Source organism: Streptomyces sp. NPDC020875, assembly GCF_040641415.1.
GTDB lineage: Bacteria > Actinomycetota > Actinomycetes > Streptomycetales > Streptomycetaceae > Streptomyces.
This window is the reverse complement of sequence record NZ_JBFADP010000030.1, coordinates 57,672-99,780: the sequence shown is the minus strand read 5'-3', so window position 1 is coordinate 99,780 and position 42,109 is coordinate 57,672. Positions and strand designations below refer to the sequence as shown.

Below are 42,109 nucleotides of genomic sequence, written 5' to 3'. Positions count from 1 at the left end.
TGTCCTGCGGTGATTCGGAACCGGTGGTAGCTTCCGGGCGATCGTGCGGGGGAGGTCGACAAGTCGACCGTCGTCGGCCGGGACTTCGCGGGTCCTCGAACCCGGCGTGTCCGGGGCCGAGCGCCCCGAACGGGTCGCCGAACTCGCCGCGGTACTCCGCCGCGACGGACCGGCGGACGCCGTGGCCCGGCTCCTGCGGCTGCGGGACGCCGACCGGCTGCTCCTCGTGGTCGACCAGTTCGAGGAAGTCCTCGGACTGCCCCCGGACGCCGTCGGCGAATGCGCCGACCTGCTCACCGGCGACGCGCTGCCCGACACCGTCCGCGTACTGACCACCCTGCGCGCCGACTTCCTGGAACAGGTACTGGCCCACCCCCGGTTCGGCCCGGAGACCGCGGGCCGGCTGCACACCCTCGCCCCACCGGCCCCGGACCGGCTGCGCGAGATCGTCACCCGGCCCGTCGACGCCTTACCCGGCATCTCCTACCAGCCCCATCTCGCGGACCGCATCCTCGCCGACACCGGCCGGGGACCGGGCCGGCTGCCCCTGCTCGCCCTCACCCTCGATCTGCTGTGGCAGCGGCAGGAACACGGACTGCTGACCCACCGGGCGTACGAGGAGATCGGCGGCGTCACCGGCGCGGTGGGCGACCACGCCGAACGGGCCTGGGCCCGCTGTGTGACCTCAGAGGGTCCCGAGACACCAGATGAATCCGAGACCCCCGAGAACGCCGAAAGTCCAGAGAACCCAGAGAACCCAGAGAACCCCGGGACCCCCGATAACGAGGAGACGGCCCGGCGCCTCCTCACCCGGCTCGTACGGATCCCGCCCGGCGGGTCCGCGCCCACCCGCCGGACCCTGTCCCGTACCGAACTGGACGCCGGGGAACGGCGGATCGCCCGGCTGCTCGCGGGGACCCGGCTCCTCGTCACCGACGTCGACGCCGAGGGCACCGAAACCGTCGAACTCGCCCACGAGGCACTCATCGGCGCCTGGGACCGACTGGCCGGCTGGATCACCGCCGACCGGGCCTTCCTGGAGTGGCGCGCATCCCTGCAACGGGACATGGACCGCTGGGAGGAGGCGGGCCGCGCCCCGCAGATGCTGCCCACGGCGCTCCAGACCGCGCGGGCCGGACAGTGGGTGGCCGAGCGGCCCGGTGAACTGACCGAAGCGGAACGGCACTACCTGGCCGCCGGGCACGACCACCGCCGCGCCCGCCTCCGGCGGCGCCGGGCGCTGCTCTCCGCGGGCGGCCTCGTCGTCCTGCTGATCCTGGTGGCCCTGTCGATGTTCCACGCCACCCGGGAGGAGAGCCGGGACCGCGCGGCGGAAGCCGCCTCCCGGGCCCTCGCGATCGCCGCCGAGGACGAGACCGGTGCCGAACCGGCCCTCGGCGTACTCAAGGCCCTGGCCGCCCACCGGACCGCGCCGACCCTGGAGGCCCGCCACGCACTGCTGCGGCAGTACCTCCGCCACCAGGGGTACGACCGGGTGCTCTCCGGAGTCCTCGGCACCGTCCGGGACGTCGCCGCCGCCCGGGACGGCCAGGTCGTCCTGGCCACCTCGCGACTGGGCCGGGCGGTCCTCTACACCGGCGCCGCGTCCGGCCGGGTCCGCAGCGTGCAGGTGCCGTCGACCGGGCAGGTCCTGGAAGTCGCGGTCGCCCCCGACGGCAAACGCGTCGCCTATGTCCAGGAGGACGGCCGGGCCGCCTGGTTCGAGGTCCGTACCGGGTCCGGCGAACCGCTCGGCCCGATCCGGCGGCTGCCGGACGCGCCGGGCCGGGACACCTCCTGGGGCCCGGTGGTGGCGCCCGCGTTATCGGCGGACGGCCGCACCCTCGCCGCCCGGGTCCGGGGCCGACTGGTGTGGTGGAACCTGGATCGCGGCACCCTCGCCGGTACGGTGCCCGCGCCCGCCGAGATGACCGGCGCCCTGCGGTTCGGCCCCGGCGACGGCACACTGCTGGCCACGGTCTACGCGACCGGCGGCAGCCAGGCCCTGCTCTCCGTCGACCCGGGCACCGGCCGCGCCACCCCACTCGTCTCCGGCGCCCAGGAGATCTTCGTATCCGGGGACGGCGGGACCGCGGTCGTCTGCCGGGAGCGGGGCGGGCAGTCCGTCATCAGCCGCCACCGGACCTCCGACGGCACGGCGGTCGGCCGCCCCTACCGCGAGCGGGACGAGGCGTACACCACCGATATGTGCACGATCGACGCAGTCGACACCACCGGGCGGCGGGCCGCGCTCGGCTGGGGCGACGAACTGCGCGTCCTGGACCTGGACCGGGGCGGGACGATCTCCCGGGCCCCGACACCCGGCACCCTCGCCACCCGGCTCGACCCCCACCCCGTCCTCGCCGAGTCGCACGGCCGACTCTCCTACCTGGGGTGGAACGACTCGATGATCGCCTTCATGGAGATGACCCCGGGCAGCCGGCTGCCGAAGGCGGCCCAGCACCGGCTGACACCCGACGGGAAGAAGTCGCTCCTCGTCCTGGCGGACGGCTCCGGGACGGAACTCCGTCCGGCCGAACCCGGGCGGAGCCGCCCGGTACTGGCCCGCGCCGAGCGGGCGAAGCCGTACTGGATCCCCCAGGGGACCGATCTGCCCGTCTTCGACCCGGCCGGCGCGCTCGTCGCCGACCGCGAGGCCCGGAACACGGTGGTCGTCCGCGACGCGTCGACCCTGCGCGCCCTGGCCTCGGTCACCACGGCCCCGCCGCCGAAGACCCGGCCCGGCAACCGCAGATGGCGGAACCTGGAGGTGAGCGGGGCGCTCAGCCACCGCGAGCAGAAGGAGGAGTTCCGCTACTTCTTCGACCACACCGGCCGGCTGCTGACGGTCTCCGGGACCGTCGTCCAGCAGTGGGATCCGCGCACCGGCCGGCCGACCGCCCGCTTCGACGCCGCCGCGCTCCGCCCCCGTACCGACCGCGACGCGGTTCTGACCATCGCCCCCTATCCGGACCGGAACCGGATCTCCGTGATCGTGCGGGGGCGCCCCGGTATCCGCGTCGTCGACATCACCGACGGCCGGACCACGGAGAACATCCCCACCCCGGGCGATGTCCTCTCCGCCTCCTTCGACCCCGGCGGGCGGTACTTCGCCGTCCTGCGCCGCGACGTGGGCCTGGAAGTCCTCCGGTACGGGGATCCCCCGCGCCGGACGATCGGCCCGCTGCCCGCCTTCGGCGACAGCGCCATCACCCCGTACCGGGCCGTCTTCCTCGACGGCGGACGGTTCCTGACCGCCTCCGACAGCGCCGTTTGCGTCTTCCGGATCGGCGGGCGCGGCTACGACGACTCGTATCCGCTCGGCCGTCCGGACGGCGGGACGGGGGAGTACTTCTTCCCCGATGTGTCCCGGGACGGGCGCGCCGTGATCGTGACGACGTTCGAGGAGCCGGGCGCCGTACTGCCCCTCGATCCACGGGTGTGGAGCCGGGAACTCTGCCGGATCATCGGCCATCGCGCTCTCACGGCGGACGAACGCGACGACCTTCCGGCGGAGGCGAGGACCGGTGGGCTCTGCCCGTGACACCGGACCGCCGCCCGGTGGCGAGGGCCCCGACGAAGGAGACCTATGACATACCCGGTCCAGCCATCCGGTCCGGAACCGGAACACGACACCGGGGCCGATGGCCCGCAGGCCCTGGACCGGGCGATCCTGCGGATCCTCGACGCCCGGCGGCAACCCGTCGGCGTCGGCTTCCTGGTCTCCGAAACCATCGCCCTGACCTGCGCGCACGTGGTCTCCGCCGCCCTCGGGACACCGGCCGGAACACCACCGGAGGCCGGTGCGCCGATCCCGGCGGACCTGCCGCTGGTGCCCGGCGCGCCGCGGACGGAAGCCACCGTCGAACTGTGGGTGCCGCCATCGGGCCCGGCGGGCGCGGGCGACGCCTCCCCCGGCGCCGATGTCGCCGTCCTGCGGTTCGCGGCCCCGCCGCCCGGCGCCGCGCCCGTACGGCTGGTCGACGCCGACCCCGCGACGGCGGACGGCGGCGAACCGGCCGGGGCGGCGGACGGCTGGTGGGGACACCGGGTACGGGCCTTCGGCATCCCCGCCGGGCGCCCCGGCGGTGTCTGGCACGCGGGGGTCCTGCGGGGACGGCAGGCCGACGGCTGGGTGCAGGCCGATCTCGCGGGCGACGGCTATCCGGTGTCACGGGGCTTCAGCGGCGGCCCGGTCTGGGACGACCGGCTCTCCGGCGTCGTCGGCATGGTCACGGTCGCCGAGGCCGGGGAACCGGCGGTCGGCTATCTGATCCCCACCGGCGGACTGGCGGCGGCCTGGCCGGAGCTCACCCCGCTCGTCCGGCCCCCCTCCCCGTTCCGGGGCCTCAAGGCGTACCAGGAGGCCGACGCCCCGGTCTTCCACGGCCGGGCGGCCGAGAGCGACGAGATCACCCGCGCGCTCGCCGAGCGGTTCCGGGTCACCGTCGTCGGCCCCTCCGGCTCGGGAAAGTCGTCGCTGGCGCTCGCCGGAGTGGCGCCCCGGCTGCGGGCGGACGGCGCCCGGGTCGCCGTCATGCGGCCCGCGGCCGGGACCGGCCCGCTGGCGGCGCTGGCCGCCGCGCTGCTGCCGCACCTGGAGCCCGACGCCTCCGAGACCCGCAGGCTGGCCCGGATCCCCGAACTCCGCGACGAACTCCGCGACCACGGCCTCGCCCCGGTGACGGAGCGGCTGCTCGCCGCGCCCGGCGCCGACCGGCTGCTGATCGTCGTCGACCAGCTGGAGGAGTTGTTCCAGCGGCCCCCGGACGCCGTCCGTGAACTCGCCGACGTGCTCTTCGCCGCCGAAGAACCGCCGCCTGGAGTCCGCGTACTCAGCACCCTCCGCGCCGACTTCCTCGAACGCGTCCTCAGCCATCCGGACCTCGGCCCCGTCACCGGCCGCTGTCTGCACGCCCTCGGCCCGCTGGGCGAGCGGGGCCTGCGCGAGATCGTCACCACCCCCGTCGACACCGCCCCCGGCATCCGCTACGAACCCCACCTCGCCGCCCGCGTACTCGCCGACACCGGAACCGACCCCGGCGCGCTGCCACTGCTCGCCCTCACCCTCGACCTGCTGTGGCGGCGGCAGGAGGACGGCCGCCTCACCCACCGGGCGTACGACGCGCTCGGCGGCGTCACCGGCGCCCTCGGCAACCACGCCGACCGGGTCTGGGCCGAACACGTACCGGCCGAGGACGAACCGGCGGCCCGGCGGCTCTTCACCCACCTCGTCCGGCTGCCACCCGGCGCCGTCTCCGCCACCCGGCGCCTCGCCCGCCGCGACGACCTCGAACCCGACCAGTGGCGGGTGGCCCAGCGGCTCGCCGCCCACACCCGGCTCCTCGTCACCGACCGCGGCGCCGACGGCACCGAAACCGTCGAACTCACCCACGAGGCGCTGATCCACGGCTGGGACCGGTTCGCCGGATGGGCCGCCGAGGACCGGGCCTTCCTGGAGTGGCGGGAGACCGTCCGCCACGAGATGGACCGCTGGCAGGCCGCCGGCCGCGCCACCGCGCATCTGCCGACCGCCGCCGCCCTCGCGGGCGCCGACACCTGGCTCCCCGGCCGGGCGGCGGCCCTCAGCCGCGCCGAACGGGAGTACCTGGACACCGGCCGGACCCACCGCCGCGCCCGCGCCCGCCGCCGGGGAGCCCTGTACACCGCCCTCGCCGCGGCCCTGGCGTTCATCGTGGTCGTCGGCGCGCTCTACGCCGTCGAACGCCGCGGCAGCCGGGAGCGGGCCGCGCTCGGCGCCTCCCGCGCCCTCGTCCAGGCCGCCCAGGAGTACACCGCCACCGACCCCGCCCGCGCCGCACTGCTCGCCCTCGCCGCCCACGACACCGCCCCCACCCGGGAGACCGGCAACGAACTCCTGCGCCAGCGCCTCCGGTACACGTACTACGACCGGGTGCTCTCCGGAGACCTCGCCGACGAGGGAGTCGCCACCAGCCGCGACGGCGATGTCGTCCTCGCGCCCGGCGCCCGCTCCGGGGCCACCCTCTTCCTGCGCGCCCTGACCGGACCCGTACGCACCGTACCGATCCCGGCCCCCGACGAGATTCGCGATGTCGTGGTCGCGCCCGACGGCAGCCGCGCCGCCTACGTCCAGGAGGACGGCCTGGCCGCCTGGTTCGACATCCGGCCCGGCGCCGACGACCCCGTCGGGCCGGTCCACCGGCTGCCCCGGCCCCCCGCCCCCGCCGAGGACCGCGGCGACGTCTTCCAGCCGGTGATCTCCCCCGACGGCACGGTCCTCGCCGTACGCGCCGCCGAGCGCGTCGTCTGGTGGAACCTGGCGAACGGCCCGCACGGCACCCTCGCCGGGAACGTCCCGGCACCCGGGACCCCCTTCAACCTGCGGTCCGCGGCCGACCACCGCACCCTCCTCTTCGCCGCCTTCACCACGCGAGCCGAGAAGAACGACGAGCGACTGCTCGCCCTCGACCTCGCGACCGGCCGGACCCGGCTCGTCGCCCGCGCCGACGAGATCGAGGTCTCCGGCGACCGCACCCGGGCCGTCCTGTGCCGGACCCGGGGAAAGACCGCCGAACTCACCGTCCACCGGGTCGCGGACGGCACCCGGGAGGGCGGCGTGTACCGGGCAGGGGAGAAGGACGGCGTACCGGGCGGCTGCCCGGTAAAGGCCGTCGACGGCTCCGGGTTCCGGGTCGCGCTCGGCGCCGAACACGGCCTCACCGTCGTCGACCTGCGCGACGGTACGGTCCTCTCCCGCAACGGCCTCGCCGACCCGTCCGTCCCGACCTGGGCCGGGAACAGCCCCTGGCTGGTCGACTCCGGCGCCGGGCTCCACTACGTCCGCCGCGACGGGCCGATGATCGGATTCGTCCGGCTCCGCCCCGGCGACTGGACCCTCTCCGTCGCCCAGCAGCGCCTCACCCCCGACGGCGCGTACACCATCAGCGTGCTGGCGGACGGCTCCCGGATCCAGCGCCACCACGCGAAGGAGATCAGCAACCGCGTCCTCGCCGACGCGCCCCGCGGGGCGCCCCGCCGGGTGCCCGACAGCGGTGACCCGCTCGCCGTCGACCGCACCGGACGGCTGGTCGCGGACCGGGAGGGGGTGAACGTGGTCGCCGTCCGCGACACCGGCACCCTGCGCCGGATCGCCACCGTCACCACCACCGCCCCCGTGCCGACGCCCGCGCCGCCGCCGTCGATCGGGGACCTCCCCGTCGGCGGGGGCGCGGGCGGCGAGCGGCCCCGGTACGAGTTCAGGTTCTTCTTCGACCGGGACGGGAAGCTGATCACCGTCGCGGACACCGTCGTCGAACAGTGGGACCCGCGGACCGGGGAGCGGCTGGCCCGCTTCGACGCCGCGGCCGTCCGCTCCCGGGTCGGGGGCGCCCCGGACGCCGTCCTGCTGGTCAACTCCTATCCGGCGACGAACCGGGTCACCGTCGTCGTCCAGGACCGGCCCGGCGTCCAGGTCGTCGACACCGTCAGCGGACGGATCACCGAGACCGTACCGACCGGGGACGACATCCTCGCCGCCCAGTTCGAGCCCGGCGGACGGTACTTCGCGATCCTCCGCCGGGGCTCGATCTTCGAACTGTGGCGCCGCGGCACCCCGCCCCGGAAGGAGCTGGGCCCCCTGCGCAGTGTCGCCGAATCGAACGAGACCCCGTACGTCGCCTCGTTCCTGGAAGGCGGGGACCGCTTCCTCCTCGCCGCGAACAACGCGGTACGCGTCTACCGGATCGGCGAGCCCGGCCATGAGGCGTTCTACTCCTTCACCGACCCCGGCGAACGATCGTCCTCCCACACCGGGCACTCCTTCCTGGGAGCGTCCGTCGACGGCGAAACCGTGCTCCACAGCGGCCCCAAAGGCATCGGGGGACCCGTCCAGCTCGTACCGGACCTGTGGTTCCGGGAACTCTGCGATGTCATCGGCGACCGGGAACTCACCCGGGCCGAGGCGGAACTCCTCCCCGCCGACCCCCGGACCCGCCGACCCTGCGCCGGTGACTGACCCGGCGCGTCTTCGGGCGATACCGTCGCGCTCCCGGTGGCGGATCCCCGTTGTCGGTGGCGGCTTCTAACATCCTCTCCCGACGCCGTTCGTCCGGACACCGCCCCGCGCGGAACGTCCCCTGGACGGACGGGAGTTCACCGCCGCCCGACCGGCCGCCCCGAGCGGTCCCGGTCCGGCGCGGGATCGCGTACGGCAGAGATGAGGAACATTGACCATGGACACGGCCACCGACCCCGACCGCCCCGAGGGCGTCCCCGCCGACGCCGAGGCGGAGGAGGACGGCGGATGGGCCCTCGGGCCGGTGGACGCCGAGGGCAGAACCGGGGTCTGGCGGAGCTGGCGGGCCGACGGCAGCTTCGCCGGGACGGCGCACTGGCGGGCGGGGCTCCCGCACGGCGAGCAGATCCTGCTCCACGACGACGGCTCGGTCGCCGTGGAGGGGAAGTGGCACGAGGGCAAGCGGGTCAGGCTGCGGCACCGCCGGGCCGACGGTCCGTCGCGGGAGACCGGGATGGACCAGCTCCCGGAGACCGTCCGGGTGATGATCCAGGACTTCGACGAGGCCGGGTACTTCATCCGGCAGCGGTTCCATACGGCGGACGGCACGGAGGTCGATCCGGAGGGAGAGCCGATCCCGCCGCGACCCGCGAACGTGCCCGAGGTCGCCCAGCACACCACCCGGCACGGCCACTGGTACCACCAGCGCTTCGAACCGTGCGGTGAGCAGCGGAACGTGGGCCTGCACCGGTTCTGGGAGACCGACGGCACGTTCAAGTCGGCGGAGTACCACACCGCCGAGGGCGGGCTGCTCGCCCGGATCGGGCCCGGGACCACCGGTCGGGGCAATCCGCTGGTCGAGGCCGCCCGGGCCGGGGACGCGGCGGCGGTCGAAGCGTGTCTGGCCCTCGGCCTCGGCACCTCGCCCGGGGCGGCGCTGCACGCGGCGTACGAGGAACAGCCGGAACTGGCCCGGCGCCTGACGGCCGAAGCGGCCGGTGACGGCGGTACGGAGCGGGCGGAGTTCACCGATCCGCGTGCCGAGCCGGAGCGACGGGACGGGATACCCGATGACGCGGTCTGGGTGCCGGGGCTGCTGTCCTGGGCGGCCGGGACGGCGCTCGACCCGGTCACGGGGGCCGCCACCGGCACCTGGCGGCTCTGGCGCAGCAAGCCCTACCTCCAGGCGGACCAGCCGGTCGTGGCCGAGTTCTCCGAAGGCCGGATGGTCCGGCGGCGCGAGTATCTGCCGTGGCGGCCGGACCGGCTGGAAGGGGAGTGGCGCTACGACGGCGACCGCGTACTGCACCGCTCGTTCGAGCGGGGCGTCCGGGACGCCGAGACCGAGGACCTCCCCGACGGCACCGTCGCCCACCGGCGCTTCGACGGCGACACCCGGCTGGTCGAGCGGGTCGAACGGGACGGCGCGCTGGTGGCCGAGGTGTGGTTCGCCGAGGACGGCACCCGGTCGGCCGAGGTCTGCCCGGCCACCGCGACGGCGGGGGACGAGGCGGAGCCGGTCGAGTGGTGGCGCGGCCTGGACGAGTCCGGCGCGGTGATCGCCGAGGGCGCGGTCCGGCCGGGCCTCAAGGGCGGCCCGGTGGGGGAGTGGCGGCTCTACGGCCCGGACGGCGCCGAGGGGCCCGTCGTCGGCTTCGGTGATCTGCGGGTCCGGCGCACGGGCGACCTGGGACGGTTCGCCCATGGACTGCACGGCTGGCGGACCATGTCCCCGCCGGCCGCCCTCGCCGGTGTCGACGAGGTCGACTGGGCCGCGTACCGGCCCTTCTTCGGCGCCTCGGAGGACGTGCCCTTCCTGCTCAAGGGGCTCGCCGCGGCGGAACCACTGGTCTCGCGATACGCCTTGGGCGTCCTGTGGGACATGCTCCTCCACCAGCACACCGTCTCCGACGTCGCCGGTCCGGCCATGCGGTTCGTGATCGCCCTGGCCGAGGCGGCGCCCGACGCCGCCGACCTGCCGGAGTTCGTGCTCCATGTCGTCACCCGCGACGGCGATCTGGAACCCACCGGGCAGCTCAAGGGGCTGTACGCCTCGGCCGCCGGTACGGAGAAGCCGGAGGAGTACTTCGCCGAGTACGGCGTGGAGCCCGCCTACCACCGCATCTACGGTGATCTCGCCGCCGCGGTGCCGACCTGGGCCCGGGCGGCCGCCGGAGCCCCCGGCGCGGACCCCGAGCTGCGGAGGATCGCGTTCCATCTGCTCGCGGTCGCTCCGGGCGAGGCCGCCGCGACCGCCCTGCGCGAGCTGACGGCCGCCGAGGCGGGGCGGGGAGCCGGGCGCGACCCCCGGACACTCGCCGAACTGCTGCTCTGTCTGGCCCTCGTACCCGGCGACGCCACCCGCGACCTGCTGGAACCGTTCCTGGCCGACGAGGACCCGCTGGCCGCCTTCTGCGCCGCGCTCTCCTGGGTCCGCACCGACGCCGGACCCGCCGCCCGGGCCCTGCCGGCCCTCGTCGACGCGCTCACCGACCCGCCCGGACTGGACGGCTTCGGCGGCCTCTGGTTCGCCGGAGGCGGGGCGTCCGGCGACGCGATCGGCGCCCTGTCCCTGCTGCCGCCCGAACACTCCCGGGAACTGCTGGGGCGGATGTGCGCCCTCCTCGGTGAGGCGAGCTCCTTCTCCGCCCCCGGAATCGCCCGGTCCGTCCTCGACATCGTCTTCCCCACGGAGGCGTACGAGGAGGGCGCGGCCCTCACCGCCGACCAGGCCGTGGTCGTCCGGGCGATCGCCGACACCGTCGCGAGCCGGGACGTCGTCAGTGTGAACCTGAACGAGGTACTGCGCTACAACGGCCTGCCCTGTACGGCACCGGAGCTGCGGGCGCTGCGCACCGTCGAGGGCGGCTGAGGGCAGCGGGCCCCCGTCACCGTTCCCGGGTCGGGGACGGGGCCCGCCGCCCTCAGGACGGCCCCGGGCCGCCGGCCGGGGGAGCGGCCCGGCCCAGGGTGCGGATGGCCGGGACGGCGAACAGGGCGGCGCAGCCCGCGAGCCCGGCCCCCGCCGACACCAGCAGCAGCCGGTCGGGCGAGGCCAGCGCCGTGGCCGGGCCCGCCAGGATCTGACCCAGGGCGATCCCCGACACCGAGCCCGCCAGCTCGTACGCCGTGACCCGGTTGAGTACGGCGGGCGGGGTGTGGGTCTGCACACTGGTCGCCCACATCACCGACCAGAACGCCAGGGCCCCACCGCCGACGGCATGCGCCGCCAGCAGCAGCGGCAGCCCGGCGCCGAGCGCCAGGCTCAGCGGCAGCGCCGTGTACAGGACCATCGCCACGGCACCGGCGGCCAGCGGTCGGGCCGGGCGCACCCGCAGCGCCACCAGCCCGCCGAGCACCGTACCGACCCCGAGGAAGGAGACCGCCAGGCCGTACGCGTCGGAGCCCAGCCGGTCACCGATCAGCGCCGAACCCAGCGGCACCAGCGGGCCGAACAGCAGCATGCCGTAGACCATCCAGATCAGGATCACCGACCACATCCAGGTCCGGTCGCGGAACTCCCGCCAGCCCTGGCGCAGTTCCCGCCGCAGCGACCGGCCGGTCCGGGCGGCGGCACCGGGCACACCGCCCGGCGCGAACCGGATCAGCGCCAGGAACACGGCGCTCAGCAGGAAGGTCGAGGCGTCGATCGCGTACACCGTCCCGGCGTTGGTGACGGTGATCAGCAGCCCCGCCAGCGCCGGACCGAGCAGATGGGCCAGCGCGTCGGCCACCTTGAGCGTGGCGTTGGCCCGCTGCGGCTCCCGGGCGACCAGGGGAACCATCCCGTTCACCCCGGGCAGGAACATCGCGACGGCCGCCCCGGCCAGCGCCGCCATCGCCATCAGCAGCCAGAACGGCGGCGTCCCGGCGAAGAACGCGACGGCCAGCACCCCCTGGGTGAACACCCGGACGAGATCGGCGCCGACCATCATCCGGCGGGCCCCGAACCGGTCGGCGAAGACCCCGCCGAAGAGCACCAGCAGAACGAACGTCCCCGTCCAGACGCCGAGGACGAGCCCCACCCCGGAGATCCCGTACAGCGCGCCCACCGCGAGGGCGGCCGCCACCGGCATCATCGCGTCGCCGAGCATCGAGACGGCCCGGGCGGCGAAGTAGAGCGTGAACCGCCGGTCCCACAAAGGGGCCGGGCCGGGCGGTGCGGCGGACGGCGGTACGGTTCCGGCGGTCAGTTCGGGCTGCGGCTGTCTCTGTGCTGTGGTCACCCCGTCGATGCTGGTCCGGACCATCCGGCGGCCCCAGTGTCCGGAACGACATGCTGGGGTACTTTTACGCCATGACGCTCCGTCCGCCGCCGAAGCCCCCGGCGCTCCACCGGGTCGTGGCCCTGGTCCGGCCGCCGCAGCCGGTCTTCGCGCTGGCCTGCGCCACCGAGGTGTTCGGCGACCCGGCGGGCCCCGGGGTCCCGGCCCGCTACGCCTTCGACGTCTGTACCGAACACCCCGGCCCGGTCCGCACCAGCGGCGGCTACGACATGCTGGTCGCCACGGGCCTGGAGGCGCTGGAGCGCGCGGACACCGTCGTCGTCCCCGGCTGGCACGACACCGCCGACATATCCGCGGCCGTGGCCGACGCGGTCCGGCGGGCCCATGAGCGGGGCGCGCGGATCGTCGGCATCTGCTCCGGCGCCTTCGTCCTCGCCGCCGCCGGAATCCTCGACGGCCGGCGGGCCGCCACCCACTGGGCCCAGGCGGCCGAACTGGCCGACCGGTACCCCCGGGTCCGGGTCGACCCCGCGGTGCTCTACGTGGACCACGGCGACGTCGCCACCAGCGCCGGATCGGGCGCGGGGGTGGACCTCTGCCTCCACCTCGTCAGCGCCGACCAGGGGGCCGCGTACGCGATGCGGATCGCCCGGCAGTTGGTGATGCCGCCGCACCGCGAGGGCTGCCAGCTCCAGTACACCGAACTGCCCACCACGGGACCGGTCACCGACTCCCTCGCCCCGCTCCTCGAATGGGTGACGGAACGGCTCGACCAGCCCGTCAGCGTCGCCGACATGGCGGCCCGCTCCCAGGTCTCCACCCGCACCCTGACCCGGCGCTTCACCGAACAACTGGGCATCAGCCCCGGCCGCTGGCTGCTGGACCGCCGGCTCGCGGCCACCCGCGCGCTGCTGGAGGAGACCGACCTCCCGGTGGAGACCGTCGCCCGCCGGGTCGGCCTCTCCTCCGCCGTCAATCTCCGCCGCCGCTTCCACGAGGCCCTGCGCACCACCCCCGCCGCCTACCGCCGTGCCTTCCGCGCGGGCGGCGAGGCCGGGGGCCCCTTCGGCGGACCGGACCGGATGCCCCCGGTCTGAGCCGCCGGAAGATCCGCCGGAGGGGGCGCGCCCCAGGTCAGCGGACGACCTCCAGGACGTTCTTCTGCAGGCCGTTGGAGTAGACCTCGTGGTCCACCAGCCGCAGCGTGCGGGCGTCCGTGTCCGCCGTGCTGAAGAGCCGCTTGCCCGCGCCGAGCAGGACCGGGAAGACCAGCAGGTGGTAGCGGTCGATCAGACCGGCGTCCGACAGGGCGTGGTTCAGGGACGCGCTGCCGTGGACGATGATCGGGCCGCCCTCGGTCTCCTTGAGCGCGGCGACCTCGTCGAGGGAGCGCAGGATCGTGGTCTCGCCCCAGCCCTGGACCAGGGCGTCCTCGGTGAGGGTCGTGGAGACCACGTACTTCGGCATCTCCTTGTACTCGGCGAACTCCGCCATGGTCGGCCAGACGGGGCTGAACGCCTCGTAGCTGACCCGGCCCAGCAGTATCGCGGTGGCCTCCGCCTGCTCCTCGCCCTTGATCGCGAACGCCTCGGGGACGAACTCGACGTTCTTGTGGGTCCAGCCGGCGTTCCGGTATCCGGCCTCGCCGCCGGGGGCCTCCACGACGCCGTCGAGCGAGATGAAAGCGGTGCTGATGAGAGTGCGCATCGTGGTTCCTCGGGGTCGTCGGTCGTGCTGCCGTAACAGTCATGATCTTCGACCGAGGGCCCCGGGGAAACTCATCGGTCCCCGGAAAAATCTTCGTCGCAGCTTATTGCGCATTATGTGCAACTACAATCGACAGGCAGAACAGTGGCCGAGGGAGTGATGATGGCGCGAGGACGCATCGTGCTGGGGATCGAGTCGTCGTGCGACGAGACCGGTGCCGGGATCGTGTCGGAGGGGCGGCTGCTGGCCCATGCCGTGGCATCGAGCATGGCCGAGCACGCCCGGTACGGCGGGGTGGTGCCGGAGATCGCCGCCCGCGCGCATCTGCACTCCTTCACCCCCGTGGTCCGGGAGGCCCTGGACCAGGCGGGGCTGCGGCTGTCGGACCTCGACGCCGTCGCCGTGACCACCGGCCCCGGGCTCTCCGGGGCGCTCCAGGTCGGTCTCGCCGGGGCCAAGGCGCTCGCCTACGCGGCCGGGGTCCCCCTCTACGGCGTCCACCATCTGGCCGGACACGTCGCCGCGGACACCCTGGAGCACGGCCCGCTCCCCGATCCGTGCGTGGTCCTGATCGTCTCCGGCGGGCACACCTCATTGCTGCTCGTCCGCGATCTGGTGCGGGACCCGATCCTCCATCTGGGCGATACGGTCGACGACGCGGCGGGCGAGTGCTTCGACAAGGTCGCCCGGGTCTTCGGACTGCCCTATCCGGGCGGCCCCGCGATCGATCGGGCCGCCCGCGCGGGAAACCCCCGCGCGGTGGCGTTCCCGCGCCCGCTGACCGGCCCGAAGGACGATCCGTACGCCTTCTCGTTCTCCGGTCTGAAGACCGCCGCCGCCCGCTGGGCCGAGAAGCACCGGATCGCCGGTGACGACCTGCCCGTGGCCGACGGCGCCGCCTCGCTCCAGGAGGCCGTCGCCGACGTCCTCACCCGCAAGGCCCTGGCCGCCTGCCGGGCGTACGAGGTGGGAACCCTGGTCGTGGTCGGCGGGGTCGCCGCGAACTCCCGGGTCAGGGCCCTCGCCGAGGAACGCTGCGCCGCCGCCGGGGTGGAGCTGAGGGTGCCGCCGATGACCCTCTGCACCGACAACGGCGCCATGATCGCCGCCGTCGGCGATCTGCTGGTCCGCGCGGGCGCCTCACCCGCTCGGCTCGGCGTCTCCATCGACCCCTCCGCCCCGCTGGAGTACGCGGCCCTCCACCCGGCGGCCGCGGGGGTGTGGACACCCGCGGCGTGAGCCGTGGGACGTCCGGTCGCCCACCGGGTAACCGGACTCCGGGCCCCGTCCCCGCCGCACTCCCCGCCAGCCCGCCCGAGACCCCCGGAGCACACCGTGCGCACCGCCGACATCCGCACCCGATTCCTGGACTTCTTCGCCGCCCGCGGCCATACCGTCGTCCCCGGCGCACCGCTGCCCACCCCCGACCCCACCCTGCTGTTCGTCAATGCCGGGATGGTGCCGTTCAAGCCCTACCTCACCGGCGAGCAGAGCCCGCCGTGGCCCCGGGCGGCCAGTGTGCAGAAGTGCGTCCGCACCCTCGACATCGAGGAGGTCGGCAAGACCACCCGGCACGCCTCCTTCTTCCAGATGAACGGCAACTTCTCCTTCGGGGACTACTTCAAGGACGAGGCCATCGCCTACGCCTGGGACCTCTCCACCCGCCCCGTCGCGGACGGCGGATACGGGCTCGACCCCGACCGGATCTGGGTCACCGTCCACCACTCCGACACCGAGGCCAGGGCCGTCTGGCGCCGGGTCGCCGGTCTGCCCGACGCCCGGATCGTGGACCGCGGCGACGAGGACAACTTCTGGTCCATGGGCGTCCCCGGACCCTGCGGGCCCTGCTCGGAGCTGTACTACGACCGGGGCCCGGCCCTCGGCCGGGAAGGCGGCCCGGCGGTCGACGAGGACCGCTACATGGAGTTCTGGAACCTCGTCTTCATGCAGTACGAACGCGGCGAGGGCCCCGGCAAGACCGGCTACCCCGTCCTCGGCGAACTGCCCCGCCGCAATATCGACACCGGAATGGGCCTGGAGCGGATGGCCACCCTCCTCCAGGGCGTCGACAACCTCTACGAGACCGACGAGACCCGGCCCGTCCTGGACCGGGCCGCCGAACTCGCCGGAGTACGCTACGGCGCCGCCCCCGAGCCCGACATCCTGCTCCGGGTCGTCGCCGACCACGTCCGGACCGCGTTGATGCTGCTCTCCGACGGCGTCACCCCCGGCAACGAGGGCCGCGGCTACGTCCTGCGGCGGATCGTCCGGCGCGCCGTCCGCGCCATGCGGCAGCTCGGCTACCAGGACCCGGCCCTGCCCGAGCTGCTGCCCGTCGCCCGCGATCTGATGGCCCCCGGCTACCCCGAGGTCGCCATCGACTACGAGCGGATCGCCGACCGCGCCTACGGCGAGGAGGACGCCTTCCGGACCACCCTCCGCCAGGGCACCACCGTCCTCGACGCCGCCGTCGCGAAGGTCAAGGCCGACGGCGGACTCGTCCTGCCGGGAGACCGCGCCTTCCTCCTCCACGACACCTACGGCTTCCCCGTCGACCTCACCCTGGAGATGGCCGCCGAGCAGGGCGTCGAGGTCGACCGCGAGGGCTTCACCGCGTTGATGAACGCCCAGCGGGAACGGGCCAGGGCCGACGCCCGGGCCCGTAAGTCCGGCGGAACGGCCGACACCACGGCGCTGCGCGCCCTGCTGGACGCCCACGGCCCGACCGACTGGCGCGCCTGGGAGACTCTCACCACCGAATCCCGGGTCCTCGGACTCATCGGCCCGGCCGGACCCGTGACCGCCGCCCGCGAGGGCGAGATCGTCACCGCCGTGCTGGACCGCTCCCCGTTCTACGCCGAGTCCGGCGGCCAGGAGAGCGACGCCGGACGGATCTCCGGCTCGTCCGCCGAGGCGGAGGTCCTCGACGTCCAGCGCCCCCTGCCCGGCCTGGTCGCCCATCAGCTCCGGATCACGGCCGGTGAACTCGCCGCCGGTGACCCCGTGGTGGCCGCCGTCGACCCCGAGTGGCGGCTCGGCGCCCGCCAGGCCCACTCCGGAACCCATGTCCTGCACGCCGCCCTGCGGGAGATCCTCGGCCCGACGGCCCTCCAGTCCGGCTCGTACAACCGGCCGGGACATCTCCGGCTCGACTTCCCCTGGCGCGGCGCGCTCTCCACCGCCGTCCGCGGGGAGATCGAGGAGGCAGCGAACCGGGCGCTCCGCCGTGACCTGCCGGTCGGAGTGCGCTGGATGACCCTCCCCGAGGCCAAGGAGCTGGGCGCCCTCGCCCTCTTCGACGAGACGTACGGCGAGAAGGTCCGGGTCGTCGAGATCGGCGGCGCCTGGTCGCGCGAGCTGTGCGGCGGCACCCATGTCGAGCACGCGTCGCAGATCGGTACCGTCGCCCTCACCGCGGAATCGTCGGTCGGCGCCGGAATGCGCAGGCTGGAGGCGGCCGTCGGGGTGGAGGGCTTCGGCTATCTGGCCCGCGAACGCGACCTGGTCTCCCGGATCGCCGAACAGCTCGGCGCCCCGAGGGCCGAACTGCCGGAGCGGATCGCCGGACTGCTGGACCGGCTGAAGGCGGCCGACCAGGAGAACGCACGGCTCAAGGCCCGCGCCACGGAGGCCAGGGCGGCCGAACTCGCCGCCGGTGCCGTCGAAGCCGACGGCACCCGTGTCGTCACCACCACCGTCGACGGCACCCCCGACGAGGCCCGCGCCCTGGCCCTCGCCGTCCGCGACCGGCTCCCCGCCGGACAGCCGGGCGCCGTGGCCGTCGCCACCGGCGCCGGCGGACTCGTCCTCGCCCTCAACCGGCCCGCCGTCGACACCGGACTCCATGCGTCGGCCCTGGTCAAAAGGCTGCTCTCGGGCCGGGGCGGCGGATCGGCCGAACTCGCCCAGGGCGGCGGAATCCCCCGGGACCGGATCGCCGGACTACTGGCCGAGCTGCCCGGACTGCTGCCCCGCGCATAGCCCGGTCCGGCGGGGCGACGGAGCCGGGAGCGCCCCGGAGGGCGGCGGGCCGGACCCCGCCCCGCCGGAACCCGGATACGGGGCGACCGGCTCCGGGCGGCGGCTCCGGGCGGCGCTTTCGGCCGGAGCGCCACGGCTGTCCCGCCCGGCGGCGGTGGATCGGCACCGGACCGCCGATCCACCGGGGACGGCCCGGCGGCCCGGCCTTCGGGCGTCTGACCGGCGCTTTTCCGCCGACCCGGGCATCGGCGGGCCCCGGGGCTCTGCGATCATCGTGCGGACTCCCCGGGCCGCGTCCATACGCGACACGGCCCGGACCGACCCCGCCGAGGAGACCGGATGAGCAAACGCTCGCGCAGCGCCGCAGCCGCCCCGGGCGCGATACGCCCCACCGTGACCGTGTGCCGGGGCTGCTGCTGCGGCACCCCCAAGATCCCCGGCATCGACCACGCGGCCCAACTGCGGGAGCTGCGTACGGCGCTGGCGGACCGGGCCACCGTCCGGGTCACCGACTGCCTCGACGTCTGCGAGCAGGCCAATGTCGTCGTCGTCCAGCCGTCGGCCGACGGCCGCAGGGCCGGCGGCCGCCCGGTCTGGCTCGGCCTCGTCAACGACCCGGACGCCACCGGCGACATCGCCGCCTGGATCGAGAACGGCGGTCCCGGTCTCGCCGACCCGCCCGACGTCCTCGACCTCTACACCTTCAGCCCCTCCCGGCGGGTCCGCGCGGAACTCCCGGAGTCCTGACCCGGGACGGGGCGCCGAACCCCGGGCCGCACCCGCCGGGCCCGTACGGCATCCGCCGGTACGGCCCCGGCGCCGGGGGGCGGTCAGACCCGGGCGATCACGGCGTACCGCTCGTCCGTCACCTCCTTGCCCCACAGCAGGGGATCCCCGGCCAGATCCTCCACACGGACCCCGGTCACCAGCGGCCGGACCGCCGCCACGAGGGCGTCGGCGCCGATACCGCCGTACCAGGGCAGCGTCCCGGCGCCGGTGACATAGGGCGTATCGCCGCCGGACTGCCGTCGGTGGCCCTCCACGAGCACGAGCGTCCCGCCGGGCCGCAGCCGCTCCACCCAGCCGCTCAGGGCGGCCGGCGGATCGGGGAGCGTCCAGACGAGATGGCGGCAGACCACGGCGTCGAACCGGGTGTCGCCGGTCGGCGGATCGGCCGCGTCCCCCACGAGGAACCGGGCCGGGAGCCCGGCCGCGGCCAGCTTCGCCCGGGCCAGGGCGATCATCCGGGGCGACAGGTCCACCCCGGTGACCCGATGCCCGGCACCGGCCGCCAACGCCGTCAGCGAGCCGGTGCCGCAGCCGATGTCCAGTACGTCACCGGGGCCGGACGGCAGCCAGGACGCCAGCCGGTCCGTCCACGCCCGCAGGGTGGGCCCGGCGCGCAGCCCGTGGTCCGGCTCGTCGTCGAACCCGGCCGCCGCCGCGTCCCAATAGCCCCTGATATCCGAAGAGATCGTCACCCCTCGATCGTGCCGGACGCCACTGACAATCACCCCCGTGCCGCCCGGCGGACCGCCACATCCAGGGCGTGTTTCGAAAGTCCCGAAACCCGCCCTGGCCCCACCCCCGCCCCGCGAGTCACAATGATCACAACGGTCCCCGGGCCCGCGGTGTGCCACCGCAGGGCGCCCCGTGCGACGGGCCCCGGCGTACGAGGGGAGCGGGACCATGGCCGAGCACACAGCGTCTCCCGAGTACTACCGGGACCGCCACGAAGCGGGCCGGTACCTTGCGCCCCTGCTCCAGCACCTGGCCGGGGAACCGGTCGTGGTGCTGGGGCTGCCACGCGGCGGTATCCCCGTCGCCGCCCCCGTCGCCGAGGCGCTCGACGCGCCCCTCGACATCTGCCTGGTCCGGAAGCTGGGCGTCCCCTTCCAGCCCGAACTGGCCATGGGCGCGATCGGCGAGGACGGTGTCCGGGTCGTCAACGAACGGGTGATCCGGCTGGGCGGCATCACCGACGACCAGCTCGCGGCGGCCGAGGAACGGGAACGGGCGGTCCTGGCCCGCCGGGCCCGGCTCTACCGGGGCGCCCGCCGACCCGAGCCGCTGCGCGGCCGTACCGCCGTCGTGGTCGACGACGGCGTGGCCACCGGCTCCACCGCCAGGGCCGCCTGCCGGATCGCCCGGGCCAGGGGCGCAGAGCGTCTGGTACTCGCCGTCCCCGTGGCACCCCCGGGCTGGACCGGGCTGCTCGGGGACGAGGCCGACGAACTGGTCTGCCCGCTGACCCCGGCGGCCTTCTCCGCGGTGGGCCAGTTCTACGCGGACTTCGAGCAGACGACGGACGCGGAGGTCGTGGACTGCCTGGCCCGCGCGGCGCGCCGGACCTCCGACGGAAGCCGGGCCTGAGGAGCGGGATGAGACATACTCCATAATAAATTTTGCAAAAATCTCTTTGGAAAGCTCTCCGGATCGGCCTACGCTTCCGCCATGGCCGGTGACCAGGAGAACGAGCGCAGCCGACGTGACCCGGACGCCCCGGACCGCGTCCTCGATCCCGAGCGGGACGCCGCCGCGCTCAAGGCCCTGACCCATCCGCTCCGGATCCGCCTGCTCGGCCACCTCCGGCAGGACGGGCCCGCGACGGCCAGTGAGCTGGCGGTCAGGACCGGGGAGTCGTCCGCGTCCACCAGCTACCACCTGCGGGTACTGGCGAAGTACGGGTTCGTCGCCGAGGCCGAGCACCGCGACGGGCGCGAGCGGCGGTGGCGGGCGGTGCACGCCGTGACCTCCTGGAGTAACGAGGCCATGGAGGCCACGGCCGGAAGCCGCGCCTACGTCACCGCGACACGCCGGGCCCAGATCGCACACCTGGAGGCATCGCTCGTACAGCACGAGGCCGATCTGGCCGGCGGACGACTCGGCCGGGAGTGGGTGGAGCCGTCCGGGATCAGCGATCTGATGCCCCGGCTGACCCCCGAGTCCCTCACCGAACTCCTGGGGATGATCGACCGGACCCTGGCCGAGCTGACCGCCCGCGACGCCGCCGATCCGCGCGCCGTACAGGTCATGTTCCTCACCGCCGGGCTGCCGCTGGCGCCACGCGCGCCCGGAACCGAGGCCGAGCCCCCGCGATGACGCTCGACGAACGCGCCGCGCGCCGCCGGTACGCCACCGTCAGCGCCCTGTTCTGGCTTCCCCTCGGGCTGAGCATCGCCCCCCTCGTCCTGCTCCTCACCGAACGCGGCATGGCCATGACGGCCGTCGCGGGCTTCTTCGCCGCGCACTCCCTCACCACCGCCGCCCTCGAACTGCCCACCGGAGGGCTCTCCGACGTCATCGGCCGCCGAAACGTCCTCGCCGCCGCCGGTCTGCTGAACCTCGCGGCCCTCACCCTCCTCGGCCTGGGCACCACCCCCGTACTCCTCGGACTCGGCATGGCCCTGATGGGCGCCGCCCGGGCCCTGTCCAGCGGACCCGCCGAAGCCTGGTACGTCGACACCGTCCACGCCCACGCCGGGCCCGACGCCGAACTCCGTACCGGCCTGGCCCGGGGCGCCACCGCCACCGATGCCGCACTCGCCGTCGGCACCCTCACCGGCGGCGCCCTGCCCTGGCTCATCGGGCTCGCCCCCGAACTCGGGGCACGACTGGGCGAGGCCACGTCGGGCCTCGTACTCCCGCTCTCCGTACCCCTGCTGCTGGGCGCCGCGGTCGAGATCGCCTTCGTGTCCTACGCCCTCTCCGCCCTGCCCGAGCCACCCCGCCCGCCGACCCCCCTCCGGCACGTCCTGCGCGACGTCCCGGCCACGGTCGCGGGCGGGCTCCGGCTCGGCGGGCGCGACGCCCTGGTCCGCCGGGTCCTCGTCAGCGCCGGTGCCGCGGGCAGCGCCCTGGCCACCGCCGAACTTCTCACCCCGGGCCGGGCCGCCGATCTCACGGGCGCCCCGGAGTCGGGCGCGGTCCTCTTCGCCGCCCTCGCCTGTGCCGGTTTCGCCTGCGCCGCCGTCGGCGCCCACCTCGCACCACTGACCGCCCGCCGTACCGGCGGCGGCGAGCGCGCGATCGCCGCGAGCCTCACCACCAGCGCCGCCGGACTGCTGCTGCTCGGGGTCACCACGGCGCTCCCCGGGGCATTCGCCCTCGCCCTCGCCGCTGTCGGATACGGCCTGGTCTACCTCGGTCTCGGCGCGACGGGCCCGAACGAGAACGACCTCCTCCACCGCCGCGTCTCCAGTACGGGCCGGGCCACCGCCCTGTCGGTCCAGTCACTCGCCCTGCAACTGACCGCGGCCCTCACCGGCTTGATCGTCACCGTCCTTCCGCCGGGCCCGCTCCCGTGGTCCCTGGCGGGCGCCGCCCTGCTGGCCGGGGCCCTGCTGTGGGCGCGGGGCGGCTCCGAATCCCGGCCGTACGCCATCCCGGACGCCACCGGCGGCCCCGATGCCACCGCAGAGCGCCGACCCGGCCACGGCCGACCGCTCGGCGGCCGTACCGGCGCCCGCGAGTGATACCTCATCCCGGCGTGGCGGCGGATGCGAGGACGGACTCCCGGGCGTACGTTGGCGGAGATGGGCCAATGGGATGAAGCGGACGGACCGGGCGGCTCGGAGGTCGGGATCCCGGTGGGGGACGGTCTGCTCGCCGGACGGCTGACCGTACCGCCCGACGCGCCGGGCATCGTCCTCTTCGCCCACGGCAGCGGCAGCGGCCGGAACAGCCCGCGCAACCGCCGGGTCGCCGCCGGACTCGCCGGATCCGGCCTCGGCACCCTGCTGTTCGACCTGCTCACCGAGGCCGAGGCCGGGGACCGGGCGAAGGTCTTCGACACCCCGCTCCTCGCGGACCGGCTCACCGCCGCCACCCGCTGGCTGCTCACCCGCCCGGACACCGCGCGGCTGCCGTACGGCTACTTCGGCGCAAGTACTGGTGCCGCCGCCGCGCTCCGGGCCGCCGCCGGATCCGGCGGCCGGTGCGCCGCCGTGGTCTCCCGGGGCGGGCGCCCCGATCTGGCCGATGAGCGGCTGCCCGCCGTGACAGCCCCCACCCTGCTCGTCGTCGGCGGCGCCGACGAGCACGTACTGGAGCTGAACCGGCGGGCGCGACGGCGGCTCGGCGGGGAGAGCGCCCTGCTCGTCGTGGACGGCGCCGGACATCTCTTCGAGGAACCGGGCGCACTCGACCGGGTGACGGAGGCCGCCGTCCGCTGGTTCACCGCCGCCTTCGACGCCGTACGGACCCCGGGCACCGGCGGGCCGCCCGGCGCGGCCTGAGCCGGACGCGCTCCGCCACCGGTCCCCGCCCTGCCGCCCCGCCGGTCCGGTCCGTCAGACCGTCAGCCGGCCGTCGCGGGCGATCACCCGGCCGCCGCGGACCACGAAGCGCGGCACCGGCCGGTCCACCACGGCCTCCGGTACCGAGGCCGCGCCCACCAGGACGAAGTCGGCCGGATCGCCCACCGCGAGCCGGGACGGCTCCAGCCCGAGCAGGGCCGCCCCGCCCTGGGCCACCACGTCGTAGCAGGCGACGAGTTCGTCGTCGGTCCGGGCGTCGGTACGGTACGCCAGCAGATGCGCGCGGTTGATCATATTGCCGTCGCCGAACGGCGACCACGCGTCGCGCACCCCGTCGGAGCCCGCGGCGACCAGCACCCCATAACCCGTCAGCGCCGCCGTCGGGAGCACCGGATCGGCCCCCAGGGCGCAGGTGGTCAGGGCGATCCCGGACTCCGCGAGCAGCCGGGCCGTGGCGGCCAGTTCGTCCCCGGTGAGATCCGCGACGCAGAACGCGTGGCTCACCGTCACCCGGCCCTCCAGCCCCGCGTCGACCGTCCGGCGGGCGATCTCCGTGAGTTGCCGCACCCCGTCCGGGTTGCCGTCGTGGAGATGGATGTCGAGGGGGACGCCCGCGCGGACGGCCGTACCGAAGAGGAAGTCGAGCTGGCCGTCCCGGTCGCCGTCGACCCCCACCGGATCGAGGCCGCCGAGCACGTCCGCGCCCTCGGCCAGGGACCGGGTCAGCAGTTCGGCGGTGCCGGGCCTGCTGACCAGGCCGAGCTGGGGGAAGGCCACCACCTGGACGTCGAGCAGGTCCGCCCGCGCGTCCGCCGCCGCCCGGACGCCGTGGACGGCGGAGAGTCCGTACACCGGCGCCACGTCGACATGGGCCCGCATCGCGCGCGTCCCGTGGGCGACGGCCGTGTCCATCAGCGCCCCCGACCGCTCGGCGACCGAACCGGGCACCCGCGACCTGGCCCGGACATCGCCCTCGATCAGGTCCCGGAGCGAGTGCGCGGGCTCCCGGCTCAGCCAGGGCCCGCCCCAGGTCGTCTTGTCCGGGTGGATATGGGCGTCCACGGGCGACGGCAGCGCCAGCGCGCCGCCCGCGTCGACGGTGACGCACCCGGCGGGCGGCCCGTCCGAGGGCGCGGGGCCGACGGCGCTGATCCGGCCGTCGGCCGTCAGCAGATCGACGAGCCGCCCGTCGGCGGTCCGGACGGCGGTGAACAGGACGGGGGTGTGCGGGGCCATGAGCCGGTGTGCTCCTCGGTTCAGCGGAATGCGAGAGGGATGCAAGGGACTTGAGGGGTTTCCTACGGGGCCGGAGGCGTCGGGTACGTCGCCCGCCCGGCCGCCGTACGGGCGGGCGGGGTCAGGGCTCCGGGGGGTGATCCGGCCCGGACGGTCCGGACGGCGCGGCCCCGGCCGTGGGGTGCGCCGGTTCCGCCGGGCCGAGCAGCCGCATCGCCGCCGCCCGGGTCCCGGCCACATGCTCCCGGGCGATGCGCTCGGCCCCCGCCGCGTCCCCGTCCCGGATCGCCGCGTACAGCAGTTCGTGCTCCCCGCACATGGCCGTACCGTCGGCGGGTTCCGTGGTCAGGCCGAAGAGTCTGCGCAGCCTGCCGTCGAGCGGGGCCATCAGATTCAGCAGCAGCGGATTGCCCGCCAGGACGACGATCTGCCGGTGGAAATCGGCGTGGACCGAGGCCAGCTCCCGGGTGCGACGCGCGTTCCCGGCGGCCTGCCGGGCCCGGGCCAGCAGCCCTTCGAGGACGCGCAGCCCCGCCGCGTCGGCCCGGACGGCGGCCAGCGCCGCGGCCAGGGCCTCCAGCCGCTCCCGGATGTCGAAGAGATCCGCCGCCTCGGCCGGGCCGAACGGGGCGACGAACGCTCCCCGGCGGGCCGAGACGGCGACGAACCCCTCCGACTCCAGCCGCTGAAGGGCCTCGCGGACCGGGACCCGGGACACCCCCAGCTCCTCCGCCAGCTCGCGTTCCACGATCCGCCGCCCGGACGGCAGCCGGCCGTCGATGATCCGCTCCCGTACCTCTCGGTACACCTGGTCCCGCAGGGACAGATGGGCGCCGCCGATCGTGTCGGCGCCGGGTTCGCCGCCGGTCCGGCCGTCACTCATGACCTGCTCCCTCGTCCGCGATACCGACCATGCCTGGTATTCGGTATACCAGATTCGGGGCGGCAGTACGGCGCGGGAGGCGGGTCCCGGGACCCGCCTCCCCGGCTCACCCGGACCAGACGTCCTCCACGTAACGCCCCTCGGCCATCAGACCGCTCAGCCATGTCTCCGCCGCCTCCGGCCCCGTACCGGTGTGCTCCGCGTGGATCGCCCGCAGGGCGTCCCGTACGGCCGGTGCCATCGCCCGCCCGTCGCCGCAGACCCGGATATGCGCGCCACAGCTGAGCAGCGCCCATATCTCGGCCGACTCCCGGGCCAGCCGGTGCTGGACGTACCGCACCTCGTGGTCCGGGTCGCCGGTGCCGGGCGCCCGGGAGAAGGCGGGCCGCAGGGCGACGGCCCCCGCCGCCTCGGCGGCTTCCAGCTCGGCCCGGTGCAGATAGTCGACGTCGGGGTGGTCGCAGCCGAGGTAGCAGAGCATCGGCGCCCGCCCGGGGGACGCGGTCGCCGAGGCCCGGTCCGCGATCATGCCCCGGAAGGGCGCGAGGCCGGTGCCCGCGGCCACCGCGATCACCGGGACGCCCGGGTCGTCGGGGAGCCGGAAGTCGTCCCGGCAGGGCGAGACCCGGCCGTAGAGGGTGTCACCGGGCTCCAGACCGGCGAGCAGGGCGGCGCCCGCGCCGAGGAAGGTGCCCTCGCCGTCGCGGTGCGGCACCGGCTGGGCGGCGACCATCAGATCGGCGTCGCGGGGGGCGACGGCGGGGGAGGAGGAGACGGAGTAGTAGCGGGTGGGCGCCGGGCCGAGGACGTCCAGCAGCTCCGCGAGACCGGGGCGGCACGAGGCGTGCCGGGCCAGCAGATCCGGGACGGTGTCCCCGCCGGGGAAGTACGACTGGAGGGCCGCCCGCTCCGGCGGGCAGGGTGTGTGCGCGGCGAGGGCCGCAGCCTGCCGGGCGGTCGCGGGCCGCCCCAGCTCGACGAAGTGGGTCAGCAGGGTCCGGACGGTCATCGGCCGGTCCAGCGGCAGGGCCGGCCGCCCCTCGGTCCCCGCGCCGAGGACGACGACCCGGTCCGGGTCCAGTCCCAGCGCTCCGGCGGTCCGCTCCACGAGCGCGTCCGGGTTCGCCAGCCGTACCAGGAGATGATCGCCGGTCCGGTAGGTGGTGCCCGTCGGAAGCCGGAGCGACAGGAAGCGCTTGGAGCGGCCCAGCGGATGGGCCGTGTCGGTGAGTTCCCGGGTCTCCGTGACGATCAGCGGCACCAGGCCGTCCGCCTCCGGTACGTCGCCGGGGGCGCCGTCCGGCGCGTCGGCGACGGTGTGGCGGGTCCCGGCGGTCCTGGGCTCCCCGGCCTCGGCGGCGGGGACACCGTACCGCTCCAGCAGGGCCGTCCAGAGCCCGTCGCCCCAGGCGGCGACCTCGGCGGTGACGTCGTGCGAGACGTCGACGGCGGCCCGTCCGACGAGGGGGACGGCCCCGGCGGCGGTCAGCCGCTCGTCGATCAGGGCCGGGATCCGCTGGTAGGTCGCGGCCCAGTTGCGGTCCCCGGCGCCCAGGACGGCGTACGGCAGCCCGGTCAGCCCGGCCGGGTCCGTCTCCAGCCAGGCCAGGAAGCGGTTGGCGTCGTCGGTGGGGCGGCCGTTGTAGGAGGAGGCGACGATCAGTACGGGGTCGGCGGGGTCGAGGGCCTCCACGGCGTCGTCGAGCGGGGCGACGGCGGGGCGGAAGCCGTGGCGGGCGCCCTGGTCGGCCAGTTCGGCGGCGAGCCCCCGGGACGTACCGAGGTTGGAGCCGTAGAGCACGGTCAGGGTCGTACCCGGGGCCCGTAGTCCCTCGGGTACGGCCCGGCCGGGCGCCGCTTCCCCGGTCCCGGCGGCCGGGGCGGTCGCGGCCCGGGCCCGCTCGGCGGGCTCGCGGCGGACCGGGGTCAGGGTGAAGCCGTCGGGCTTGAGGGTCAGGGTCTCCTTGATCCTCAGCCGGTAGTCGTCCTGGTCGAGCAGTCGGTAGCGGTGCACGATCAGACCGAGCAGCAGGGTCGCCTCGTGCAGGGCGAACCTGCGGCCGATGCAGGACCGTTCGCCGTTGCCGAACGGCTTGTAGAGATGGCCGGGGCGGCGCTCCACCGCCCCGGGCAGAAAGCGGTCCGGGTCGAACAGTTCGGGGTTGTCGCCCCAGCCCGGTTCGCGGTGGAGCATCGGGGTCAGGACGGTGAGCGGCTGTCCGGCCCGTACCCGGTGCCGTCCGCCGATGACGGTGTCCGCCAGGGGCTCGACGGCGAAGGCGGGCGCCGTGGGCCAGAGCCGCAGACTCTCGTCCAGCACCCGGCGGAGCAGGGCCAGCCGTCCGACGTCCTCGTACGAAGGGTCGGGATCCGGCTCCGTCCCCCAGAGCGCGTCGGTCTCGGCCTGGGCCGCGGCGAGTACGGACGGGTTCTTCAGCAGGTAGTAGAGAGCGAAGGAGAGCGCGCCGCTGGTGGTCTCGTGACCGGCGATCAGAAAGGTCAGCATCTGGTAGCGGATATTGGTGTCGTCCAGCCGCTCCCCGGTGTCCTTGTCGGTGGAGTGGAGCATCAGGCCGAGCAGATCGCGGTCGCCGAGGCCGCTCGGGTCGTCGGCGGCCGTCCCGGCGCGCCGGGCCCGGACGATCTCGTCCGCCAGCCGGTTCATTGTGGCGACATCGGCCCGCTGCCGCTTCTCGGCGCGGGCGTAGAGCAGGTCGAGGCCGGGGAGGAAGGCCGTCTTCCGCTGGGCGTGGTCCAGCGCGCGGACCATGGCGGTGATGAAGGGGTGCCGGTCGGACCGGCCGAAGCTGCCGAAGTCGTAGCCGAAGCCGCAGAGTCCGATGGTGTCGAGGGTGAGCCGGGTCATGTCCTCGGCGACGTCCACCGGCGCCCCGGCGGTCGCGTCCCACTTCGCCAGCAGCCGCCGGGCCACCGTCACCATCACCGGGTGGTACGCCTTCAGGGAGTCGAAGGCGAAGGCGGGCAGCAGGATGTTGTGCGCCCTGCGCCAGTTGGGCTCGTCGCCGAAGGCGGTGAAGAGTCCGTCCCCGGCGAACTCGCGGACCGTCGCCAGCGGCTCCGGGGTCTTCCGGAACCGGGTCTCGTCGCACAGCTCGGCGACCAGGTCCCCGCCGGAGACCATCCAGTTGTCCTGGTCGAAGAAGCGCAGGTTGTAGATCGGGCCGAGGGCCCTGGCCTCCCGCATCGCGTACTGGATGAAGGAGTCGACCGGCACGCTCAGGGTATGGCCCAGCACCGGCAGCCGGCCGCGCTCGGGAACGCCGGCCGTACCGCCGGTGCCGGTGCCGGTGCCTATGCCTGTGCCGGGGACGGTCGGGCGGGGTGCTGTCGGCTTCATGGTCTGCCCCTCGATGCGTTCCGTGTGCTGTCCCCAGCAACCATACGCATGACTTGGTCAAGTGACAAAGTCGCTCGACGTGAGTGATTGACCGAATCCCTATACTGGCCGGTATGGCTCATGTCACCGCGGCCGAGCGCCGTCCTCAGTTGATCGCCGCGGCCATCGAGCTGATGGCCCGCGAAGGTGTCGCCGCGGGCAGTACCCGGGCGATCGCCGCCGAGCTGGGGGTCGCCCAGGCGACCGTCCACTACACCTTCGGGACCAAGGCCGATCTGTACCGGGCCGTGCTGGAGACCCTCACCGGCGATCTGCTCGCCGGGGTCCGGCAGGCCATCGAGGGCGCCGACGGCCTCGAAGAGGCGCTGCGGCTCACCGTCGACACCATCTGGGCCGACCTCAGCGACCGCCCCGAGCTGAATCTGCTCTGGCTGGAACTGGTCGTCCTCTCCCTGCGGACCCCGGAACTCCGTGAGGTGGTGGAGCGGTACCACCGGAGCCTGGCCGATGTGGCGGCGGGGGTGCTGCGGGACATCGCCCGGCGCGGGGGCCAGGAGTACGCGGTACCGCCCGAGGAGCTGGCGGCGTTTCTGCTCTCGGGCCTGGACGGGCTGTGCCTGGGCGCCGTCGTCCAGGGCACCGGCCCCGGCCCGGCGACCCGGCGCGCCCTGGACCAGCTGGTCACCGCGACGGCGGCGCTGGCCTTCGGGCCGGGCGGGGCGCGGCGCGAGGGCTGACGCGGGGATGTACGGGGTCGGCGCCGCGCACCTGGGGTGCGCGGCGCCGGATGTGGTGCGGGTGTCCCGGGCCGTGGCGGGCCCGGGACACCCGGAGGGCGGAGCGGCGTCCGGAGCCGTACGGCCGACCCGGAGGCGCGGTCCGGACACCGGCCGTACGCCGGTCCGGGCACCCGGCCGCCGGTGCCGGACACCGGTCCGGGGCGATCCGGTCAGGCCGCCCGGTGCGTCCAGCCCCGGGCCGTCCGGCCCAGCTCCGTGAAGCCGAGCCCGGTCAGCAGGGCGATCTCCTCGGTGTCATCGGTGTCGTCCGGGTCCGCGTAGCTCAGCAGCCGGTCCACCCCGGACAGTTCGAGCCAGCCGCGGGCCTCGCCCAGCAGCCATTCCGCGAGCCCCGGAACGGGCTCGTCGGGCAGGACGAGATCGGCGATGTCCGCCGTGCCGCCCGGCCGGGCGTGCCGCTCGGGCCGGTCCAGATGGGTGTCCAGTTCGATGTACGCCATCGGCGCACCGTCCGCCACTGCGGTGATCCTGGTTCCGAGCGGGCCCAGGGACCGGTGCGCGGCAAGCCCCGGCAGCGGAGCCGGTCCGGGCTCGGGCAGCTGGTCGACCCGGGCCAGCAACAGGGCCTCGACCCCGCCGGTGTGGACGAAGCCGGCCGCCTCGAACACCGCCCGCACATGCGGCCAGGCGTCCGGGACGCCGTACACCCCCGGGACCGGGAGACGACCGTCGGCGTGGCGGGCCCGGACGCGCCAGCGGTCCAGCTGGGCCAGGGCGGCGGGCATCAGCAGCGCCGCGGCCCCGTCGCCGTCCGACGGCACATGGACGAACCACTCGACATGGCCGGTGTCGCGGTAGTCGCCGCCGACGTCCGGCTCGTCGCGGTAGCGCAGCAGATGGGCCGCGGCGACGATCCGCCGCCGTACCTCCGCCACCAGCGTGACCCGCTCGGCCACCCACGGATCGGTGACGTACTCCTCGGGGCAGCGCTCCAGACCGCTGAGGACGGTGTTCACCGAGACCCCGGCACCGGGGACGACGGCGGCGGCATGCGCGTTGACCAGGGCGGTCAGCTGATCGCGGTCCTCGCGGTGGAAGAAACGCACCCGGGGCGCGGGAGAGGGGTGTTCATGAATGTCGGAAGAAGACACGACAGGGCCTCCGAAGATCGGTCATCGAATGGGAGGCCGCCATGAGATGCGGTACGCGGTCACCATAGCACCCCACCTGACCTGTGGCTTCCGGTGATTGTCAGTGGCCGCGCCTACTGTCGCGGCTATGGCACTGGTGACTTTCGTCGACGAGACGACCTCCGGGGACCGGAGCGACGGCTGGGGTGTGGAGATCTTCGAGGAACGGCTCGCGCTGCGCGAGCTGATCCGGCGGCGGGTCTTCCAGGAGGTCGCGGAGGCGCGCGCGGGCAGCGCCGTCCGGCCACGCCCGTACAACGGCTCCGCCCCCGCCCCCGCTCCCGATCCCGAGGCGGAGACCGCGGCCGCCCTGCGCGCCTTCGAACGGAACGGGTTCCTGGTCCTGGTGGCGGAGCGTCAGCTGACCGGTCTCGACGACGAGGTGGAACTCCGTCCGGGTACCGAGGTCGTCTTCCTCCGGCTCGTCCCCCTGGTCGGGGGGTGACCGGGATGCGCAAGCTGGCTCGCATGATCGCCGACGGCTACCTGGTGGACGCCCTGGACGCCCTCGACCGTCCCGCGGAGTTCAACGGTATCGACGTCAAGGCGGCCCTCGACCATCTCCACGGACTGCCGCCCGAGGACCGGGCCGTCCTCACCCGCCATCTCGCCGCGCGGTACGCGGCGGAGACCGACGGCGACCCGCACGACCGTTTCCTGCTGCTGCTCCGGGCGCTGAGACTCGGCCACGACCTCCCCGAACCCCCGCTCGCCGCCGAACGGGCCGCCGCCGTGGCCCGGCTCGGCGGCCGGCTGGACCTCTGGTGGGGCGGGCTGTACCACCCCGACCTCATCTCGGCCGAGATCGCCGAAGGCCGGACCGTGCCCCCGGCCGTCTGGGCGACGATCCGCCGCAGCTTCCTGCTGACCTACGCCGACCCGGAGGTCGCCGAGCTGAACCACCTGGCCGGGCGGACCCCCGGCGTCCCCCCGCTGAACGTCGGCGAGCAGTGGGCCGAACAGGCGCTGGCGGAGGAAGCCCTGCGGCCCGTCGTGGTCCATGCCCTGACCGCCACCGCCGGCAAGCCGACCGCGAAATGGGACCGGGCCGCCCGCGCCGCCGTCGAAGCGGCCGGCGGCGCCGACACCGTCCGTACCGCGGTGGTCGGCTGGCTGGCCCTCGTCGGACGGCCGCGCACCTTCCCCCTCGAAGGCGCGGACATGCCGAATCATCTCGTCTTCGACCCCTACAACGCCGACGCCCTGCGCGGACTCGCCTGGCTGCTCTCCCTGCTGCCCGCCCACCCCGACATCCCGCGCGCCCTCGGTTCCCTCACCGAAGCTGCGCTGAGAAAGGTCCCCGGCGCCGGACCCGGCAGCGCCAAGGTGGCCGGCGCCGCCGTGGTCGCCCTGGCCCGCGCCGAGGGCCCCGAGGCCCTCGGGGAACTCGCCCGGCTCGCCACCAGGACGACCCACAAACCCACCGTCAGGATGATCGGCACCGCCCTGGACCGCCGGGCCGAGGCCCTCGGCATCGGCCGGGACGAGATCGAGGAACTGGCCGTCCCCGACTACGGGCTGACCGCCGTCGGCACGGGAGAGTATCCGGTCGGCGACCACACGGCCCGGCTGGAGATCCACGGCAACCGGACCGTGCTCGCCTTCCACGACACCGCCGGGAAGCGGCTGCGCGGGGTGCCCGCCGCGGTCCGCCGCGACCACTCGGAGACGGTGAAGGAGCTGAAGGCCCGCGCCAAGGACGCCGACCGGATGCTCACCGCCCAGGCGGAACGGCTCGACCGGCAGTTCCTGGCCCGCCGGGTGTGGAGCTGGGGCCCCTGGCGGGAACGGCTGCTCGACCATCCGCTCGTCGGCACCCTCGCCCGCCGGCTGATCTGGACCGTGGGGGACGAATCCGCCGTCTGGGACGGCACCGGACTGAGCACCGCCGACGGACGCCCCGTCGAACCCGCCCCGGACGCCGAGGTCGGGCTCTGGCACCCGATCGGACGGCCGCCCGCCGAAACCGCGGCCTGGCGGGCCAGGATCGAGGAGCTGCGGATCACCCAGCCCTTCAAACAGGCCCACCGCGAGATCTATCCGCTCACCCCAGCCGAGGAGACCACCCGCACCTACTCCAACCGGTACGCCGCGCACATCCTCCGCCAGCACCAGTTCCACGCCCTGGCCGCGATCCGCGGCTGGCGCAACAAGCTCCGGCTCGTCGTGGACGACGTCTGCCCGCCCGCCGTACGGGAGCTGCCCCGCTGGGGGCTGCGGGCCGAACTCTGGATCGGGCCCGACGCGGGCCCGACCCCGGGGCCCGGCGACTTCCTCGACAGCGGGACGTACACCCGCCTGCGGACCGACCAGCTCCGCTTCTATCCCCTCGACGCCCCGGGCAACACCGCGCACTGCTCCGGCGGGCCGTACACGATGTGGCTCCGAGACGGCCGGGCCGCCGTGGACCCGCTGCCGCTGACGGAGATACCGGAGCTGGTGCTGAGCGAGATCCTCCGGGACCTCGATCTCTTCGTCGGCGTCAGCAGCGTCGGCAACGACCCGGAGTGGGCCGACGGCGGGCCGGAGGGACACTTCCGGGAGTACTGGACGCGGTACGGCTTCGGCGAGCTGACCGGGACCGCCGCCACCCGCAAGGCGCTGCTGGAGCGGATCGTCCCCCGGCTGGCCTTCGCCGACCGGTGCTCCTTCGACGACCGCTTCCTCCTGGTCCGGGGCGATCTGCGGACCTACCGCATCCATCTCGGCTCGGGCAATGTGCTGATGAGTCCGGGCGACCAGTACCTCTGCGTCGTGCCCGGCGGTTCCGGGCCCGACCCCGGCTATCTGCCCTTCGAGGGCGACCGGACGCTGTCGGTGATCCTCTCCAAGGCGCTGCTGCTGGCCGACGACACGGCGATCACCGATCCGACCATCGTGAGCCAGTTCCCCTGACCTGACCTGACCTGATCAGATCTGACCGACCTCACCGGCCCGCTGACGGCGGGGTCGGCAGGGCTCGGCCGGTACGGCCGTACGGAGGAGGGGAAGGCGTCCGGCCCCGGGGCGTGCCCGTCGACCCCGGGGCCGGACAGCGGGCAGACGGCGGACCCGGGTGTCGCACCGCTGCCGGTCCCGAAGGGCCCGCCGGGTCAGCGCTCCCGGACGAGCCAGGTGTACGAACCGCAGGCGCCGATCGGGATCCGGGCCCGGTGTTCGATCGCGCACCGCGACCCGGTCAGATCGCCGACCGAGTCGGTCAGCGCCTCGTGCCGGGCCGGGTCCAGCGGTTCGCCGTCGAAGGTGGTGTACAGCAGCCGGGCCTCCCGGGGGCCCGTGGTCCGGAGCTGGCTGAGGAAGATCCGGGACGAGACGGCCGTCAGCCGGTCGTCGAGATCGCCCTGCGACACCGGGCCGCCGGCCGTGGGCAGCAGCTCGGACTCCCGGCCGCAGAGCCGGATCACCCGGGTCGGGTCGGCGCCGCCGCCGAGGGTCCGTACGCACAGCCCCGGCCGGTAGCGGATCAGCGGCATATACGGATTGCGGACACTGGTGACGACGAGACCGTGCAGCCCGTTGTTCGTCCCCGGTGCCAGCGGGACCAGCTCCACGCTCAGCCGGTCCAGGAACGGGTGGTAACGCCCGCCGCTGTCGCTGTAGTAGAGACAGCCCAGATCGGCGCTGCCGACCAGCTCGACCACCGGACAGCCCAACTGCCGCTCCAGATAGCGGCGGACGTTGACCGGGGTGTACTCGTACGCCGTGACGACGGTCGCCGGCCGGGGAAAACGGTCCCACAGACCCCAGGCGAGCGCCTTGCGCACCAGCTGCGCCAGCCGGGTGCCCGAGCATTCGAGGTGGTACCAGCCGCGGTGATGGGCGCGCTGCTCGGAGCGGATCGCCGCCAGCATGTGCTCCACATCGCCCCGGCCCCAGCGCTCCGGATCGAGCCGGAGGCCGAACCGGACCGTCCGCCGGTCCGGCCGGCCCGCCCCCGGCCCCCGGGGTGATTCGCCCCGCCGCCGGGAGCCGCCCCGGGGGCCGGTCCGTCCGCCGACCGCGCCGGTGGCCCGTACCCCCGGCTCGGTTGACGGAACGGACGTCAGAAAGACCCGGCGGCAGCCCTGGTGCCAGGTCGGCGCGAGATCCGGGTGGGCGCTCCACAGCCGGTACGACGACCGCAGCGGGAACGACGCGGGCCGGACGATCCTGGTCCGGCCGTGATCGGCTCCGCCGCCGTACGCGAACTCCGCCTCGCCCGACTCCAGCGCCGCCCTCAGCCGGGGCGTCATCCAGCCGTCCGGAAAACCCCGGGAAATATCCGACTTTCCCAGTACGGGAAACCAGCCGCGACTGAGAGCGTCACGATAGAAAGGAATGTCCCGGATCTGCTCGACGATGTCGGCGGGCGGTTGACTCTCCATTTCTACCTCTCCCTTGTACTGGTCATCCCCGGTTCGGACGGTGCCGCTACCTCTTCGGGCAGCGGTCGGATCGGATTCCCCCCGGGTCGGGGAGAGTTCCGTGCGTTGCTTTTCAGGGACGGTAAGGAGTGGCCCCGGCGACTGTCAATGAATTCCTCGACAATGAATTCATGAGAAAGCGCTCATGGAATGCGGTGCGGTTGCCGGGAATGCGAGTTCGGGCGGCCGGGCCGTGGACCGGGCGGCGGAGGGCCCCGGGCGGGTGTGCCGTGTCCCGGCCCGGGTAGGCCGAGCGGTGCGACGCCCGGCCGCGCCCTTGACGGGGTTCGGGCGGCAATCCACACTTCCCGTCGGGCCCGGTCGGATACGGGCGGAGACAGTCAGGAGCCGTGATGCTTCCCGCCGAGCGCCATCGCCGGATCTCCGCCGTGGTGGACCGGGCCGGCACCATCAGCACCGAGGACCTGGCCGGACAGCTCGAGGTCTCGGCCGAGACCGTCCGCCGCGATCTGGGCCGGATGGAGCGGCGCGGAGTGCTGCGGCGCGTCCGGGGCGGCGCGGCATCGCTCGCGGTGGTCCGTCAGGTCGGCGGCGAGGAGGCGTCGTTCGCCGACCGTACCGCCTCGTACACCGCCGCCGAGGCCGCGATCGGCCGGGCTGCGGCGGCCCTGGTCGGCCCGGGGGAGATGGTGGTGATCGACGTCGGCACCACGGCCGTCCAGATCGCCCACGCCCTGCCCCGCGACTTCCGGGGCACGGTCGTCACCCCGTCCCTGCGGGTGGCGCGGGTGGTCTCCGGACTGCCGCACGCCGGGGTACTCCTCCCCGGCGGGCGGCTGCGCGGCGGCGATCTGGTCTGCTGGGGGCCCCACACCGTACGGTTCTTCGCCGGGATCCACCCCGACCTCGCCTTCCTCGGCTCCGGCGGGATCGACGCGAAGGCCGGGGTGACCGACTTCCACTACGAGGAGATCGCCACCAAACGGCGCGTCCTCGCCAACAGCGCCCGCGGCTATGTCGTCGCGGACGGCAGCAAATGGGGGCGGGTGGCCGGATACCGGGTCTGCGCGGCCGCCGAGTGCACCGGAGTCATCACCGACGACTCGGCGGCGGCCCGGCTGGTCGCCGCCGTCGCGGAGACGGGCTGCGAGGTGCTGGTGGCCTGACGCCCCGGCCGCCGGCGACCGGCCCGCCCCGCCGACGAGCCCCCTGCCGCCTGCCGCCTGCCGCCCGCACCCCGCCCGCGCCCTCGGGGCCGTACGCCGTCCGGCCCGTGAACCGCCCCCGACCGCGCCGCCCGGCCCACGGCGCCCGTGAAAGGAACCGCCCCCGTGAACCCCCGGACCTTACGACCCGCCGCACCCCCGCTGACCCGCCGACGGGCCGCCCCGGGACCGCCGCCCGGCGGGAACGGCGCCGCCCGGCCCGGGGCGCCGAACGGCCCGGAGCACGCCGGGTCCGGTGGCGGGGGAGGCGCGTGCCGATGACCGTCGTCCTCGCCGTCGACCAGGGCACCTCCGGTACCAAGGCGGTCGTCGTGGACGACACCGGCCGCCCGCTCGCCCTCGCCGAGGCCGAACTCCGCCCGCGCTACGCCGACGGCGGCGTGGTCGAACAGGACCCGGCCGCCCTGCTCGACTCCGTCCTCGACACCGGCCGCCGGGCCTTGGCCGAAGCCGGGCGGCCCGTCGACGCCGTCGCCCTCGCCAACCAGGGCGAGACCGTCCTCGCCTGGGACCGGGCCACCGGCGACCCGCTGACCCCGGCCATCGTCTGGCAGGACCGGCGCGCCGCCACCGAGTGCGCCCGCCTCGCCGACCACGCCGAACGGATCGCCGCCCGGACCGGACTCGTCCTCGACCCGTACTTCTCCGCCCCCAAAATGGCCTGGCTGCGCCGGAACCTGACCACCGACGGCGTCGTCACCACCGTCGACAGCTGGCTGCTGCACCGGCTCACCGGCGCCTTCGTCACCGACGCCGCCACCGCCAGCCGGTCCCTGCTGTTCGACGTCGACCGGGCCGACTGGGACCCCGAACTCGTCGACCTCTTCGGCCTGGCCGCCGAACCCCTGCCCCGGATAGCGGCCTGCGACGAGATCGTCGGCACCACCCGCGCCTTCGGACCCGAACTGCCCGTCGCCGGGATCGTCGTGGACCAGCAGGCCGCGCTGCTCGCCGAGGGCTGTCTGGACGCCGGGGAGGCCAAGTGCACCTACGGCACCGGCGCCTTCCTCCTCGCCAATACCGGTACCACCGCGGTCCGCTCCGCCTCCGGGCTCACCACCTCCGTCGCCTGGCGGGCCCGGGGCCGTACCCCGTACTGCGTCGACGGACAGGTCTACACGGCCGCCTCCGCCGTCCGCTGGCTCACCGACCTGGGCTTCGTCCGCTCCGCCGGTGATCTCGACGCGGTCGCCGCCGCCGAGTCCGACGGCACCCTCTGCGTCCCCGCCCTCGCCGGACTCGCCGCCCCCTGGTGGCGCCCCGACGCCACCGCGACACTCACCGGGATGACCCTCTCCACCCGCCCCGGCCATCTGGTGCGGGCCGTGATCGAAGGCGTCGCCGCCCAGGTCGCCGGCCTCTGCGATCTGGTCGCGGCCGACCTCGGGGCCCCGCTGACCCGGCTGCGGGCCGACGGCGGACTCACCCGCAGCCGCAGTCTGATGCAGGCCCAGGCCGATCTCGCCCGGATCCCCGTGGAGGTCTATCCGTCGGCGCACGCCACCGCGCTCGGCGCCGCCGCCCTGGCCCGGCTGGCCCTCGACCCCGGCCTCGGGCTGCGGGAAGCCGTCGGCGAGTGGCAGCCGTCCGCCGTCCACGAACCCGAATGGTCCGACGACCGGGCGGCCCACTTCCGGGGGGTGTGGACGGCGGTCGCCGAAGCCGGACTCCGCACCGGCGGACTCCACCGGGCCGGGGGCCCCGGATGAGCGCCCCGCCGCCCGGCCACGGCGACCCCCGGAGCGACACCGGCTACGACGTGGCGGTGATCGGCGCCGGTGTCGTCGGCGCCGCGATCGCCCGCGAACTCGCCGGTCACCGCCTCTCCGTCGCCCTCGTCGAGGCCCGGTCCGATGTCGGCGACGGCACCAGCAAGGCCAACTCGGCGATCCTGCACACCGGGTTCGACGCCACCCCCGGCACCCTGGAGGCCCGGCTCGTCGCCCGGGGCCACGAACTGCTCTCCGACTACGCCCGGACGACCGGGATCCCCGTCGAGTACCCGGGCGCCGTCCTCGTCGCCAGGACCGACGCCGAGTACGCCGCCCTGCCCGCCCTCCGGACGAAGGCCGAGGCCAACGGCCGCCACGACACCCGGCTCGTCGGACCCGGCGAGGTCTACGCGGCCCTGCCCGCCCTCGCCCCCGGCGTCCGGGGCGGACTCGTCGTCCCGGGCGAGGGAATCGTCTGCCCCTGGACCACCGTGCTGGCGCTCGCCGGTGACGCCCTCGCCCGGGGGACCGCGATCCTCCTCGACCGGCCCGTCACCGCCGTCACCACCGACGGCGGGACCACCGTGCTGCACACCCCGGCGGGCCCGGTCCGCACCCGCTGGACCGTGAACGCCGCCGGGCTCGGCGCCGACCGCGTCGACGCCCTCTTCGGCCACCAGCGGTTCACCGTCACCCCCCGCCGGGGCAAACTCCTCGTCCTCGACAAGGCCGCCCGGCCGCTGGTGAACCACATCGTGCTGCCGGTGCCCACCGCCCTCGGCAAGGGCGTACTGCTCGCGCCGACCGTCTACGGCAACGTCCTGCTCGGCCCCACCGCCGAAGACCTCGACGACCGCACCGCGACCGGCACCACCGAGGACGGCCTGGCCTTCCTCCGCGCCAGGGGCGCGGCCCTGATGCCCGCCACCGCCGACGAGGAGATCACCGCCGCCTACGCCGGGCTGCGCGCCGCCGTCACCGGCCACCCGGACTATCTGATCGAGGCCGACCCGGACCGGCGGTACGTCCTCGTCGGCGGCATCCGCTCCACCGGGCTCTCGGCGGGCATGGCGATCGCCGAACACGTCCGCGAGCTGCTCGCCGCGAACGGTCCGGCCATGGCGGTCCGTACGGACCTTCCCGCCCCGCCGGTCATGCCGTACCTCGGCGAGAGCGGTTTCCGGCCCTACCAGGACGGCGGCCTGATCGCCGCCGACCCGGCCTACGGCGAGATCGTCTGCTACTGCGAGCGGGTCACGGCCGGGGAGATCAGGGACGCCTGCCACGCCCCGCTGCCCGCCCGCACCATCGGCGGACTGAGCCGCCGCACCCGGGCCCTCAACGGCCGCTGCCAGGGCTCCTCCTGCGGTCCGGCCGTACGGGCGCTCCTCGCGGGCCACATCACGGGGCACGGCTGTACGGCCGCGTGCGCCCGCGCGCTCCCCGGCCCGGCCGCCGCAGCCGGTCAACCCGGTCCGCCCCCTTTGACCGGCGCGCCCGACCGGGAGGCCCCCGCACTCGAAGACCCCTCCGCCGCCCCGCCCGGCGACGCCGCGTCCGGCGGCGGCGGTTCCCCTGACGAGGTGACGATCCGGCCATGAACCGAACCCGGCCCCCGGCGGACCCCGCCGCCACCGCCCTCCCCGTACTCACCCCCGACGTCCTGATCGTCGGCGGCGGGCCCGCCGGGCTGAGCGCCGCCACCGCGCTCGCCCCTCTGCTCCCCGGCCGGGTCCTCGTCCTCGAACGGGAACCCGGGGCCGGAGGGGCGCCCCGCCACACCGACCGCGTCGGCTTCGGCCGACGCGGTCCGCGGCGCCTGCTCACGGGCCCCGGGTACGCCCGGCGGCTCACCGAGGCTGCCGAGGCGGCCGGAGCCGTGATCAGAACCCGGACGACCGTCACCGACTGGGCCGACGGCCCGGACGGCGGCGGCTCCGGGGCCCCGTACGCCGTCCACGCCACCGGCCCCGACGGCCGGTTCCGGGTCGAGCCCCGGGCGATCGTCCTCGCCACCGGCGCCCGGGAACGCTCCCGCGCCGCCCGGCTCGTCCCCGGCGACCGGCCCGAAGGGATCCTCACCGGCGGGGAACTCCGGCGCGCCGCCCGCCTCCGCCACCTGCCCGTCGGCGATCGCGCGGTCGTCGTCGGCGCCGGACCCGCCGGCTGGTCCGCCGCCCTGACCCTGCTCCGCGCGGGCTGCCGGGTCGGCCTGCTGGTCAGCGACCGCGCCCGCGCCGAAGAGGCGCCCGCCGCGTTCACCGCCGGTGCCACCGCACTCCTCGGGACCCCCGTGGCCCACCGCGCCCGGGTCGTCCGGATCATCGGCCGCCGACGGGTCGAGGCCGTCGAGATCGAGCACCTCGACAGCGGCGCCCGCCGTACCGTCCCCTGCGACACCGTCGTCCTCACCGGCGACTGGATCCCCGACCACGAACTAGCCCGCGCCGCCGCGCTCGACCTCGACCCCGCTACCCTCGGCCCGCTCGTGGACTCGGCCCTGCGCACCAGCCGCCCCGGCGTCTTCGCCGCCGGGAACCTGGTCCACCCCGCCGGTACCGCCGGCGCCGCGGCCCTCGACGGGCGCCATGTCGCCGACCGGGTCGCCGCCCGGCTCGCCGACCCGGGCCCCGAACCCGCCGCCGGGGGAGCCCGGCTGCTCGCGGAACGGCCGTTCCGCTGGGTCGTACCCGGACTGCTGCGCCCGGGCGACCCGGCGCCACCGGGCGGCAGGCTGCTGCTGTGGAGCGACGAACTCCGGACGGCTCCACGGCTCGTCGTCCGCCACGACGGACGGATCGTCGCCGAGCACCGGCTGCCCGGCACCGTCCGTCCGGGCCGGGTGCTGCGGGTGCCGTGGACCGTCGTCCCCGCCTCGGCGATCCGGACGGCGGATCCCGCCCGGGGCCCGGTCACCGTCGGACTCTGCTGACCGTCCCCGGCGGCGCGCCGCCGGGGACGGCCGGGACCGGGGTCAGTCGTCCCGGACGGTGACGCCGAGCGCGTGGGCGAACAGAGGCGCCAGATCGAAGAGTTGCAGGGTTCCGATGGTCGCGCCGCGCAGCGATTCGACGCCGTCGCCGATCTCCAGCCGGGCCGCCGTCCGCAGATCGACGTCCTTGAGCCGGGCGCCGGAGAAGCGGGCGTTCTCCAGGGTCGAACCCGGGAAGGACACCCCGGTCAGCTCCGCGCCCGCGAAGTCGACGTCCCGCAGCAGACAGTCCACGAAGACCACGTCGCGCAGGGTCGTGGCGCGCAGGTTCACCGAGTCCAGCTTGCACTGGTGGAAGACGACCCGGTGCAGTTGGGCCCCGTGCAGTTCGAGTCCGGCGAGGGAACCGGCGACGACCTCGGTGTCCAGCCAGCTCGTCTCCACCAGATCGGTGGCGACGAAGCGGACCGTATGCATCCAGACCTCGTTGAAGCGGGCCCGCCGCAGCCGGCCGCCGGTGAAGGAGACCGAGGTCAGGGCCGATTCCGTGATCCGCAGGGCGGGGGCGTCGAGATCGTCGTACCGGCCGCCGTCCAGCCGGACGCAGTCGAGGTCGTCCTCGTCGCCGGGCACCCCGTCGAAGGGGGTCAGATGCCGTGCGTACGGCAGTTCGGCGAGAGCGCGGGGCGAGGGAGTCGCTGGCATGGCGGTGTCCTTGTCGGCGGGTCGGGCCGGGTGCGGCGTACGGCGACGGGGGGCGGGACGGTGCGCGGACGGGGCGTACGAGCGGCGGCGTACGAGTGAGGCGTACGGACCGGGGCGCACGGAAAGCGATATACGGAAAACGGTGCACGGGACCCTTGGACGCGCGAGGGCGCCGCGGATCGGCCCCGCTCCGCGACCGGCCCGGCACACCTCACGTTACCGCAGGTCAGGGCCGTGAAGAAGTCGATCGGCGGCTTCTCCGGCAGGGCCTTGAAACGGCCCGTGACGGGGCCTGTGGCGGCCTTTTCGCGACGGGTCGGCAGGCTGGTGTCACCGGCGTCGGGATCGTCGCTCCGAGGGGCGTACACGGCCTTCGGGGCGCGGGGGTGTCTCACCCGATCGGCGGTGGACCGCCCCGCCGCCGGGACGCCGGGAGCGGGGCCGGTCGGCGTGGACGAAAGGACCTCCGGGCCGTCCGGAGGGGGACCTGCGGCCCTCGCACGCCCGCATGCCGCCGACCATGCTGGGCAGGGGGATCACCGTCGATCCCGTCCGTACCAGGAGGTGTGCATCCATGACCAGCACCAGCACAGGC

The 42,109-nt window shown here is 74.9% G+C and carries 26 protein-coding genes and 2 pseudogenes (1 of these 28 running past the window's edge); 19 read left to right on the top strand and 9 right to left on the bottom strand.

Annotated features, from left to right (window positions below; translation table 11 throughout):
* Positions 1-106 precede the first annotated feature (106 nt).
* From AB0G74_RS19085 to AB0G74_RS19075, 3 genes are all read left to right on the top strand, one after another.
* On the top strand, positions 107-3,544 hold the full coding sequence (locus AB0G74_RS19085) for a hypothetical protein (protein WP_361147638.1): 3,438 nt from the start codon (positions 107-109) through the stop codon (positions 3,542-3,544).
* Between the two features lie 45 nt (positions 3,545-3,589).
* Positions 3,590-7,996, top strand: a complete 4,407-nt coding sequence (locus AB0G74_RS19080) for a trypsin-like peptidase domain-containing protein (protein WP_361147636.1) — start codon at positions 3,590-3,592, stop codon at positions 7,994-7,996.
* A gap of 217 nt (positions 7,997-8,213) precedes the next feature.
* Complete coding sequence (locus tag AB0G74_RS19075) at positions 8,214-10,868, top strand: hypothetical protein (protein WP_361147634.1); 2,655 nt, start codon at positions 8,214-8,216, stop codon at positions 10,866-10,868.
* Positions 10,869-10,920: 52 nt separating this feature from the next.
* Here the strand turns inward: AB0G74_RS19075 and AB0G74_RS19070 are convergent, their stop codons facing one another.
* Positions 10,921-12,222, bottom strand: a complete 1,302-nt coding sequence (locus AB0G74_RS19070; RefSeq protein ID WP_361147632.1) for an MFS transporter — start codon at positions 12,220-12,222, stop codon at positions 10,921-10,923.
* 71 nt (positions 12,223-12,293) lie between these two features.
* Between AB0G74_RS19070 and AB0G74_RS19065 the strand changes: the two genes are divergently transcribed.
* Complete coding sequence (locus AB0G74_RS19065) at positions 12,294-13,319, top strand: helix-turn-helix domain-containing protein (RefSeq protein ID WP_361147630.1); 1,026 nt, start codon at positions 12,294-12,296, stop codon at positions 13,317-13,319.
* A 37-nt stretch (positions 13,320-13,356) separates the two neighbouring features.
* On the opposite strand, the gene AB0G74_RS19060 is transcribed toward AB0G74_RS19065, so the two are convergent.
* Positions 13,357-13,929, bottom strand: a complete 573-nt coding sequence (locus AB0G74_RS19060; RefSeq protein WP_361147627.1) for a dihydrofolate reductase family protein — start codon at positions 13,927-13,929, stop codon at positions 13,357-13,359.
* Between the two features lie 162 nt (positions 13,930-14,091).
* Here AB0G74_RS19060 and tsaD point away from each other — a divergent pair, with 162 nt between their 5' ends.
* The 3 genes from tsaD to AB0G74_RS19045 all read left to right on the top strand — a co-directional run bounded on the left by tsaD (position 14,092) and on the right by AB0G74_RS19045 (position 18,657).
* Complete coding sequence (gene tsaD, locus AB0G74_RS19055) at positions 14,092-15,168, top strand: tRNA (adenosine(37)-N6)-threonylcarbamoyltransferase complex transferase subunit TsaD (protein ID WP_361147624.1); 1,077 nt, start codon at positions 14,092-14,094, stop codon at positions 15,166-15,168.
* Positions 15,169-15,264: 96 nt separating this feature from the next.
* Positions 15,265-17,910, top strand: a complete 2,646-nt coding sequence (gene alaS, locus AB0G74_RS19050) for an alanine--tRNA ligase (protein WP_361147621.1) — start codon at positions 15,265-15,267, stop codon at positions 17,908-17,910.
* 339 nt (positions 17,911-18,249) lie between these two features.
* Positions 18,250-18,657, top strand: coding sequence for a (2Fe-2S) ferredoxin domain-containing protein (locus AB0G74_RS19045; RefSeq protein ID WP_361147619.1), 408 nt, complete (start codon positions 18,250-18,252; stop codon positions 18,655-18,657).
* Between the two features lie 83 nt (positions 18,658-18,740).
* Here the strand turns inward: AB0G74_RS19045 and AB0G74_RS19040 are convergent, their stop codons facing one another.
* Positions 18,741-19,391 (bottom strand): class I SAM-dependent methyltransferase, encoded by a 651-nt coding sequence (locus tag AB0G74_RS19040; protein ID WP_361147616.1) that lies wholly within the window; start codon positions 19,389-19,391, stop codon positions 18,741-18,743.
* Positions 19,392-19,599: 208 nt separating this feature from the next.
* Here AB0G74_RS19040 and AB0G74_RS19035 point away from each other — a divergent pair.
* From AB0G74_RS19035 to AB0G74_RS19020, 4 genes and pseudogenes are all read left to right on the top strand, one after another.
* Positions 19,600-20,256: pseudogene (locus AB0G74_RS19035) on the top strand (phosphoribosyltransferase family protein); the annotation flags it as partial.
* Between the two features lie 108 nt (positions 20,257-20,364).
* Positions 20,365-21,012, top strand: a complete 648-nt coding sequence (locus AB0G74_RS19030) for a helix-turn-helix domain-containing protein (RefSeq protein ID WP_361147613.1) — start codon at positions 20,365-20,367, stop codon at positions 21,010-21,012.
* The gene (locus tag AB0G74_RS19025; protein ID WP_361147610.1) at positions 21,009-22,385 is read left to right on the top strand and encodes an MFS transporter; all 1,377 of its coding nucleotides are present in this window, start codon (positions 21,009-21,011) and stop codon (positions 22,383-22,385) included. The genes AB0G74_RS19030 and AB0G74_RS19025 overlap by 4 nt, the downstream gene beginning before the upstream one ends.
* Before the next feature lie 129 nt (positions 22,386-22,514).
* Positions 22,515-23,147 (top strand): annotated as a pseudogene (locus AB0G74_RS19020) (alpha/beta family hydrolase); the annotation flags it as partial.
* Positions 23,148-23,201: 54 nt separating this feature from the next.
* Here AB0G74_RS19020 and AB0G74_RS19015 read toward each other — a convergent pair.
* The 3 genes from AB0G74_RS19015 to AB0G74_RS19005 form a co-directional block, all read right to left on the bottom strand.
* Positions 23,202-24,404, bottom strand: coding sequence for an amidohydrolase (locus AB0G74_RS19015; protein WP_361147608.1), 1,203 nt, complete (start codon positions 24,402-24,404; stop codon positions 23,202-23,204).
* A gap of 121 nt (positions 24,405-24,525) precedes the next feature.
* Entirely contained in the window at positions 24,526-25,287 is a 762-nt protein-coding gene (locus AB0G74_RS19010; protein WP_361147605.1) for a GntR family transcriptional regulator, read from the bottom strand.
* Positions 25,288-25,393: 106 nt separating this feature from the next.
* Positions 25,394-28,645, bottom strand: coding sequence for a cytochrome P450 (locus AB0G74_RS19005; protein ID WP_361147601.1), 3,252 nt, complete (start codon positions 28,643-28,645; stop codon positions 25,394-25,396).
* Between the two features lie 113 nt (positions 28,646-28,758).
* Here AB0G74_RS19005 and AB0G74_RS19000 point away from each other — a divergent pair, with 113 nt between their 5' ends.
* A complete protein-coding gene (locus AB0G74_RS19000) occupies positions 28,759-29,382 on the top strand; it encodes a TetR/AcrR family transcriptional regulator (RefSeq protein WP_361147598.1) in 624 nt (207 codons plus the stop codon).
* 212 nt (positions 29,383-29,594) lie between these two features.
* Here the strand turns inward: AB0G74_RS19000 and AB0G74_RS18995 are convergent, their stop codons facing one another.
* A complete protein-coding gene (locus tag AB0G74_RS18995; RefSeq protein WP_361147595.1) occupies positions 29,595-30,491 on the bottom strand; it encodes an N-acetyltransferase in 897 nt (298 codons plus the stop codon).
* Positions 30,492-30,663: 172 nt separating this feature from the next.
* Between AB0G74_RS18995 and AB0G74_RS18990 the strand changes: the two genes are divergently transcribed.
* Together AB0G74_RS18990 and AB0G74_RS18985 are read left to right on the top strand one after the other, a co-directional pair.
* On the top strand, positions 30,664-31,020 hold the full coding sequence (locus AB0G74_RS18990) for a hypothetical protein (RefSeq protein ID WP_361147592.1): 357 nt from the start codon (positions 30,664-30,666) through the stop codon (positions 31,018-31,020).
* Positions 31,021-31,025: 5 nt separating this feature from the next.
* Positions 31,026-33,470: a DUF4132 domain-containing protein gene (locus tag AB0G74_RS18985; RefSeq protein WP_361147590.1), complete on the top strand. Its 2,445-nt coding sequence runs from the start codon at positions 31,026-31,028 to the stop codon at positions 33,468-33,470.
* Positions 33,471-33,667: 197 nt separating this feature from the next.
* On the opposite strand, the gene AB0G74_RS18980 is transcribed toward AB0G74_RS18985, so the two are convergent.
* Entirely contained in the window at positions 33,668-34,939 is a 1,272-nt protein-coding gene (locus AB0G74_RS18980; RefSeq protein WP_361147587.1) for a hypothetical protein, read from the bottom strand.
* Between the two features lie 392 nt (positions 34,940-35,331).
* On the opposite strand from AB0G74_RS18980, the gene AB0G74_RS18975 reads away from it, so the two are divergent.
* The 4 genes from AB0G74_RS18975 to AB0G74_RS18960 all read left to right on the top strand — a co-directional run bounded on the left by AB0G74_RS18975 (position 35,332) and on the right by AB0G74_RS18960 (position 40,809).
* Complete coding sequence (locus AB0G74_RS18975) at positions 35,332-36,105, top strand: DeoR/GlpR family DNA-binding transcription regulator (RefSeq protein ID WP_361147584.1); 774 nt, start codon at positions 35,332-35,334, stop codon at positions 36,103-36,105.
* Positions 36,106-36,422: 317 nt separating this feature from the next.
* Positions 36,423-37,874 (top strand): FGGY family carbohydrate kinase, encoded by a 1,452-nt coding sequence (locus AB0G74_RS18970; protein ID WP_361147581.1) that lies wholly within the window; start codon positions 36,423-36,425, stop codon positions 37,872-37,874.
* Positions 37,871-39,478 (top strand): NAD(P)/FAD-dependent oxidoreductase, encoded by a 1,608-nt coding sequence (locus AB0G74_RS18965; RefSeq protein WP_361147578.1) that lies wholly within the window; start codon positions 37,871-37,873, stop codon positions 39,476-39,478. The genes AB0G74_RS18970 and AB0G74_RS18965 overlap by 4 nt, the downstream gene beginning before the upstream one ends.
* Positions 39,475-40,809, top strand: coding sequence for an FAD-dependent oxidoreductase (locus tag AB0G74_RS18960; RefSeq protein WP_361147575.1), 1,335 nt, complete (start codon positions 39,475-39,477; stop codon positions 40,807-40,809). The genes AB0G74_RS18965 and AB0G74_RS18960 overlap by 4 nt, the downstream gene beginning before the upstream one ends.
* Positions 40,810-40,851: 42 nt before the next feature.
* Here the strand turns inward: AB0G74_RS18960 and AB0G74_RS18955 are convergent, their stop codons facing one another.
* Positions 40,852-41,514 (bottom strand): pentapeptide repeat-containing protein, encoded by a 663-nt coding sequence (locus AB0G74_RS18955; RefSeq protein ID WP_361147572.1) that lies wholly within the window; start codon positions 41,512-41,514, stop codon positions 40,852-40,854.
* A gap of 574 nt (positions 41,515-42,088) precedes the next feature.
* On the opposite strand from AB0G74_RS18955, the gene AB0G74_RS18950 reads away from it, so the two are divergent.
* Positions 42,089-42,109: the 5' end (the start) of a universal stress protein gene (locus AB0G74_RS18950; RefSeq protein WP_361147569.1), read on the top strand. The gene runs 894 nt beyond the window's last position; the window shows 21 of its 915 coding nt (coding positions 1-21); its start codon is at positions 42,089-42,091; its stop codon lies off the right edge, out of view.

Bases quoted from the DNA above. Each gene is read 5' to 3' on its own strand.
- AB0G74_RS19080 (WP_361147636.1), top strand. From the start codon at position 3,590: ATGACATACCCGGTCCAGCCATCCGGTCCGGAACCGGAACACGACACC.
- AB0G74_RS19075 (WP_361147634.1), top strand. From the start codon at position 8,214: ATGGACACGGCCACCGACCCCGACCGCCCCGAGGGCGTCCCCGCCGAC.
- AB0G74_RS19065 (WP_361147630.1), top strand. From the start codon at position 12,294: ATGACGCTCCGTCCGCCGCCGAAGCCCCCGGCGCTCCACCGGGTCGTG.
- AB0G74_RS19060 (WP_361147627.1), bottom strand. From the start codon at position 13,929: ATGCGCACTCTCATCAGCACCGCTTTCATCTCGCTCGACGGCGTCGTG.
- tsaD (WP_361147624.1), top strand. From the start codon at position 14,092: ATGGCGCGAGGACGCATCGTGCTGGGGATCGAGTCGTCGTGCGACGAG.
- AB0G74_RS19045 (WP_361147619.1), top strand. From the start codon at position 18,250: ATGAGCAAACGCTCGCGCAGCGCCGCAGCCGCCCCGGGCGCGATACGC.
- AB0G74_RS19030 (WP_361147613.1), top strand. From the start codon at position 20,365: ATGGCCGGTGACCAGGAGAACGAGCGCAGCCGACGTGACCCGGACGCC.
- AB0G74_RS19025 (WP_361147610.1), top strand. From the start codon at position 21,009: ATGACGCTCGACGAACGCGCCGCGCGCCGCCGGTACGCCACCGTCAGC.
- AB0G74_RS19015 (WP_361147608.1), bottom strand. From the start codon at position 24,404: ATGGCCCCGCACACCCCCGTCCTGTTCACCGCCGTCCGGACCGCCGAC.
- AB0G74_RS19010 (WP_361147605.1), bottom strand. From the start codon at position 25,287: ATGAGTGACGGCCGGACCGGCGGCGAACCCGGCGCCGACACGATCGGC.
- AB0G74_RS19005 (WP_361147601.1), bottom strand. From the start codon at position 28,645: ATGAAGCCGACAGCACCCCGCCCGACCGTCCCCGGCACAGGCATAGGC.
- AB0G74_RS19000 (WP_361147598.1), top strand. From the start codon at position 28,759: ATGGCTCATGTCACCGCGGCCGAGCGCCGTCCTCAGTTGATCGCCGCG.
- AB0G74_RS18990 (WP_361147592.1), top strand. From the start codon at position 30,664: ATGGCACTGGTGACTTTCGTCGACGAGACGACCTCCGGGGACCGGAGC.
- AB0G74_RS18985 (WP_361147590.1), top strand. From the start codon at position 31,026: ATGCGCAAGCTGGCTCGCATGATCGCCGACGGCTACCTGGTGGACGCC.
- AB0G74_RS18980 (WP_361147587.1), bottom strand. From the start codon at position 34,939: ATGGAGAGTCAACCGCCCGCCGACATCGTCGAGCAGATCCGGGACATT.
- AB0G74_RS18975 (WP_361147584.1), top strand. From the start codon at position 35,332: ATGCTTCCCGCCGAGCGCCATCGCCGGATCTCCGCCGTGGTGGACCGG.
- AB0G74_RS18970 (WP_361147581.1), top strand. From the start codon at position 36,423: ATGACCGTCGTCCTCGCCGTCGACCAGGGCACCTCCGGTACCAAGGCG.
- AB0G74_RS18965 (WP_361147578.1), top strand. From the start codon at position 37,871: ATGAGCGCCCCGCCGCCCGGCCACGGCGACCCCCGGAGCGACACCGGC.
- AB0G74_RS18960 (WP_361147575.1), top strand. From the start codon at position 39,475: ATGAACCGAACCCGGCCCCCGGCGGACCCCGCCGCCACCGCCCTCCCC.
- AB0G74_RS18955 (WP_361147572.1), bottom strand. From the start codon at position 41,514: ATGCCAGCGACTCCCTCGCCCCGCGCTCTCGCCGAACTGCCGTACGCA.